At 65.3% G+C, this 57,671-nt stretch carries 48 protein-coding genes (1 of these 48 running past the window's edge); 26 read left to right on the top strand and 22 right to left on the bottom strand.

The features are described 5' to 3' along the window. The 3 genes in view from FRC98_RS21635 to FRC98_RS15350 are tightly spaced (each overlapping or abutting the next) and all read right to left on the bottom strand, a layout consistent with a single transcriptional unit that may run on beyond the window. A protein-coding gene (locus tag FRC98_RS21635) for a flagellar basal body L-ring protein FlgH (protein ID WP_230467666.1) crosses the window boundary here: on the bottom strand, positions 1-329 show its 5' portion. It extends 187 nt beyond the left edge of the window; 329 of the gene's 516 nt are visible here — the first part of the coding sequence; its start codon is at positions 327-329; the stop codon falls past the left edge of the window. Then, positions 329-1,744, bottom strand: a complete 1,416-nt coding sequence (locus FRC98_RS15355; protein ID WP_146982324.1) for a sigma-54-dependent transcriptional regulator — start codon at positions 1,742-1,744, stop codon at positions 329-331. Before FRC98_RS15355 ends, FRC98_RS21635 begins: the two co-directional genes overlap by 1 nt. Next, a complete protein-coding gene (locus tag FRC98_RS15350) occupies positions 1,741-3,210 on the bottom strand; it encodes a sensor histidine kinase (RefSeq protein ID WP_146982323.1) in 1,470 nt (489 codons plus the stop codon). Before FRC98_RS15350 ends, FRC98_RS15355 begins: the two co-directional genes overlap by 4 nt. Positions 3,211-3,703: 493 nt before the next feature. Here FRC98_RS15350 and FRC98_RS15345 point away from each other — a divergent pair, with 493 nt between their 5' ends. Beyond that, a complete protein-coding gene (locus FRC98_RS15345) occupies positions 3,704-4,474 on the top strand; it encodes an AAA family ATPase (RefSeq protein WP_146982322.1) in 771 nt (256 codons plus the stop codon). A gap of 158 nt (positions 4,475-4,632) precedes the next feature. Here the strand turns inward: FRC98_RS15345 and FRC98_RS15340 are convergent, their stop codons facing one another. The 10 genes from FRC98_RS15340 to FRC98_RS15295 all read right to left on the bottom strand — a co-directional run bounded on the left by FRC98_RS15340 (position 4,633) and on the right by FRC98_RS15295 (position 14,884). Next, the gene (locus tag FRC98_RS15340; RefSeq protein WP_230467665.1) at positions 4,633-5,511 is read right to left on the bottom strand and encodes a tRNA1(Val) (adenine(37)-N6)-methyltransferase; all 879 of its coding nucleotides are present in this window, start codon (positions 5,509-5,511) and stop codon (positions 4,633-4,635) included. A 127-nt stretch (positions 5,512-5,638) separates the two neighbouring features. After that, positions 5,639-6,355 carry a hypothetical protein gene (locus FRC98_RS15335; RefSeq protein ID WP_146982320.1) on the bottom strand — a complete coding sequence of 239 codons (717 nt, stop codon included), beginning with the start codon at positions 6,353-6,355 and terminating at the stop codon, positions 5,639-5,641. Between the two features lie 100 nt (positions 6,356-6,455). Further along, entirely contained in the window at positions 6,456-6,836 is a 381-nt protein-coding gene (locus tag FRC98_RS15330; protein WP_146982319.1) for a hypothetical protein, read from the bottom strand. Between the two features lie 10 nt (positions 6,837-6,846). Continuing rightward, a complete protein-coding gene (gene clpX / locus FRC98_RS15325; protein WP_146982318.1) occupies positions 6,847-8,115 on the bottom strand; it encodes an ATP-dependent Clp protease ATP-binding subunit ClpX in 1,269 nt (422 codons plus the stop codon). A gap of 198 nt (positions 8,116-8,313) precedes the next feature. Beyond that, positions 8,314-9,360, bottom strand: coding sequence for an L-erythro-3,5-diaminohexanoate dehydrogenase (gene kdd / locus FRC98_RS15320; RefSeq protein ID WP_146982317.1), 1,047 nt, complete (start codon positions 9,358-9,360; stop codon positions 8,314-8,316). Between the two features lie 116 nt (positions 9,361-9,476). Next, positions 9,477-10,835 carry a uracil-DNA glycosylase family protein gene (locus FRC98_RS21630; RefSeq protein WP_230467664.1) on the bottom strand — a complete coding sequence of 453 codons (1,359 nt, stop codon included), beginning with the start codon at positions 10,833-10,835 and terminating at the stop codon, positions 9,477-9,479. A 63-nt stretch (positions 10,836-10,898) separates the two neighbouring features. Then, complete coding sequence (gene coaBC, locus FRC98_RS15310) at positions 10,899-12,116, bottom strand: bifunctional phosphopantothenoylcysteine decarboxylase/phosphopantothenate--cysteine ligase CoaBC (protein ID WP_230467663.1); 1,218 nt, start codon at positions 12,114-12,116, stop codon at positions 10,899-10,901. 7 nt (positions 12,117-12,123) lie between these two features. Next, the gene (locus tag FRC98_RS15305; protein WP_146982316.1) at positions 12,124-12,753 is read right to left on the bottom strand and encodes an NUDIX hydrolase; all 630 of its coding nucleotides are present in this window, start codon (positions 12,751-12,753) and stop codon (positions 12,124-12,126) included. Beyond that, complete coding sequence (locus FRC98_RS15300; protein WP_230467662.1) at positions 12,750-13,628, bottom strand: PPC domain-containing DNA-binding protein; 879 nt, start codon at positions 13,626-13,628, stop codon at positions 12,750-12,752. The genes FRC98_RS15305 and FRC98_RS15300 overlap by 4 nt, the downstream gene beginning before the upstream one ends. A gap of 188 nt (positions 13,629-13,816) precedes the next feature. Beyond that, the gene (locus FRC98_RS15295) at positions 13,817-14,884 is read right to left on the bottom strand and encodes a DUF2804 domain-containing protein (RefSeq protein ID WP_230467661.1); all 1,068 of its coding nucleotides are present in this window, start codon (positions 14,882-14,884) and stop codon (positions 13,817-13,819) included. Positions 14,885-15,465: 581 nt separating this feature from the next. Here FRC98_RS15295 and FRC98_RS15290 point away from each other — a divergent pair. Continuing rightward, positions 15,466-16,899 (top strand): MBL fold metallo-hydrolase, encoded by a 1,434-nt coding sequence (locus FRC98_RS15290; protein ID WP_146982313.1) that lies wholly within the window; start codon positions 15,466-15,468, stop codon positions 16,897-16,899. Positions 16,900-16,931: 32 nt separating this feature from the next. On the opposite strand, the gene FRC98_RS15285 is transcribed toward FRC98_RS15290, so the two are convergent. The 3 genes from FRC98_RS15285 to FRC98_RS15275 form a co-directional block, all read right to left on the bottom strand. Beyond that, positions 16,932-17,927 (bottom strand): succinylglutamate desuccinylase/aspartoacylase family protein, encoded by a 996-nt coding sequence (locus FRC98_RS15285; protein WP_230467660.1) that lies wholly within the window; start codon positions 17,925-17,927, stop codon positions 16,932-16,934. Next, on the bottom strand, positions 17,908-18,813 hold the full coding sequence (gene rimK, locus FRC98_RS15280; protein ID WP_146982311.1) for a 30S ribosomal protein S6--L-glutamate ligase: 906 nt from the start codon (positions 18,811-18,813) through the stop codon (positions 17,908-17,910). Before rimK ends, FRC98_RS15285 begins: the two co-directional genes overlap by 20 nt. Positions 18,814-18,882: 69 nt before the next feature. Then, a complete protein-coding gene (locus tag FRC98_RS15275; RefSeq protein WP_146982310.1) occupies positions 18,883-19,344 on the bottom strand; it encodes an ATP-dependent zinc protease family protein in 462 nt (153 codons plus the stop codon). 158 nt (positions 19,345-19,502) lie between these two features. Here FRC98_RS15275 and FRC98_RS15270 point away from each other — a divergent pair, with 158 nt between their 5' ends. The 12 genes from FRC98_RS15270 to FRC98_RS15215 all read left to right on the top strand — a co-directional run bounded on the left by FRC98_RS15270 (position 19,503) and on the right by FRC98_RS15215 (position 33,109). Continuing rightward, entirely contained in the window at positions 19,503-20,903 is a 1,401-nt protein-coding gene (locus tag FRC98_RS15270) for an AMP-binding protein (protein WP_230467659.1), read from the top strand. A 143-nt stretch (positions 20,904-21,046) separates the two neighbouring features. After that, complete coding sequence (locus FRC98_RS15265; protein ID WP_146982308.1) at positions 21,047-21,511, top strand: hypothetical protein; 465 nt, start codon at positions 21,047-21,049, stop codon at positions 21,509-21,511. Between the two features lie 194 nt (positions 21,512-21,705). Beyond that, entirely contained in the window at positions 21,706-24,504 is a 2,799-nt protein-coding gene (locus FRC98_RS15260; RefSeq protein WP_146982307.1) for a monovalent cation/H+ antiporter subunit A, read from the top strand. Beyond that, positions 24,492-24,830: a Na+/H+ antiporter subunit C gene (locus FRC98_RS15255; RefSeq protein WP_146982306.1), complete on the top strand. Its 339-nt coding sequence runs from the start codon at positions 24,492-24,494 to the stop codon at positions 24,828-24,830. The genes FRC98_RS15260 and FRC98_RS15255 overlap by 13 nt, the downstream gene beginning before the upstream one ends. Next, complete coding sequence (locus FRC98_RS15250) at positions 24,827-26,392, top strand: monovalent cation/H+ antiporter subunit D (protein WP_146982305.1); 1,566 nt, start codon at positions 24,827-24,829, stop codon at positions 26,390-26,392. Before FRC98_RS15255 ends, FRC98_RS15250 begins: the two co-directional genes overlap by 4 nt. Before the next feature lies 1 nt (position 26,393). Continuing rightward, a complete protein-coding gene (locus FRC98_RS15245; protein WP_230467658.1) occupies positions 26,394-26,891 on the top strand; it encodes a Na+/H+ antiporter subunit E in 498 nt (165 codons plus the stop codon). Continuing rightward, positions 26,891-27,160 (top strand): K+/H+ antiporter subunit F, encoded by a 270-nt coding sequence (locus FRC98_RS15240; RefSeq protein WP_146982437.1) that lies wholly within the window; start codon positions 26,891-26,893, stop codon positions 27,158-27,160. The genes FRC98_RS15245 and FRC98_RS15240 overlap by 1 nt, the downstream gene beginning before the upstream one ends. 55 nt (positions 27,161-27,215) lie before the next feature. Further along, positions 27,216-27,563: a Na+/H+ antiporter subunit G gene (locus tag FRC98_RS15235; RefSeq protein ID WP_146982303.1), complete on the top strand. Its 348-nt coding sequence runs from the start codon at positions 27,216-27,218 to the stop codon at positions 27,561-27,563. 125 nt (positions 27,564-27,688) lie between these two features. After that, a complete protein-coding gene (locus FRC98_RS15230; protein ID WP_230467656.1) occupies positions 27,689-28,639 on the top strand; it encodes a class I SAM-dependent methyltransferase in 951 nt (316 codons plus the stop codon). Positions 28,640-28,662: 23 nt separating this feature from the next. Next, on the top strand, positions 28,663-29,679 hold the full coding sequence (gene trpS / locus FRC98_RS15225) for a tryptophan--tRNA ligase (RefSeq protein ID WP_146982302.1): 1,017 nt from the start codon (positions 28,663-28,665) through the stop codon (positions 29,677-29,679). Between the two features lie 103 nt (positions 29,680-29,782). Then, positions 29,783-31,477, top strand: a complete 1,695-nt coding sequence (locus FRC98_RS15220) for a S1 RNA-binding domain-containing protein (protein ID WP_230467655.1) — start codon at positions 29,783-29,785, stop codon at positions 31,475-31,477. 276 nt (positions 31,478-31,753) lie between these two features. Further along, the gene (locus FRC98_RS15215; protein WP_146982300.1) at positions 31,754-33,109 is read left to right on the top strand and encodes a hypothetical protein; all 1,356 of its coding nucleotides are present in this window, start codon (positions 31,754-31,756) and stop codon (positions 33,107-33,109) included. A gap of 186 nt (positions 33,110-33,295) precedes the next feature. Here FRC98_RS15215 and yaaA read toward each other — a convergent pair whose 3' ends face one another. The 4 genes from yaaA to FRC98_RS15195 all read right to left on the bottom strand — a co-directional run bounded on the left by yaaA (position 33,296) and on the right by FRC98_RS15195 (position 37,321). Further along, on the bottom strand, positions 33,296-34,075 hold the full coding sequence (gene yaaA, locus FRC98_RS15210) for a peroxide stress protein YaaA (RefSeq protein WP_146982299.1): 780 nt from the start codon (positions 34,073-34,075) through the stop codon (positions 33,296-33,298). 169 nt (positions 34,076-34,244) lie between these two features. After that, positions 34,245-35,105 carry a hypothetical protein gene (locus FRC98_RS15205; protein ID WP_146982298.1) on the bottom strand — a complete coding sequence of 287 codons (861 nt, stop codon included), beginning with the start codon at positions 35,103-35,105 and terminating at the stop codon, positions 34,245-34,247. A gap of 330 nt (positions 35,106-35,435) precedes the next feature. Then, a complete protein-coding gene (locus FRC98_RS15200; protein ID WP_146982297.1) occupies positions 35,436-35,828 on the bottom strand; it encodes a hypothetical protein in 393 nt (130 codons plus the stop codon). A 149-nt stretch (positions 35,829-35,977) separates the two neighbouring features. Further along, positions 35,978-37,321, bottom strand: coding sequence for an aminopeptidase P N-terminal domain-containing protein (locus tag FRC98_RS15195; RefSeq protein WP_230467654.1), 1,344 nt, complete (start codon positions 37,319-37,321; stop codon positions 35,978-35,980). A gap of 230 nt (positions 37,322-37,551) precedes the next feature. Between FRC98_RS15195 and FRC98_RS15190 the strand changes: the two genes are divergently transcribed. The 7 genes from FRC98_RS15190 (at position 37,552) to FRC98_RS15160 (ending at position 45,935) form a co-directional block, all read left to right on the top strand. Beyond that, positions 37,552-38,589, top strand: coding sequence for a M20/M25/M40 family metallo-hydrolase (locus tag FRC98_RS15190; RefSeq protein WP_230467653.1), 1,038 nt, complete (start codon positions 37,552-37,554; stop codon positions 38,587-38,589). A gap of 262 nt (positions 38,590-38,851) precedes the next feature. Beyond that, positions 38,852-39,166: a hypothetical protein gene (locus tag FRC98_RS15185; RefSeq protein WP_146982294.1), complete on the top strand. Its 315-nt coding sequence runs from the start codon at positions 38,852-38,854 to the stop codon at positions 39,164-39,166. 103 nt (positions 39,167-39,269) lie between these two features. After that, positions 39,270-39,821 (top strand): thioredoxin family protein, encoded by a 552-nt coding sequence (locus FRC98_RS15180; RefSeq protein WP_146982293.1) that lies wholly within the window; start codon positions 39,270-39,272, stop codon positions 39,819-39,821. Between the two features lie 48 nt (positions 39,822-39,869). Further along, positions 39,870-40,433, top strand: coding sequence for a Sec-independent protein translocase subunit TatA/TatB (locus FRC98_RS15175; protein ID WP_146982292.1), 564 nt, complete (start codon positions 39,870-39,872; stop codon positions 40,431-40,433). Beyond that, entirely contained in the window at positions 40,430-41,242 is an 813-nt protein-coding gene (tatC, locus tag FRC98_RS15170) for a twin-arginine translocase subunit TatC (RefSeq protein WP_146982291.1), read from the top strand. Before FRC98_RS15175 ends, tatC begins: the two co-directional genes overlap by 4 nt. A 137-nt stretch (positions 41,243-41,379) precedes the next feature. After that, entirely contained in the window at positions 41,380-42,324 is a 945-nt protein-coding gene (locus FRC98_RS15165) for a ComEA family DNA-binding protein (protein WP_146982290.1), read from the top strand. Positions 42,325-42,356: 32 nt separating this feature from the next. After that, positions 42,357-45,935: a serine/threonine-protein kinase gene (locus FRC98_RS15160; RefSeq protein ID WP_146982289.1), complete on the top strand. Its 3,579-nt coding sequence runs from the start codon at positions 42,357-42,359 to the stop codon at positions 45,933-45,935. Here FRC98_RS15160 and FRC98_RS22065 read toward each other — a convergent pair. Further along, a complete protein-coding gene (locus tag FRC98_RS22065) occupies positions 45,918-47,063 on the bottom strand; it encodes a DNA gyrase C-terminal beta-propeller domain-containing protein (RefSeq protein ID WP_146982288.1) in 1,146 nt (381 codons plus the stop codon). The two genes, FRC98_RS15160 and FRC98_RS22065, sit on opposite strands and share 18 nt — an antisense overlap. A gap of 504 nt (positions 47,064-47,567) precedes the next feature. Between FRC98_RS22065 and FRC98_RS15150 the strand changes: the two genes are divergently transcribed. From FRC98_RS15150 to FRC98_RS15130, 5 genes are all read left to right on the top strand, one after another. Beyond that, a complete protein-coding gene (locus tag FRC98_RS15150; RefSeq protein WP_146982287.1) occupies positions 47,568-49,097 on the top strand; it encodes a hypothetical protein in 1,530 nt (509 codons plus the stop codon). Positions 49,098-49,107: 10 nt separating this feature from the next. After that, positions 49,108-49,932, top strand: a complete 825-nt coding sequence (locus FRC98_RS15145) for a fumarylacetoacetate hydrolase family protein (protein ID WP_146982286.1) — start codon at positions 49,108-49,110, stop codon at positions 49,930-49,932. Between the two features lie 283 nt (positions 49,933-50,215). Further along, positions 50,216-52,654 carry a DNA topoisomerase (ATP-hydrolyzing) subunit B gene (gyrB, locus tag FRC98_RS15140; RefSeq protein WP_146982285.1) on the top strand — a complete coding sequence of 813 codons (2,439 nt, stop codon included), beginning with the start codon at positions 50,216-50,218 and terminating at the stop codon, positions 52,652-52,654. 78 nt (positions 52,655-52,732) lie between these two features. After that, positions 52,733-53,392: a hypothetical protein gene (locus FRC98_RS15135; RefSeq protein ID WP_146982284.1), complete on the top strand. Its 660-nt coding sequence runs from the start codon at positions 52,733-52,735 to the stop codon at positions 53,390-53,392. Between the two features lie 50 nt (positions 53,393-53,442). After that, positions 53,443-55,932 (top strand): PH domain-containing protein, encoded by a 2,490-nt coding sequence (locus FRC98_RS15130; RefSeq protein WP_146982283.1) that lies wholly within the window; start codon positions 53,443-53,445, stop codon positions 55,930-55,932. Here the strand turns inward: FRC98_RS15130 and FRC98_RS15125 are convergent. Then, on the bottom strand, positions 55,905-57,041 hold the full coding sequence (locus tag FRC98_RS15125) for a DUF819 family protein (protein ID WP_146982282.1): 1,137 nt from the start codon (positions 57,039-57,041) through the stop codon (positions 55,905-55,907). The genes FRC98_RS15130 and FRC98_RS15125 overlap by 28 nt on opposite strands. Positions 57,042-57,671 lie beyond the last annotated feature (630 nt).

The raw sequence follows: 57,671 nt of genomic DNA, 5'->3' as shown, positions 1-57,671 counted from the left end.
GCATACCAGCGCTCCACCTGTGCTAGAAACGCCGTCCGCGCCGCCTCATCGGACAGGGCCTCGGTCTCGCCAAGCGTGGCCAGAAAGACGTCTTCTTCGCTGCAAAAGGCGATCTCTTTGAGCACCGTCGCGCACTGCGCCTCACTGCGCGCCAGATAGCCCGTCGGCAAAAAGCGCTCCCAGCCCTCCTCGCCCGCCCCTTGCGGCGCGGGCTCGGTCTGGGCGACCACCGGGTAGGTCTCCAGCGTCTGCGGGGTGGTCTCCCACTCCGACTGACAGCCGGCGGCCAACACCAGCAGCGCCGCACAGATGCTCAACTTCCAGCCCATCAGCTCTCCCCGGCGTCTTCGGGGGCGATCTCGTGGCGCTCGATCTTGCGGTAGAGCGTGGTGCGGTCCATCCCCAAAATCTCGGCGGCCCGCGACTTGTTGCCGCCGGTGCGACCGAGCACATAGCCGACGTAGCGGATCTCCAGCTCTTCGAGCGTGGGCAGCCCGTCGAGCCCCAGGATCGACTGCCAGGTGAGCATGTCCAGGTAAGGCGCATCGCGCCCGTCACCGCCGGCACCGCGCACCCGGGGGGGAAGATCCTCTGGCGAGATCTCCTCCTGCAGCGCCAGCACCACCGCGCGCTCAATGTAATTGCGAAGTTCGCGCACGTTGCCCGGCCAGTGGTACTGCATCAGCGCGCGGCCCGCCTCCGCCGACAACCCGCGAATCGCCTTATCGGAGCGCTCCGCAAAACGCTCGATGAAGTGCTGCGCCAGAAGCAGCACGTCTTTGCCGCGATCGCGCAAAGGCGGCAGGCTGAGCTCGATGACGTTGAAGCGAAAATAGAGATCTTCGCGAAACTCCCCCTCGCGCACCTGGTTCTCCAGGTTACGGTGGGTCGCGGCGACCAGGCGCACATCGACCTCCACCTCCTGGCTTCCGCCCACCGGTCGCACGCGCCGCTCCTCCAGCACCCGCAACAACTTCGGCTGCAAGGAGAGCGGAAGATCACCGACCTCATCGAGAAAGAGCGTGCCGCCGTGGGCGCGCACAAAGAGCCCCTCTTTATCTTCGCGCGCGTCGGTAAACGCCCCCTTCACATGACCGAAGAGCTCGCTCTCCAGCAGGCTTCCCGGGAGCGCGGCGCAGTTCACGGCCACAAAGGGTTTGTCGCGCCGGTCGCTGCGCTTGTGCAGCGCACCGGCCACAAGCTCCTTGCCCGTGCCGCTCTCGCCGGTGATCAGCACCGAGGCCGGCGAGCGTGCCACGCGATCGATCATGCCAAAGAGCTCGCGCATCGGGGCGCTCTCGCCAATCATCGCCGCCCCGCCGCCGGCGCCCTCCCCGTCGACCTGCTCGCGCAGACGTTTGACCTCCTCGCGCAGCTCGCGGTGCTCCAGCGCGCGGTCCAGGGCGATGGTCAGCGCCTCAATGTCCACCGGCTTGGTCAAAAAGTCGTACGCCCCGGCGCGAATCGCCGCCACCGCCGTCTCCAGGGTGCCAAAGGCCGTGATCACAATCACCGGGAGGTTGGGTCGGTGGTCGACCAGCCTTCGGCAAAACTCAATGCCGTTGACCCCGGGCATGTTCAGATCGGTGATGACCACCCCGGCGTCCTGCGCCTCCAGCCCTGCAAAAGCCTCATCGGCGCTGGTATAGAAACGCGCCTTATAGCCGCGCTTGTTCAGCCGCTCGCCAAGCACCTCGGCCATGCTCGCGTCATCGTCGACGATCACTACATCGTGGTTGCTCATTCACGCTCCTCAATCGGCAAATACACCCCGAAGGTGCTGCCCTGACCTTCTGTACTTGTGACGTCGATCCAACCGCCGTGCTCGCGCACAATCCCGTAGGAAACCGAGAGCCCCAGCCCGCTGCCCTCGCCGACGGCCTTGGTGGTGAAGAAGGGCTCAAAGACCTGCTCTAGCGCGTCCTCGCTCATGCCGACGCCGTCATCTTTGACCTCTACCAACACGTAGTCGCGCTCGCGCGCATCCTCGTCTTCAGGGTGTGCGCGGTGCACCGCCCGCAGCGCAACCTCCACCCGGCCGCCCTGCTGCTGGCAGGCGTGCATCGCGTTGACCAGAAGATTTGTGAGCACCTGGGTGATCTGGTCGGCGTCCACATCGCTGGCAAACGCCTGCGGCTCAGCGCTCAATTCCATGACCACCTGACGTTTCTCGGCGATGGGGCGGATCAGCTCGATGGCCTGCTCGACCACCGGGCCGACCTCCATGCGGGTTTTGCTCAGGTGTCGCACCCGGGCGAAGTCCATCAGCTGACGGATGATTTTGGTGATGCGCGAGGTCTGCTCACCAATGATGCGCGCGTTGCGCTCAACCTCATCGCCCTCGACCTCGCGATCTTCGATCATCGCCGCGCGCATCGAGATCACGTTGAGCGGCGTGCCCAACTCATGGGCCAGGCCTGCGGCGAGTGTGCCGACGGTCTTGAGGCGATCCGCGTGGCGAAGTTGTTGGAGCGCCTGAATGCGCGCGGCCGTCTCTTCTTCCAGCTTCTCGCTGGCGCCGGCGAGCTGGTCGCTCATCAGGTTCATCTCCATTGCGAGCACGCTGAGCTCGCCGTGGCCTTCGAGCTTAAGGGGCGTCTTCAGGTCGCCCTTACCAATCGAGCGCGCCCGCGCCACCAGCGCGTCGACCGGCCGGGCGATGAAGAGCAGCCCGGTGACCATCGCCAGGCCGCTGGCCATCACCAGCATCAAGAGCGTCGTCCAGACGATGCGCCATTTGGAGGCGCGCACGTAAGCCTGCTCCCGTGCAAAGGACTCCGAGAGCTCCACCGCGCCCACGCGCCCCTCCTCCACCACCACCGGCACATAGGTGTAGAGGCGCCCGGCCTCGATCTGGTCGCGGTCGATCCAGCTGACCGCGCGGCCCTCCTCCAGCAGCATATTGAGATCCAGGGGAGCTTCGGGGCGCAGCCGCTCCAGCGTGCCGGTCTGCGCCCAGACCCAGCGCACCCGCAGGCGGTCGCTGGCCTGGTTGGAGCGCTCCACAAGCTCCAGCGCAAAGTCCTCCCCGAACTGCTCGCGCCCGTAGCGCACCATCACCGCCAGAGGTTGCCCCAGCGCATAATGGTCCCGCCGCATCTGGGCCTCAAAGAGCCCCGACTCGCGGTCGATCCGCGAGTAGCCCTGCCAGGCCATGATCAAGCAGATCCCGCCGATGAAAAAGAGCGTGATCTTAAAGGTAAGACGCATGGTCTCCTCGAAAGCGCGCGTCCCGAACAGCGCGCATTCTCACCCAGCGCCCGATCTGGCGCAAACGCCCTGACGCCACACCCCCCTCAGAGTGTGGCGTTATGCAACATGTGGTCGTTTTCGACGATCCCGAGACCCCGGCGGCGTGACATCAACGCGCTGCTCCGAATGGAGAACCAGAAGAGAAAATGGCGCAAAATCAACATGTTGCGACAATTTTCAATCTTTTCTTGAGAAATTTCCATCCCGTGGCACGGCGACTGCATTACCCCGGGTCGTCAGCCGCGAGGCGCCCTCCCGATGGCGGGTTCCCACGCTGGCAAAAGGTTATGAGACGCTCCTCCTCGGAGCTTCTCAGGCACCATGCGCCGGTGGCGGCGCGCTGAAAATTTCCGATCTGTTCCCGAACGTCCTCGCGCCGCCACCGCGTCTTACTTCAGTGAGGAGCCCGATTGGCGCGGCTCCCTTTTAGAGAAAAGCAGGAGATTTTATCATGTCTACCAAGCTCTCGACCCGCCTGACCGCCCTCCTCTGCGCCCTCGCCATGGCCGTGCCGGCCACCTCGGCCTTCGCCGCCACCCCCGACGCTCCCACCACCATCGCCTGCGACGGCGAGGACGGTGACGACGACAAGACCTTCGCCGAGGAAGATGGCGAGGACGGCGATGACGACGACTCCGAAGAGCTCGCCTGCGACGACGACGGCGACGACGACGATTCCACCTTCGCCGAAGGCGATGACGACGGCGACGATGACGGCGACGACGAAGAATTCGCTGAAGGCGATGACGACGGCGACGACGATGACGGCGACGACGAAGAATTCGCCTGTGGCGACCACGGTGGGGACGACGGCGACGACGACGATTCCACCTTCGCTGAAGGCGATGACGACGGCGACGATGACGGCGACGACGAAGAATTCGCCTGTGGCGACCACGGTGGGGACGACGGCGACGACGACGATTCCACCTTCGCTGAAGGCGACGACGACGGCGACGATGACGACTCCGAAGAGTTCGCCGAAGGCGACGACGACGGCGACGATGACGGCGACGACGAAGAGATCTTCTTCGCCGAAGGCGACGACGACGGCGACGACGATGGCGACTCCGAAGAGCTCGCCTGTGACGGCGACGACGGCGACGACGACAAGACCTTCGCTGAAGGCGATGACGACGGCGACGATGACGGCGACGACGAAGAGATCTTCCTCGCCGAAGGCGACGATGATGGCGACGACGACGGCGAAGAGCTCGTCTAAGTTGTCTTAAGATGGCCCTTCGGGGCCTGATCGCGACGCCGGTACATTGCGGGCTGCAGAGCCGGCGTCGTGTGAATTCGTCGAAGTCCGAGGGTCCCCATCGTCCCTCGGCTTCGGCGTTTTTTTTTATGCCCGCGCCGCCACCCTATGCGTCGCGATCAGCCCAGCGGCGAGAAGCCGAAGCTCATCTTTACGGCCCGATATTCGGGGTGAACCTCGCCATCGGAGTCGCGAATGATCAGCGGGGGCTCTTCCCAGGTCTGGCCGCGCACGGCCTCGGGAAGATCGACGTTGCGCATCATCACAAAGAGCCCGATGAGCGGGGGGTTACCCTCGCGGAAGATCACCGGACGCCAGCGCACGATCGTCATATCGGCGTTTTCCGCCGCCTCCCAGGGGCGCACCTTCTGCTGCGGCCTGTCCACGGGGAAGACGCACGCGAAGACACCGCCGGGGTTCAGGTGTGCGGCGGCAACTTCGGCGTAGTCGGCCACCGAGCCGCGCACTTCAAAGCGGCACGCCACCTTTTGAGGGTGGTCGCCCTGGGTGCCATCGCTCAGCGGCCAGTAAGGCGGGCTGCCGAGCACCAGGTCGAAGCGCTCATCTTCAGCGAGCACCTCCGGGTCGCGAAAGTCGCCCTGGCGAATCTCATAGCGATCTTCGAGGCCGTTATAAGCCGCGGAGCGGCGCGCCAGGACCACGCTCTCTTCCTGCGCCTCCACGGTCACAAAGCGCGCGCCGCGCAGGCGCCAGGCCGCGGTCATGCCCACCGACCCCACGCCGCTTCCCAGGTCCAGCACCGTGCCGGCGCTCGGGCACCAGGAGCTTCCGTACCAGGCCGTGAGCACATCGTCGGTGGAGAAGCGGTGGCCTTTCTTGAGCTGGAAGATGCGAAAATGGCCGCTGAGCGCGTCGAGCGATTCTCCCTCGCCAGGCTCAAAGTCCATCATCCGCGCCACATCGGGCAGCGGCCCGGGCACCGCCCACCCTTTAAAGGTCGGCTCTACGTTGCGAATATCGCGTTTTTTTCGGGCCATCACACATACCTTCGCCCCGCGCGGGTCAGGCGCCGGGCGTTTCATCGTCGTTCAAGAGGTGTCGGAAAGAGGGGCGTACACACCACGCGCACACGATGATGCGCGAGCGGTGATAACGCACGGGGTCTCAATACCCCAGCGAGATCAGGTCGCGGCCATCCATAATCGCCTCGCGCATCGCTTCGAGCAGCGCCCAGCCCCGTAAGAGCTGCCACACCTGGGGGGTATCGCGGTTGGCGCAGGTGTTAAAGAGGTCAAAACGCGCCTCTTTGTCCATGTAGCCCGGGCGCGTAAAGCAGCGCTCCAGCTGCAAGTCATTCCACTCCAGGCCCACCTCGCGGCCAAGGCGCACCAGAAGCTCAGCCAGATAGGGCGCGTAGGCCTCGCACTCCTCAAAGCTCAACCAGCCATGGGGCCAGCTCGCCAGGTAGCGCACCGCCTCGGGCATCTCGGGCTGGGGGTGGCGGAAGAAGACCCCGCGCAGCGGCCGGCAGGCCACCTTCCAGCCCAGGTCGCGCGCGATCGGGTACCAGTCCAGGCTCACCCAGCGCGAGCGCTGCCAGCCCGGCCACACATCCAGGCCGATGTCCTGGCAGACCAGGCGCAGAAACTGGCTGTAGAAGCCCGTCAGCGCCGAGTACACCTCCCAGCTTTCTTGTTTGAGCGGGGCCACATCCCAGAAGACGCCCTCTCCGTCGAGGATCTTTTCGACGTAGGGCTGTGCGCGCTCGGGCACCTGATCGCGGATCACCACCCGCAACGCCGGCGCATAAATGCTGGTGCGGTGGAGCTGTTCGTTGATCCGCTCCAGGCTCCCCAACATGTACTGATTGCCTTCACCCATCGCCGCGCCACCTGCTCGTCATCTCGGACCGCCTGCCTCACTCAAAACATCAACGTCGCCATCGGCAGGTCAAAGCCCCAACCCATCTTCTCACGTGTGGCTATAGCACGGGCTCTGGCGAGGTAAAGGGGCCGGAGGCCTGAGCCCGGGAGCAAAACTGCTGAAAACGCACCCGGTTCACCTCGATATCGTCGCCCTGGATGGTGAGCACCTGCTCGCCAAGCACGAGAATCATGCCGTCGCGCTGCAACTTGCGCAGGCAGCGGCGCAAAAAGGCCCCCACATCGTGGCGAGTGCGGCGCTGGCCGACGTTGAGATCGTGCAGCTCCAGAATCTCGCAGCGCTCCAGCCGGGGCTCCTCGGCGCTGCCGCCGACCCGCGCGCGGATCACCGCCCCGTCGCAGGCGTACTCGCGCAGCCCGGTGAACACGCCACCGGGCGGCACGTGAATCTTCTGATAGTTCTCGGAGGGCTCGATCACCCGTGATCCTTTAAGCGCTCTGCTTTTCGTAGACCAGCATCGGCTTCTCGCGATGCAGCACGCTCTCTTCGGTGATCACGCACTCGCGCACGTTCTCCAGGCTGGGCAGCTCGTACATGATGTCGAGCATGACCTCTTCGATGATCGCGCGCAGCCCGCGGGCGCCGGTCTTGCGCTTGATGGCCTCGCGTACGATCGCCACCATCGCGTCCTGGTTGAAGCGCAGCTTGACGTTCTCGAGTTCAAACAACTTCTGGTACTGCTTGACCAGGCTGTTCTTGGGCTTCCAGAGGATCTCGACGAGCATGTCTTCGCTGAGCTCATCAAAGGCCACGATCACCGGGAAGCGGCCCACGAACTCGGGGATCATCCCGAACTTCACGACATCTTCGGGGCGCACGTGGCGCAGCAGGTCGTTGCTGCTCTCCAGGCGCTTGGAGAAGTCGGCGCCGAAGCCCATCTGGCTCTTGCCGATGCGTCGGGCGATGATGTCGGTCAGGCCCTGGAAGGAGCCGCTGGCAATAAAGAGGATGTTGCCGGTGTCGACCTGAATGAACTCCTGCTGGGGCCGGTTGCGCGAGCCCTCCGGGGTGATCATCACGCGCGAGGATTCCACCATCTTCAAGAGCGCCTGCTGCACGCCCTCACCGCCCACATCGCGGGTGGAGGAGGGGCTGTCGCCGCGACGGCTGATCTTGTCGATCTCGTCGATGCAGACGATCCCGCGGCTGGCGCGCTCGACATCGCGGTCGGCGGCGAGCCAGAGGTTCTTGACGACGTTTTCAACGTCTTCGCCCACGTAGCCGGCCTCGGTGAGGCTGGTGGCGTCGGCGATGGTGAAGGGCACGTCGAGCTTCTTGGCCAGCGACTGTGCCATCAGGGTCTTGCCGCTGCCGGTGGGGCCGATGAGCAGGATGTTGCCCTTGGTCAGCTCCACGCCCTCATCTTCTTCGTGGGGCTCGGCGCCGGCGGCCTCAAGCTCCGCGCTGCGGATGCGCTTGTAGTGGTTGTACACCGCCACCGAAAGCGCGCGCTTGGCGCGGTCCTGCCCGACGATGTGCTCGTCGAGGAAGTTCTTGATCTGGGAGGGGCGCATCTCCTTGAGCTCTTTCTTCTTTTCGGGCTCGCGGTGACGGTCTTCCTCGATGATCTCGCGGCAGAGGGAGACGCACTCATCGCAGATATGCACCTTGGGTCCGGCGATGAGCTTCTGCACATCGCGGGCCTCTTTGCCGCAGAAGGAGCAGCGCACCTTGCTTTCAGAATCTGTGGTCTTCATGTCGCTCTCGTTATTCTGTTCGGGGCAGCCCACCTGTGGGCTCTCGATCACGACGGCAAAACGAACGCCGGAATCGATTTACTCCCCAACACGTCGGGGCCGGCCTCATCGTGAGACGCTGGCGAGTTGGGCGAGGCAGTCTGCATGTTGCGGGGCCGGGGTGCAAGCGCCGCCGGGGGGGCGGCGCGTTGGCTCCTCTCAGCCCTCGCCGGTCAGCGCCTCCAGGCGGCTTCGGACCACCTCAAACTCGCGCACCATCTTTAAGGTAAGCTCGGCGTGGCCGTGGGCGTAACCGTTGCCGATGAGCAGGTCGACGTCTTTGCCCACGCCCTCGCTGCCGAGCGCGGCGCGGGAGAAGTCGGTGGCCATGTTGAAGAAATAGACCACACCGCGGTCGCGCGCCGGCAAAATCGCCGACATCTCGGTACCGCTCACGTTGCAGGTGTTGATGACCACATCGACCAGCTCACCGCCGGTCATCGCCTCGACGGCGTGAAGCACCTCGGTGGGGACTTTTGCGTTGGCGGTGCGGAAGTCGTCGACGATGCCCGCTTCTTTAAGAAGTTTGAGGTTGGTGTCGTGAAGATCGACAGCGTAGACCTCGCCAGCATCGCCCAGGGTCGCGCGGGCGGTGGCCGCGCAGAGCATGCCGGACTTGCCGGCGCCCAGGACCAGCACGCGTTTCTGGCCTGCGACCAGGCGCGCGGTCTGGGCGGGGGCGCCGCAGACGTCCAGCGCCGAGAGCGCCACGCGCTCGGGCAGATCTTCGGGCATCGCCACAATGGGAGAGGAGGGCCAGAGGTAGGCGGTGCCCTCGATGTCCATCTGGTCGGCGTCGAGGTGCACCTTGATGACGCGGTCGATCTTCAGCGGGGTCAGCGTCAGGCTCACCAGCGAGGCCACACGCTGGCCGACCTTCAGCTCCACCGGGCCTTTGTAGTCTTTGCCGATGGCCTTAACGGTGCCCAGCAGCATGCCGCCGCTGCCGGTGACCGGGTTTTGCATCTTGCCGCGCTCGGCGACGATCGAACGCACCCGCTCGGCGACCTTCTCCTCATCGCGGCCCAGCTCACCGATGATCTGGTGGAAGCTGGCCGAGTCGATGTTGAGCGTCTGCACATCGATGACAATCTCGTTATCAAACGCCTCGCTCTCGGCATCCAGGCGCTGTGCGGCCTGCGGAAGCGCCCCTTCGGGCTCAATGACTCGATGCAACCCCAGATCATGACCACGTCGCTCGCTCACGCTCGCTCCTTTTTTGTATTCGGATGGAATCCACGGCCGGCGCCGACCTCGGACGCCGCCTCACACCCATCCTTCAAGCCATTGAATTCGTTAACCTTTCAAGCCACACCAAACCTTTAACCGAGACGCTTCATCACCTTCTGAAGATCCTCCCAGGCGGGGCGTTTTTTGCTCGTATCACGCAGCAGATCGTCGGGGTGGAAGGTGGGCAGAAGGGCGATGCCCTCAAAGCTCTGCCAGCTCCCGCGCACCTCCGGGCGGCGCGCGGCCTGGCCGAGCAGCGCCAGGGTGGCAAAGCCTCCCAGCGCCACGATGACGTCGGGCTGCACCACCTTGATCTGCTTCTTCAAGAAGGGCAGGCACTCGCTCACCTCGCCGGCCTGCGGCCGGCGGTCGCCTGCGGGGCGGCATTTGACGACGTTGGCGATGTAGACCTGCTCACGCGAGAGCCCCATCGCCTTGATCATGCCGCTCAAAAGATCGCCGGAAGCGCCGGCGAAGGGGCGGCCGGCGCGGTCGTCGTCGCCGTCGGGCGCGTCACCGATAAACATCAGGCGCGCGGTGGGGCTGCCCTGTCCGAACACGATCTGCGTGCGGGACTCACAGAGCCCGCAGCGGCGGCAGTCGCCCAGGTACTTTTGCAGAAAATCCATCTTTTCGGCGGGCGTCATCGACGCGGCCGACTTCTGCGCGGCCGACTTCTGCGCGGCCGGCCCGGGGGCGGCGGACTTATGTGGGGCGCTCGAAGGAGGCGGCGAGGAGAGCAGCTCCTCGTGGGAGTAGTCCTCGTAGCTCAGCGCCTCGTCGTACATCGGGCCGTCGTAGTCGTCGTAGGGGGGCGGCTCGTCGTTGAGGGAGACCGGCGGCGATTTTTGGGCAGAAGACGACGGGGCCGGCTTTGATGACGTGTTCGTCGAGGGGCCTGCCCCCCCTGGCGAGCTGCGGCGATCCTCGCCGCGCGAGGCGTTGGAGGGGGACTTCGGGCTGCGGTCGGGGCCGGCCGCGCCGCCACCGCCGCCACTGAAGGTGGGCCTGGTGCGGGCGCCGAGCTGCGCCCAGATCGGAGCGCCGGCGTCGGAAGCATTCTGGGAGGTGGGTGCCACCTGTGGCTGCGCGGGCGCCGAGGGCTCCTTGAACGAAGGCCGCTGAGGCGGCGAGGGAGCTTGCGACGCGGGCGCCGGTCGCTCAGAGCCCCCGGGTCGCTCAGAACCGACAGGTCGCGAAGCCGCTGCCGAGCCCGGGTGGGAGGGCGCGCGCTCCGGCGCGCGCGATGCGCCCGCCGACGACGAGCCCGAGCCCAGGTTTGCGCGCATCTTCGCCAGCTGGCGCTCCTGGCGGGCCTCTTTAAAAGCCTCAAACGCGGCGCGATCGGCCTCCGAGGCCGGGCTCGACCCGATCACACCCTGGGCCTGCTGCCATTGCAGGTAGCGGCGAAGATCCCCGACCAGGGCTTTGACATACGCTCGTTTCGTCATCACGGCTCTCGTTTAACCATAGATCATGCGGCGAAGACAACGGCCCCTCGCCACAATCCGCGCTCAGCTTTGAAGCCGCCTGGCGAGCGCCTCCCACAGCGCGCGGGCCACCTCGGGCTTGGTGCCGCTGAAAGTGCGCGGCTCCTCGTCCCCCACCAGCAGATGCACCGTGGCGCTCTCGGCCCCGAAGGTGCTCGCAGGCCCACCGATGACGTTGGCCACAATGGCGTGCGCGCCCTTGCGGGCGCGCTTGGCGCGAGCCCGCTCGATCACATCGTGGCTCTCGGCGGCAAAGCCCACCACCAGCGGTCGGCGCGCACCCTCTTCGGTCTCACTGCCCTCGCCAAAACGCTCACCAAGCTCGGCCAGGATGTCGGGATTGCGCTCAAGCTCAAGCGTGGGGGACATTTGCCCCTTGGGCATCTTTTTGTCACTCGGGTGGGACGGCCGCCAGTCGGCAACCGCTGCCACCATCATCGCCACATCCACCTCGGAGGCGCGCGCCATCACTTCACCGTGCATCTGCACCGCGCTCACCACATCGACCCGCGTCACCCCGTAAGGCGCCTCAAGCGCGGTGGGGCCGCTGACCAGGGTGACCTCGGCGCCCAGGCTGCGCGCGGCCGCCGCCAGCGCATAGCCCATCTTGCCGCTGGAGGGGTTCGACAAAAAACGCGCCGCGTCGATCGCCTCGCGGGTCGGCCCGGCGCTCAAGAGCACGCGCTTTCCCTTGAGCAGCTGCGGGGAGAGCGCCCGATCGAGCTCCGCTAAAATCACCGGCGGATCCGGCAGCCTGCCGGCGCCCACCTCCCCACACGCCAGCTCGCCGGCGTCCGGCTCGATGACCAGGTGGCGCTCCGTCTGGCGCAGGGTCTCCAGGTTCGCCTGCACCCGGGGGTGCAGGTACATCTGGGTGTTCATTGCCGGCGCCACCACCACCGGCGCGCGCGTGGCGAGCAGCACCGTCGTCAGAAGATCGTCGGCCATGCCCCGGGCCATCTTCGCGATGGTGTTGGCCGTGGCCGGCGCCACCAGCACCACATCGGCCCAGCGCGCGAGCTCAATATGGCCGATCTGCGCCTCATACCCGGCATCAAAGGTCGCGACGCCCACCGGCTGCTGCGTGAGCGCCTGAAAGGTCAGCGGGGTCACAAACTCCTGCGCGTTGCGCGTCATCACCACGCGCACCTCATCGCCGCGTTTGATCAACGCCCGCACAAGCTCACAGGCCTTATAGGCCGCGATCCCGCCGCTTACGCCCAGCACCACCTTCAACGCCACAGTCGCCTCACTTTGCCGTCCACCGCCCCTCATCGAGGCGGCGACCGGCCAGAAAATCAAGGAGCACGCTCACCATATACCCGGTCGCCCCCCAGATGGTGTGGCCCTCAAACTCATAAAAATGCAGATCGTAAGAGACCCCGTCCCAGCTGCGTTTCTCCACGCGCTGAAAGGCCGGGTCGGCCAGATGCCCGAGCGGCACCATGAACATCTCTTCGATCTCGGCCGGGTTGGCCACCAGCTCATAAGGGTGTGCGAACTCCCCCACAAAGGTCGTGACCTCATAGCCGCTGATCGTGGGCATGCGCACAAGCGATCCATAAAGCTGCACATCGCCCGGCAGAAGCCCGATCTCCTCATGAGCCTCGCGCAGCGCCGTATCCCGCAACCGATCATCGCCCGGATCGCGGCGGCCCCCCGGGAAGCTCACCTCCCCGGAGTGCTGACGCATCGAGTCGGGGCGCTCGGTAAACACCAGGTGCAACTCCTGGCCCACCTGGCAGAGCGGCGCGAGCACAGCGGCCTCGCGCAGCGGCCGGCCCTCCAGGCCGGGCACGCGATCAAAATGCACCGCCGGCTCCCAGCCCAGCTCCCCCAGGCGCTGGCGCACCCGCTCTGGCGCAAAGCGCGAGCTCATCTTCGCACTCGCGCTTCAAAGACGTTGCGGCCGTCTTCCTCGCCAACAAAGCGGATGTCGAGGACCTCCATCATCATCTTGCGGATTTTCCCGCGGGGCAGACGAATGTGGCAGTAGTCCTCGTCTTCGACCTTCATCACCCGGCAGCGCCCGAGTTTGGGGTGATCGAGGATGTCGCCGGCTTTCAGCATCGGTCCGTCCAGATCGTCGTCAAAACTCGCGGCTCGGGCGGGCTTCTTGGGCGCGGGGCGCCCCTTGCGGGCCTGCTCGCGACGCGTCTCGGTGGAGTCGGCCTCGGCGATGGCGTCGGCCCAGGAGAGGCCCGGGGTGCCGCCGGCCGAGGCGGCCGGCTCGCTGGCCGCCGGCGCGCTCGGTGCGGCGCTCGCACTCGACGCCGCAGCCGGCTCTTTGCGCTCCGAGGGGCGCTCGATCTGCTCGATCGTCTCCAACTCCAGGCGCCCGCTGGCGGTGTCCAGGCGACGCTTCATGCGCAGATCGCCAAAAACATCGACCACAAACTCCGCGCTCAGCGCTTTGGCCCGGCGCAGTTGCCCGGCCACAAGCTGCGGGCCGGCCGGCCCCAGCGCGTTGAACACCGCGTCGAGGCGCAGCACCACCTCATCGCCCAGGGTGGAGACGTTGCCGTTGAGGCTCACCAGCTCAAAATACCCCTCCCCCTCCACCACTTTGACGTACTCCCCGCGGCGAGGATCGAAGGCGGCGAGCTCGATCTCGGAGAACTGCCCGACGGCGCGTAGTTCCGCCGCAGCCACCCCATTACTCCGGCAAATCCGCGTGAGCTCCGTCACCAGCTCCTCGCCATCATCCACTCGCCCCACCAGCTTCTGCTGGCTTGCTGAAACTCGAAAAATCACGTTCATCCTCAGGTGCTAAGTTGGCGCGAAGGTTTGGTTTTTCGTCACCCTCGCGGCCGCTCAAAGAGCGCTCTTGGGCGCCCACTTCGGGCGCAATCTCCCACACTCATCCGCCCCTTACAACATCGGAGCCGGGGCGCGCACTCCCATCCCCCGGAGCGCCGCGAAATACGCGGGCTAAGGGGCGATCACCACCAGATATCCTGATCTTCGGTCACGCCCACCAGGCGTACCGGGTAGGTGGTGCCCCCCACTTTGATCTCCCCCTCAAAGATGCCGGCGGGCTGCAAAAAGTAGCTGCGGATGGGCCCCAGATTGCGCACCTCGCGGTGCACGAAGATCGATCGAAAGTGCAGCCGGACGCGCCCACAGCCTGTTGTTACCTCCCAGGGTCGCTCGGGATGCTCTTTCTCAAAGGTGAAACGCGCGCGCCCGAGCCCGATGAGCTCCCGGCCCACCCAGAGCGCGTTTTCGTTGGCGGTGGGGTGGGTGTCGTTAAACCCCTCAACCAGGTTGAGCCCCACGCGGCGCCCGTCAGGCAGGCGCCCCATGCCCATCGCCCAGCGCCAGGCCGTCTGGCGGCCCAGATACCCCTGGGTGTAATCCAGCGCGCCCAGCCCCCCGTCGAGATCATAGGAGCGCGAGCCCACCTTGAAGTGGCCTTTGACCGGCAGCGCGGTCCATTTCTGCGTGACGTTGATGCGGCCCGGATCGGGAACTGGCGAGATCACGGTGAGCGCCGGGGCGGCCTGCTCGGTGTGCAGCTCGGCCAAAAGATCGGTCTTCCCGAAGGCCGGCGCAGCCCAAGTGCCCAGCGTCGCCCCCACCTCATAGGGCATCCCGCGGGGCTCGCGACGCGTAAACAGGTGCGCGCCGGGACGCCGGTAATGGGCGGCAAGGCCGACGCCCGGGCAGTCGCCGACCTCCACCTGCAACCCCGGCACGCCCAGCCCGCCGAAACGCAGCACCGGGCGCTCCTCCAGCAGATCGACGGCGTACATGAAGGTGTGGGCGGCGTAACCGGCGTGCACGATCGCCTGGGCCACAAACACCTCGTCGGTGCAGATGGCGCTGTACTGCCAGCGTTTTCGCCGCACCTTCGCCGCCGCCCCCTCCAGCGCTTCGGCGCCGCGCAGGCGATGAAGCTGCACCGCCGGCAGCTCCCCGCGGTAGGTGCCGATGCGCGCGCTCCCCAGGCGATCCACCATCGCGTTGGGCACCTTCCCGGGCGCCTCGTCGTGTTGTGACTCCACCATTGCGTTGCTCCCTGGTTCGCCGCGCACTCGCGCCGGCATGCTCAACCCATCACCGCGTCATCGAAATCATCGAAATCATCGAAATCATCGAAGGCGTTGACGATAACCCGGGCCCCCCCCGCGTCAACGCTCGCCTATGCGCGATCACCTGGCACCGCGACGCCCCTCAGCCCAACGCATCGACGATGCCTTCCAACGCCCAAAAGTGCGACAAGCTGGCATAGACCATCACCTCGAAGGCAGGGGGGGCGTGGTATTTTGCGACATGGCATCGCCTTACCCCCCACCCGACCGTGACAAATTGGCACAGGCCATCGCCTCGAAGGCAGGGGGGGTGTGGTATTTTGCGACATGGCATCGCCTTACCCCCCACCCGACCGTGACACGTTGTCATAGTCGATACCTTTGCGCCGACCAGAATCACATTTTGGGGCATCGGGCATCATCTCGCGTGGCCCCAGACCCCATCCTCGCTCTTCGAATATCGCCTACTGCTGTACTTGCGAGCAGTAAACCTGTGCATACGTTCTCCCTCGTCCAGAAAAATTTGACGTTAAGACGCTAAACCGAGGGAACCGCCCATGATCTTCGAGAGACTCTACGACAGCGACCTGGCCCAATCCTCCTTTCTGATCGGCTGCCCGGACACCAACAAAGCGCTGGTGGTCGATCCGCGCCGCGATCTGGAGCCCTATGTTGAGCTGGCGCGCGAGCACGGCCTGACCATCACGGATGTGGCCGAGACGCATATTCACGCCGACTACTTAAGCGGCGGCCGCGAGCTCGCGCGGGCCACCGGCGCGACCTTCTGGTTTAGCGCCGAGGGCGATGAGAGCTGGCAGTACAGCGGGCTCGATGAACTTGAGACAAAGGCCCTTCACGATGGCGAGCGCATTGAGCTGGGGCGCTGCGCGGTGGAGGCGGTGCATACCCCGGGGCATACCCCCGAACACCTGAGTTTTTTGCTCTACGATGAGGAGCAGGTGATCGCGGGGCTTACTGGCGATTTTCTCTTTGTGGGCACGCTGGGCCGCCCCGATCTCATCGACGCCACGGGCCTGGGGCAGAACGTGAGCGAGAAGGCGGCAAAAGCGCTCTACGCCAGCGCAAAACGCGCCATCGATCGTTTTCCCCACGATGTGCCGCTGTGGCCGGGGCACGGGGCGGGGTCGGCCTGCGGAAAATCCATCGGGGCGCTGCCCACCACCACTCTGGCCATCGAGCTCGCCAGTGCACCCTGGGCCCCCTATGTGCAAAAAGGCGACGAGCAGGGCTTTATCCAACACATCCTGGCCGAGCAGCCCGAGTCGCCCACCTATTTTCGGCGTATGAAAGAAGAGAACCGCGACGGCTTTGAGCTGCGCGATCGCTCCGCCCGCCCCTCCCGCGCCTACCCCCACCTGATCCAACGCGCGCTCTCCGGCGATATGAAGGTGCTCGATCTTCGCCCTCGCGACGACTTTCATCGCGCCCACCTCAATAACAGCCTGCACCTTCCCCTGGGATCGCATTTTGCGACCTGGTCGGGCTGGGTGCTCCCCGAGCGCGAGCCCCTCTTGCTCATTACCGGCTCGGGTAACGAGGCCGATCGCGCCGCGGCGTCTCTTCTGCACATCGGCCACGACAATGTGGTGGGTTTTCTGCCCTTTGAGGCCCTGCCCGACGCCGAGCTCACCTCCCAGCCCCACCTCGGGGTTAAGGAGGCCCATCAGAAGTGGCGTAAAAAAGAGGCGACCTTCCTCGATGTGCGGGGTGCCTCGGAGTGGCGCGAGGGCTACATCCCCGGCGCCCTGCACCACCCCCTGCCCCGGCTCACCACCGAGATCGATGCCATCCCCCGCGACCGCGATCTGATCGTCTATTGCGGAAGCGGCGCGCGCGCCGCCGTGGCCACAAGCCTTCTGCACGCCCACGGCATCACCCGCGCTATCGCCTTCGATGGAAGCATGGGCGCCTGGAATGAGGCCGATCTTCCCACCGAGACGCCGCAGAAGGGCGCGCGGGCCGCAGAATGAGCGCCTCGCCGCCCTCTTTCAGCGCCGCGCGCTCAGAGCTTCGCCACGTGAAACATCGCCTCGCCCTGGTGCACCAGGGGGTGGGTGACGTGCGAGAGCACGATGCCGTCAAAAGGGGCCTTGAGCGGCGCGGCGCTGGTATCAAAGGCGTCGCCCACGGTGCCCAGGCGCTGGCCCTTTTTCACAAAGGCCCCGCTCTCGACCTCCACGCGCAAGATGCCTGCGCGGCGAGCACGCACCCAGCTGGTCTGCGAGCTCTCACGGTTGGAGCCGGGCGTGCCGGCGTCTTTAAAGGAGGTGACTCCCAGGGCCTGCAGCACCCGCTTGGTACCCGCCAGGCCGACTTCCACCACGGGGCGATCAAAACGCAGCGCCTCGCCACCTTCAAAGAGCACGATGGGAATCTTCTTTCTGGCTGCCGTCTGGCGCAGCGACCCTCGGGGGGGCGCGGCGTCCATCATCACCTCGGCCCCGAACGCCTCCAGGATCTGGCGGGTGGGGCCGTCGCTTAAGTCGCCGCGCACGTGCGGGAAGTTGTAGCGCCCCACCGCCGCGGTATGCAGGTCGATGCCGTGGGTGCAGCGCCCCACGATCTCATCGAGGAAGAGGCGCGCCAGGCGTCCGGCCAGGCTCCCCTTTTTATTGCCCGGAAAGCTGCGGTTGAGATCGCGGCGATCCGGCAGGTAGCGCGACTGATTGATAAACCCGAACACGTTGACGATGGGCACCGCGATGACCGCACCACACATCTTTTGGGGATCGAGATCGTCGAGGAGCGCGCGCACGATCTCCACCCCGTTGACCTCATCGCCGTGCAGCGCGGCGCTCACCCAGACGCGCGGGCCCGGCTCCACCCCGCGCACGATCTCCACCGGCAGCGCCAGCGGCGTCTGGGTGGGCAGGCCCCCCATCGGGATCTCCACCCGGCGGCGCTCCCCGGGCTCCACGCTCACCCCGTTGACCACCAGCGCGCGCCGTACCTTCGGGCTAGAAATGGCGATTTCTCCTTCAGAAATGGATCGTGTCACGGGCAGCACCTCTCGAGACGTTCTCCTCAATAAAGGAGACGATATGACCGGCGACATCAATGCCGGTGGTCTGCTCAATGCCCTCAAGTCCCGGCGAGGAGTTGACCTCGATGACCATCGGACCGCGGCTGGAGCGCAGAAGGTCGACACCGGCCACACTCAGGCCCATGGTCTGCGCGGCCAGAATCGCCGTCTCGCGCTCCTCTTCGCTGAGCTCGGCCACGGTGGCGTAGCCGCCGCGGTGCAGGTTGGAGCGAAACTCCCCGGGCTGGGCCTGCCGCTTCATCGCCGCGACCACCTCATCGCCCACCACAAACGCGCGAATATCGGCGCCGGCCGACTCGGCGATGTACTCCTGAAGCAAAATATTGGCGTCGAGCCCCCGAAAGGCCTCGATCACCGACTGCGCCGCCTTACGCGTCTCGGCCAGCACCACGCCGATGCCCTGGGTGCCCTCCAAAAGCTTGATGACCAGGGGCGCGCCGCCGACGGTGTCGATGACCCCGTCCACATCTTTGGTCGAGTGCAAAAAGCCGGTCACGGGCATGCCCACCCCGGCGCGCGCCAGCAGCTGCATCGCCCGAAGTTTGTCGCGCGAGCGCGAGATGCCCTGGGAGGTGTTTGCCGAAAACACCCCCATCATCTCGAACTGGCGCACCACCGAGAGCCCGTAAAACGTATACGTCGCCCCGATGCGCGGCACGATCGCCTCCACATCCTTGATCTCCTCGCCAGCGAGCATGACCCGGGGGCGTTTGGAGGTGATGTCCATAAAGCAGCGCAGGTAGTCGACGATCTGGACGTCGTGACCCCGCTCAACGGCGGCCTCGCGCAGACGACGGGTGGAGTAGAGCGAGCTTTTGCGCGAGAGGATGGCGATCTTCATGGGGTGGTGCTCCAGAAACCTTGGGGGATGACGCCGGGCGCACACCGCGCGACGACGAAGAGAAAAACGTCAGGAGTGGGGGGAAGACTCCCCCAGAAAAGATGCGGCCGGATCGACCAGAAAACGCCCCCGGACGGCGTGGCGCCCGAGCAGCATACGAAACCCCATCGCCTTGCGATCGGTCAGCGTCAGATCGATGGCGTAGCGCTGACCCAGCACCTCGACCACCGGGCGAATGACCACGCGAAACTCCTCATGGCCCGAGGAGCTGCGCACCACGCGCCGGTCGTGCAGCGGGTACTCGGCCACCGCCCCGTCGCGGGCGCTGCGCTGATGGGGGCGCACCTCAAAGCGCACCCAGGGCTCACCATCGCGCTCAAAAAGCTCGATATTTTCGGCGTGCAGGGCCGAGGTGCGCGCGCCGGTATCGATCTTGGCTTTGATGCGTCCCAGGCCCAGCTCGGGCAGCCCCACCCACTCGCGCCACCCGATGATCGGGCGCGCCCTTTTCGGGCTCTTCTTCACTGTCATATCCTCGCCGGGGTGAACGTGATGATTCTGGCCCCAGAATGTTGCGCGCGCGTACTTTGTCAACCATCGTCGCGCGACTAAAGTGAGCGCGACAGCGCCATGCGCGGCCCCAGGCCTCGCTGTGAATACCCATGACTCGCCATGCCCCCGGGGAAACGATGTCGAAACGCAACCTGCCCACCGAACTCTGGAAGCGCTTTCAGGAGGCCAAGGAGGCCCCCGCGCTCACCCGCCGCGACGCCGACGGCACCCTGCACCAGCCCACCTACTGGGAGTGGACCCGCGGGGTGCAGCGCCTGGCGATGGGCCTTGTGGACTGGGGGGTAACCCCTGGCGAGCGCATCGGCTTTGCGGCGCCGAACAGCGCGGCACTGCTCGATCTGATGGTGGCCGGCTGGCTCATCGGTGGGTGCGTGGTGCCACTGCTTCCAGGCCAGGAGCGCCGCGACACCTTGAGAGCGCTGGCCCGCTCGGGAGCATCGGTGATCGTGGTCAGCGATGAGGCGGAGCGCCAGCGTTTGAGGGGCCCGGGGGGCCAACTTCCTCCCGACCTGAAGTTTGTGCTCACCGAAGGTGCAGCCGACGCCGAGGCCTGCCTGGGCGTCGAAGCGCTCTCGGAGCGTGGGCGCGACCGCCTGCGCCGCGGCGGCCTCAACCTGCTGGCCGAGCGCATGTTTGCGCAGGACGCCGACGCCCCCTCGCTGATCCTCTACGACACCACCCCCTCGGAGACGATGCGCGGCGCGCACTTCTCTGGCGAGAAGGTGCTCCTGATGCTTGAGCGCATCGCCCACCAGATGAACCTCGACGCCGACGAGCCGGTGCGCCTGGGCGCGCTCCTCTCGTACGGCTGGCCCGGATCGTTTTTGCTCACGATGAGCGCGCTCTACGCCGGAAAAGAACTCGCTGTGGCCGACTCGGCGCGCCAGCTTCACGAGCAGCTGGGCGATCTTCAGCCCACACATCTTCTGTGCGGGCCGGCCTTCCTGGAGTCGCTGGCCACCCGCTGGCAGGAGCGCCTGGAAGCCGCACCCGATCTGCTTAAGCAGCTCTCGGAATCGACCGAGGCCGCCTCCTCGCCATCGCGCGCGCCGCTGGGACGCCTGCTCGGGGGGCTTGGTGAGAAGGCCGCCGATCGGCTGCTCTACGCTCCGATCCGATCGGAGCTCGGAGGTAGACTGCGCGCCATCTACGTGCCCGAAGGCCAGGCCGACCCCACCTGGCGCCAGATTCTGGAGCGCGCCGGCACCCGTCTTCTGGGCTACCTGGCGCTCCCCGAAGCCGGCGTCTCCCATCTGGAGCACCCCGGGGCCGCTCGCCAGGGCTCGGCCGGCCGCCCCATCGAGGGCATCGCCACCCGCCAGGCCCACGCTCGCCAGGGCGAGCCTGGCGAGCTCTGGCTGCGCGGCGAAACGCTCTTTGATGGCTACTGGGGTGGGCCTGGCCCCCGCGAGCGCAACGCCGAGGGCTGGCTTCCCACCGGCCTGACCGTGCGCCTGGAGAGCGGCTTCGCCTTTGTAGAGAGCGCCCCGGCCACCGCCCCTCTCACCGAGCCCTGAGCCTCAAGATGAAAACTGTCCCGACGCGCTTCAGCCCGGTTTTTGCGCCGGTTTGCGCCGAGCAGTCCCCTCCCCTAAGATGCGCGCGGCCGCAGCCCGCGCCGACTTTGCAGACCCCTTTGTCGAAGATCCTTATGACACCCATGCACCCGACTCTTTTTCTTCGCCTCCTGGCTCTGACCACCCTGCTGCTCGTCGCCAGCGGCTGCGGTGAGCTGCTCGACGCGCTCCCCGGCACCTCGGTCTCGGGCACCGTTTATGGCGAGAGTTTTAGCGCGGTCAGCTCGACCGCCGAGGTCAGCAGCGACGGCACCTACTTTCTGACCTTCTCCGACGACGCCTCCTACAGCTGCACCTCCACCCCGCCGGGCAACTACCTCACCGTGGTCGTCGGCCAGGTGACGGCCGCCGGCACGCTCAGCGCTGCGGGCAACGTCAGCTTCAACCTCGTTGAAGACGGCACCACCTTCACCGAGAGCGCCTCGGCCGGAAGCGTCACCATCGATCGCCTCGACGCCGAATTCGATCAGGTGATCGAAGGATCGATCAACGCGGTGGGCCCCTCCAGCGACGTCGCCGGCAGCTTCAGCACCACCATCTGCAACTGATCCCCACCTCTTTATAGGCGCAACGCAAAACGCGCTAACGCGACCTTTTGCCACAGGTTTCGGCCTCGATCGCCCGTCCCGAATCACCTTGTCGCGGTCGGGGCCATCTGGCATATTTCGCGCCATTCCCGGGCGAAAGCCCGCCAGGTGCCACCACCTGAGCGCGCCCGCCTACCGAAACGATCCGAGATGTCATGACGCCGTTGCTCATCGTCTTGTTGCCCTTCGTCGGCCTGATCCTCCCGATCATTCTGGCCCGCCACAGCCACACCGCCGCCACCGTCGGTGCGCTGATCCCCACAACCCTCTCGTTTGGGCTCTTACTAAGCCTGGCCGGCGACGTTTTTGCCGGCGAGGTCTTCGTGGCGAGCTGGCCCTGGATTGAGACGCTGGGGATGAACCTCTCGTTTCGGGTCGACGGCCTGGGGATGCTCTTCGCCATCCTGATCTTAGGCATCGGCACGCTGGTGGTGCTCTACGCCCACTTCTATTTGAGCGACTCCGACCCTCGGGGGCGCTTCTTCGGCGCGCTTCTGGCCTTTATGGGCGCGATGCTCGGGGTGGTGCTCGCTGAAAACGTGCTTTTGCTGGCGTTTTTCTGGGAGATCACAAGCCTGAGCAGCTTCTTGCTCATCGCCTACTGGACCCACGTGCCCCTGGCCCGCCAGGGCGCGCGCATGGCGCTGGCGATCACCGGGATGGGCGGCCTTTTGCTCTTCGCCGGTCTGCTGCTCGTCGGCCACATCGTGGGCAGCTACGAGCTCAGCGCCATCCTGGCCAACGGCGCGCTCATTCAGGGCCACGACCTTTATGTGCCGGCCCTGCTCCTTGTGCTGATGGGCGCGTTTACCAAGAGCGCGCAGTTCCCCTTCCACTTCTGGCTGCCCAACGCCATGACCGCGCCCACGCCGGTCAGCGCGTATCTGCACTCGGCCACCATGGTCAAAGCCGGCGTCTTCTTGCTGGCGCGTATGCACCCGGCGTTGAGCGGCACCCCGGAGTGGTTCTTCATCGTCACCGGCGCCGGTCTGATCACCCTGACCTTTGCGGCCTACGTCGCCCTCTTCAAACACGACCTCAAGGGCCTGCTGGCCTACTCGACGATCAGCCACCTGGGGCTCATCACGGTGCTCTTTGGCTTTGGCACCCCGATGGCCGCGCTGGTGGGCGTCTTCCACATCCTCAACCACGCCGCCTTTAAGGCCTCGCTCTTTATGAGCGTGGGCATCGTCGACCACGAGACCGGCACCCGCGACATGCGCATCCTGGGCGGACTTCGTCACGCTATGCCCATCACCGCCACGCTCGCCACGCTGGGCGCCGCGGCGATGGCGGGCATCCCGGGCTTCAACGGTTTCATCTCCAAAGAGATGCTCTTCTACGAGTCCTGGAAGCTGCCCTTCATCGAGCAGGACTGGGTGGTGCCGGTGATCGTGACAGTGGGCGGCCTGCTCTCCATGGCCTACTCGGTGCGCCTGGTCATCGACACCTTCTTCGGTGAAGAGGGAGATACGCCCGCCAAACCCCACGACCCGCCCTTTGGCATGTGGCTTCCGGTGGCCCTGCTTGTGACCGTCTGCCTGGTCGTGGGCGTCTACCCGAGCATCGCCGAGCCCATCGTCAACGCTGCGGCGCTGGCCACCATCGGCGGGGTAATGCCCGAAGGCTACGAGCACCTCTCGCTCTGGCACGGCTTCAACGCCGCGGTGGTCATGAGCCTCATCGCCATCTTCGGCGGGGTGGCCTTCTTCACGCTGCGCCACAAGCTCTTCGCGCTGGCCGAGCGCTACTGGCCTAACCTGCAGGGCAAGCTCGTCTTTGAAGGCCTGGTCGAGCGCGTGGTGGACGCCACCCGCGCCACCACCGCCTCTCTCGAAAATGGCTCCTTGCAGCGCTACTCGATGCTGCTCATCGCCTTTGTGGTCGCCGCCGGCGCGCTGCCCTTCTTCCTCTTTGATTTTGCCCCGGGCAACCTCCCGGCCACCGACCTTGAGCCGGTGACCATCGTGGTCTTCGGCATCTTTGTGGCCGCCTGCTTCGGCGTGGTCGCCTACCACAAGCGCCGCCTCACCGCGATTGTCATCCTCTCGGTGGTGGGCCTTGTGGTGAGCTTGAGCTTCGTCAAATTCTCCGCGCCCGACCTGGCTCTGACCCAGCTCTCGGTCGAGGTGGTCACCATCCTGCTCCTGCTCCTGGCCCTCTACGTGCTTCCCAAAGAGACGCCCAGCGAGGGCGGCTTCAGCCTGCGCAAAGTCCGCGACGGCATCCTCGCCACGGTCGCCGGCCTGGGCACCGGCTGGATGAGCTACATGGTGATGACGCGCCCCCAGGACTCCATCAGCATGACCCACCTGGAGAAGGCCTATTACCCGGTGGGCGGCGGTACCAACGTCGTCAACGTCACGCTCGTCGACATCCGCGGCTTCGACACCATGGGTGAGGTCGCCGTGCTGGCGATGGCCGGCTTGGGCATCTTCGCGCTGCTCTCCCGACTCAACCCCGAGCATATCCACGGCGTCACCCGCCGCGTGCTCGATCGCTACCCGGTGATGCTCACCTCGGCCACTCGCCCCCTGCTCAGCCTGATTCTGGTGATGGCCGTCTACATCTTTTTGCGCGGCCACTACCTGCCCGGCGGCGGATTTATCGCCGGTCTGGTCGCCACCGTCGCGCTGATCATCCAGTACATGGCCAGCGGCCAGCAATGGTCCTCGGAGCGCATGCCCGTCAACTTCCGCATCATGGCGATCATCGGCGTCACTATCGCCGTGCTCTCCGGGGCGACCTCGCTCGCTCTGGGTAAACCCATGATGACCATGCTCGTTCCGCTCGGTGAGCCCGGCACCGTCATGACCCTCTACTTCGACCTGGGCGTCTTCCTGGGCGTGGTAGGCGCGATGATGACCATTCTCACCAGCCTCGGCGTCTTGAGCCGTCCGGCCAACGCTGAGACCCTCGCCCACAGCAAGGAGACCAATCCATGGAAGCCCTGATAGCCTCTGCCATCGCCGTTCTGGTGGCCTGTGGGTTCTACCTGGTGCTGCGCGCTCGCACCTTCCCGGTCATCGTCGGGCTGGCCCTCTTCTCGTATGCGGCCAACCTCTACATCTTCTCCACCGGGCGGCTCACCTCCGGGATGCCCCCGGTCTTGCAAAAAGGCGTGCCGCTTGAGGCCTACGCCGATCCGCTGCCTCAGGCCCTGATCCTCACGGCGATCGTCATCGGCTTTGCCATGACCGCCTTTATCCTGGTGTTGGCCATCAGCGGCTATGTGGAGCTTGGCACCGATCATCTCGACGGTAAGGAGCAGACCAGGTGAATAACTGGATCGTCATACCTATCCTGCTGCCGATGCTCACCGCGCTTGTCTGCGCGCTGATCCCGGCCTCAAAGATCGCCCTTCAGCGCGCTCTCTCGCTTGCAGCCTCGCTCGCTCTGGTGGCCACCGGCTTCTTCATGATCAGCCAGACGATGTCTGGCGAGATCTTCAGCTACGCGATGGGCAACTGGTCGGCGCCCTTTGGGATTGTGGTCGTCGTTGACCGACTCTCGGCGATGATGGTCGCCCTGACCAGCGTGGTCGCCCTTTGCGTGCTGGCTTACGCCTCGCAGGGCGCCGATAAGCGCGGGCCCTACTTCCACTTTCTCTTCCAGTTTCAGGTGCTGGGGATCTGCGGCGCGTTCTTAACGGGCGACATCTTCAACCTCTTTGTCTTCTTCGAGATCCTGCTGCTCTCGTCCTACAACCTGCTGGTCTACTCCGGCGGCCAGAAGCGGCTTAAAGCGGGCATCCATTATGTGATCCTCAACCTGATCGGCTCGGCGCTCTTTCTCATCGGCGTGAGCACGCTCTACGGGATCACCGGCACGCTGAACATGGCCGATATGTCGCTGCAGGTCGCCTCCCTGGGTGCCGAAGATCAGGCGATCTTGCAGGCCGGCGCCCTGGTGCTGATGGTGGTCTTTGCGCTCAAGGCCGCGCTGCTTCCGCTCTACCTGTGGTTGCCCGGTGTCTACGGCGCGGCGACCGCGCCGGTGGCCGCGCTCTTTGCCGTGCTGACCAAGGTGGGGGTCTACGCCATTTTGCGCACCTCCACGCTGATCTTCGGCCCGGAGGCCGGCGTCGGCGCCGACCTGATTGAGCCCTACCTCTTTCCGCTGGCGCTGATGACCCTCTTCTTCGGCATGGTCGGCGCGATGGGCAGCCACCGCCTGCGTCATATGACCGGCTACCTCATCATCGCCTCACTGGGCACGATGATGGCCAGCATCGGCCTCTTCACCCAGGCCAGCATCTCGGCGGCGCTCTACTACATGGTGCACTCCACGCTGATCATGGCGCTCTTCTTCCTGCTCATCGAGCGGGTCGCCGCCCAGCGTGGCCCCTTCACCGACGAGATCCGCATCGGCTGGAAGCTCACCCAGCCCACCCTGCTCGGGCTGATCTTCTTCGGGGCGGCTGTGGCCGCCGCCGGCCTCCCTCCCTTCAGCGGCTTTCTGGGCAAGCTCCTGATGCTGCAGGCCGCCATCGGTGAGCCCGGCGGCTTCTGGATGTGGGCGGTGATCCTCTTTACCAGCCTTCTGGGCCTTATCGCCCTGAGCCGCGTCGGCACCCAGGTCTTCTGGAAAGGCAGCGAGGTCGCCGCCGACCGCGCCGACCAGGTCGAGCGCACCACCGCGCTGCAGGCCGTCCCCCTGATCGCCATTCTGGCGATTCTTGCGGCCTACTCCGCCTTTGCCGGTCCGATCACCGAATACACCGATGAAGTCGCCGCCCAGCTCCTCGATCCGCAGCAGTACATTGACGCGGTGATGGTCGAGCCGGCCTTCTTCCCCGACACAGCAGGCATGAGCGATGACCTCAGCAACAAGGACCACTGACGTGATCAGCATTCGACAACGCGTTCTGCCTCAGCCCCTCTTCAGCCTGGTGCTGCTGGCGGTCTGGCTTCTGGCTCAGGGCAAGCTCGAACTCTCCACGATCATCGGCGGGGTGATCCTGGCGCTGGTGCTGCCGGCCTTCACCTACCGCTTCACCGACACCTTCCCGAAGGTGCGCCGGATCCGCCCCCTGATTCAGTACATCGTCATCGTGATGTGGGACATCCTCATCGCCAACCTCACCGTGGCGCGCTTGATCCTGGGCCCGGCCCGCAAGCTCAAGCCCACCTTCCTGGAGGTGCCGGTGAAGCTGACCAACCCCTACGCCATCACGATCTTCGCGGCGACCATCTCGCTGACCCCCGGCACCGTCTCGGCCAACTTAAGCGGCGACCGCAAGACGCTGCTGGTGCACGCGCTGAGCACCGAAGACCCCGACGCCGAGATTCAGCTGATGAAGGCCCGTTACGAGGCGCCGCTTCTGGAGATCTTCCAATGATCTTAACCTACGCCATCGCCATCGCCTTCGGCATCGTCTCAGCGGCCGTGCTCCTTAACGCCTACCGCCTCTTCCAGGGGCCCGATGTGCTCGACCGCGTCGTCGCGCTCGACACGATGTACATCAACACCATCGGGCTGCTGATCCTGGCCGGCATCTGGTGGGCCACCGACATCTTCTTTGAAGCCGCCCTGCTCATCGCCATGATGGGTTTTGTGGGCACCGTCGGTATGGCCCGCTTCCTGCTTCGCGGCGACCTCATCGAGTGAATCTTTATCGGCCGGCGAGCACCTCAACGCTCGCCCCGAAGCCCCCGAGAACACCATGGAAGAGCTTCCCCTCTACCTTCAAAGCATCATCGCCGCGCTGATCCTCTTCGGCGCCATCTTTGCCTTCATCGGCTCGCTGGGCCTGGCGAAGCTGCCGGACTTCTACATGCGCCTGCACGGTCCCACCAAGGCCACCACCCTGGGCCTGGGCGCGATGCTGGTGGGCTCGATGATCTTCTTCAGCGTCACCAAGGGCAGCCTCACGCTCCACGAGGTGCTCATCACCCTCTTCCTCTTTATTACCGCCCCGGTCAGCGCCCATATCCTCTCGAAGTCGGCCATCCGCGAGCGCATCTACGACTCCACCGGCATGGTCGAAGAGAAGACCCGCGAGCTCTTTTAAGCCCCCATCTCAGCGGCCTCACCGGCCTCACCGCGCTTGCGGGTCTTCGCTTTTCTGTAGAAAACGTGCCCGCCCGAGCGCGCCGCGCTCCCCGCTCCTCTCTCCCCCCGCCAGGCCCCCCGAAGATGTCTTACGCCGAACAGGCGGCGATGTTCGAGAACCGTCTCCAGAAGAACATCAGCCGCATCGAAAACGCCGCCCAACGCCTGGGCCAGAGCTGCTACCGCATCTACGACGCCGACATCCCCGAGATCCCCCTGCTCGTCGACTGGTACGAGGGTTATCTTCACGTGGCGCTGATGGCCCGGCGCAAGTTCCGCGACATGGACAACGAGGCCTGGCTCGACGCGATGCTCGATGTCTTGATGACCCAGCTCAAGGTCCCCGCCGAGAAGGTTTTTGTAAAAACCCGGCGCCGCCAGAAAGGCTCCTGGCAGTATTCGAAATTTGCCCATGAGCGCAGCGAGATCGTCGTTCACGAAGACGGCCTCAAGTTCAAGGTCAACCTCTCCGACTACCTGGACACCGGCCTTTTCCTGGACCACCGCATCACCCGCCAGATGGTGCGCGAGGAGTCGGAGGGCAAGAGCGTGCTCAACCTCTTCGCCTACACCGGTGCCTTTACTGTGCACGCCATCGCCGGCGGCGCCCGCAAGACCGTCACCGTTGATATGAGCAACACGTACTTGCGCTGGGCCCGTGAGAACCTCGCGCTCAACCAGATGAGCCTGCGCGGAAACCGCTTCGAGCGCGCCGACATCCTGCAGTACCTGGCCAGCCCTGACCGCGCCCGCGACCGCTACGACTTGATCGTGCTCGACCCGCCCACCTTCTCCAACTCCAAGAAGATGGACGACACGCTTGAGATCCAGCGCGACCACCCCTGGCTTATCAACACCTCCCTGGGCTTGCTCAAACCCGGCGGCGCCCTTTACTTCTCGACGAACTTTCGGAACTTTAAGCTGCAACCCGGACAGCTCCACGGCGCCTCGATCGAAGACCTCACCCACAAGACCATCCCGCACGACTTCCAACACTCCAAACCCCACCAGAGCTGGCGCATCACCCGCGCGTAACGCTCTCCAAGCGCTCGCGATCTATGACCTCTGAAAACGAAGCGAAACTCACCCCCAAAGGCCCGCGCCGCAGCCTCTCGGGCATCAAGCCCACCGGTTTTCCGCACCTGGGCAACTACCTGGGCATGATCCGCCCGGCCATCGATCTGCAGGAGGACTACGAGGCCTTCTACTTCGTGGCCGACTACCACGCCCTGACCTCGGTGCGAGATCCTCAGGCGCTGCGCGACTCGGTCTACCAGATCACGGCCTACTTTCTGGCCTTTGGTCTCGATCCGGCCCGCGCCGCCTTCTTTCGCCAGTCCGATATCCCGGAGGTCACCGAGCTGACCTGGCTCTTGAGCTGCGTCACGCATATGGGTCTTTTGGAGCGCGCGCACGCGTATAAGGCGGCCAAAGACCAGGGCATCGAGAAGGAGATCAACCACGGCGTGTTCACCTACCCGGTGCTCATGGCCAGCGATATTCTGATCTACGACTCGGAGGTCGTGCCCGTAGGCGCCGACCAGATCCAGCACATCGAGATGACCCGCGACATGGCCCAGAAGTTCAACGCCGCCTTCGGCGGCGACTTTCTGCGTCTGCCCGAGGCCCGCGTGCGCGAAGACGTCGCCACCGTCCCCGGCATCGACGGCCGCAAGATGAGCAAGAGCTACGGCAACATCATCGAGCCCCTTCTGCCGCCCAAAAAACTGCGCAAGCAGATCATGAAGATCGAGACCGACTCCAAAGGCCTCGACGAGCCCAAAGACCCGTCGACCTGCACGGTGGTGACCCTCTACAAGCTCTTCGCCTCGAAAGAGGAAGTCGCCGAGATGGAAGAAAACTACCGCCGTGGCGGCTACGGCTACGGCCACGCCAAGCAGGCGCTCTTTGAAGCGATGGACGCCCACTTCTCCCCCTTCCGTGAGAAGTACGAGGCCATCATCGACGACCGCGACTACCTCGACCAGATCCTTGATGAGGGCGCCGAAAAGGTGCGCCCCATCGTCGAAGACGTCATGGCGCGTGTGCGTCGCGCCACCGGCCTTCGCCGCTAGTTTACGCAACCTCTTCGCTCTTCGCTTCGCGGGGTGCGCGCCTCATCACAACACCGCGCTCCCCGCGATGACCCCAGCCTCACCTCTCTCCAAGGCAACCGACATGGCCTCCAAAGACGACAAAAACCAGCCCGTGCCTCCTCGCCCCCGCAAGAAAAAACCCGAGGGCGAAGCCAGCGCGCAGGGCGTAAAGCCCGACGAGAAAGTCGAAGTCATCCGCGCGCCCAAGCCCCCCACCGCGCCCAACGCTCCCAAAAAAGACGCCCCGAAGTCCGAGGCGCCCGCGGCGCAGAAAGAGGCCGCTAAAAAAGAAGAGCCAAACGCCGGCATGAAGTTCGGCGACACCTCGGCCACCATGGACGATTTTGCCGCGATGTTTGAGGGCCATGAGGCCGCCGCTCCCTCCCGCCAGCGCTTCGATATGGGCGACCAGGTCGAGGGCACCGTCATCTCGGTGGGCTCCTCGCACATCTTCGTGCAGATCGGCGCCAACCAGGAAGGCGTCGCCGACCGCGCCGCCTACGAAGACGAGGAAGGCAACGTTACGCTCGAGCCCGGCCAGACCTACTCCTTCTACGTGCTCGGCTTTAAGGGCGGCATCCAGCTCGGCAAAGAGCTCGGCGCCGGCCGCCAGGGCATGGCGGCTGTGGAGACCGCCCACGACACCGGGCTTCCCATCAGCGGGCGCGTCACCGGCACCAACAAAGGCGGCTTCGAGGTCGACCTCTCCGGCGTGGAGGCCTTCTGCCCCATCAGCCAGATCGAGCTCGGCTTTACCGAAGAGCCCGACGCCCACGTCGGCCAGACCTACCAGTTCAAAGTGCAGGAAGTTCGCGACGGGGGCCGCACCGTGGTGGTCAGCCGCCGCGCCCTTCTCGAAGCCCAGCAGAAAGAAGCCCGCGAAGAGACGCTGAAAACCCTGGAAGTCGGTCAGGTGCTCGACGGCGTCATCACCCGCGTGGCCGACTTCGGCGCCTTTGTCGACATCGGCGGCATCGAGGGCCTGGTGCACGTCTCCGAGCTCAGCCACACCTTCTTCGACCACCCCACCGACCTGGTCAAAGTCGGCCAGGAGGTCAAGGTCGAGGTCTTGAGCCTTGAGGAGCCCGTGGGCGACAAGCCCATCCGCATCGGCCTGAGCATGAAGGCCACCGAGCAGGACCCGTGGCTGGAAGTGAACGAAAAGTTCGCCGTGGGAACCCGCGTGCTCGGCCGCGTCGTGCGTCTTGCGCCCTTTGGCGCCTTCGTGGAGCTTACCCCGGGGGTTGAGGGCCTGGTGCACGTCTCCCAGATGAGCTGGGAGCGCCACGTCGCCAACCCCGCCGACGTCGTCTCGGTGGGCGAAGAGGTCTCGGTGGAGGTGCAGGACATCGATCTTCTGCGCCGCCGCATCGGCCTGAGCATGAAGACCGCCGAGGGCGATCCCTGGGCCAACATCACCGAGCGCTTCGCCATCGGCCTGGAGGTCACCGGTCACGTGGCCAAGGTCGAAGACTTTGGCGCGTTTATCGAGCTCGGCGGCGGCATCACCGCGCTGCTTCCCCGCAGCGAGATGAACCTCGCCAGCGAGTCGACGCCTCACCGTCAGTTCACCGCCGGTCAGGAAGTCAAAGCCCGCGTGCTCAACATCGAGCCCGATCGTCGCCGCATGGCGCTCAGCCTCAAAGACGCCGAGACCATCGCCGAGCAGGCCGATCCCTCCAAAGCCGCCCCCACAAGCTACAAGGACGATAGTCTGTCTTCGGGCGGCAGCATGGGCACGCTGGGTGATCTGCTCAAAGCCCGTAAGAAGGACTGAGCTCACGCGAAAGACATACGCAGGCACCGTAGCCTGAAAAAACGACGCGCACCTCCCGGGTGCGCGTCGTTTTTTTTGATTCCTGATCAGCGAAAGCGATTCCTCGCCTTAACGCAACAAAACAACACAACCAGATCCGCCTTTAAAAACAACAACTTAAGCAACACGCGCCATCGAAATGACTCATCATTCATAGATCGACTTGTCGTGCAGCACCCTCCTTCGCTAAGACGTCCCCCCCCTTCTAATTCACGAACTGCAATGACCTGTGAGGACATGATGGTACGCCATTTTAAACTTCTGGCCCTTGTGCTGATGTGCTGTATGAGCGTGGCCTGCTCGGGAAATGAACAGGACGAGGATCCCATCCCCGTCATCGACGACACCGGCCCCGACGCCGAGCCCGACACCACCCCCGACGACGACTGCGACGGCCTGGCCGAGGGCGCTTCGCGCTGCGACGGCGCGATGCTTGCGACCTGCAATGGCGGTGTGTTGCAGACGGAGAGCTGCGACGAGGGTTTGAGTTGCGACGGCGGTGTGTGCTTATGCGACAACGCCAACGACGGCGTCTGCCCCGAGAGCTGCAGCCAGGACCCGGACTGCAACACCACCTGCGTGCCCGAGTGCTCCGGGCTTGATTGCGGCCCGGACGGCTGCGGCGGAAGCTGCGGCACCTGCGACACCACCGACTACTGCAACAGTGGCGTCTGCGAGACCTTCGACCCCTTATGCAACGACACCTGCGGCCCGGCAGGTGATGCCGGCGGCTACGCCAACGACGGCGAATGCGACGACGTGGGCGAAGGCGGCGGTGGCATCTGCGAGCTGGGCAGCGACTGCAGCGACTGCGGTGCCCGTGAGCTTCCGCCCATTCACTGCGAGCTCAACTACAACGAAGACTGCCCCATCGGTCAGCGCTGCGACTGCGACGAAACCAGCGGCGAGTGCGTCTGTGAGGTCGGCACGCGTGGCACCGCCGGCCCCGGTGAGACCTGCACCGACACCCACGACTGCGCCAGCGGCCTCTGCTTCGATGAGCAGTGCAGCGCGCGCTGCGACACCGGCGCCGATTGCCCCTCGGAGATGCCCAGCTGCAACTTCCTGGGCTACTGCGCCCCGGAGGTCTGCGAGCCCAGCTGCGACGGGCTGACCTGCGGTGATGACGGCTGCGGTGGAAGCTGCGGCACCTGCTCCGGCGACGACATCTGCTCCGAGGGCGCCTGTGTCGCGGGCGAAGACGAGGCCGTTTACTGCTCGGCCAGCGGCTACTGCACCTCCGACGAGGCCTGCCTGATCTCCCTCGGCAGCTCCGTCTCGACCTGCAAGCCCAAATCCAGCGCTACCGCGCAGGCGGTCTTCGAGGCCGCCGAAGACGGCCAGAGCTACGTCTATGTCGGCTGCGACGATGATACCGACTGCGGCGAGGGCGAACTTTGCAAATGGGGCGTCTACGCAGCCTACTGCGTCGACAATGACTCCCCGCGCAAGGTGTGCAACGTCAACGAGCCCCAACCCCAGTGCGGCAGCGGCAACCGCTGCTGCCCTCAGACTCGCCCCCTCAGCCGCGAGAGCATCTACGAGGCGCTTAACCTTGGCATCTGCTACCCCACCACGATGGCCTGCCCCTGATAGGCCCCCGGCGCCGACGCGGCCCTGAAGGGCCGCGCTTATCACTCGACTAAAAAACCGCTCGCCAGGACCTGGCGAGCGGTTTTTTTTGTGGGTCGACACAGCGCGCTTCCCCGTACCGGCAGCCAACTTCGTGGCCTCCGGCCAGGCCCCCCGCCACATCGCAGCGGAAGGCTCAACAGAAGCTCATTGATCCTGCGGCTCCCTCAAAAACACGTACTCACCATCGCTCGAGCGCTCATCGCTGAAGTAGTAGCCACCGCCTGTAAAGCCCTTGAGCCGCTCCGGATCGGTGATGCGCTCGCGCACGATGTAGTCGGCCATCATCCCCCGGGCGCGCTTCGCCCAGAACGCGATGATCTTGTACTTCTCGCCCTTACGATCGCGAAACACCGGGGTAATCAGCTTCCCCTTCAGGGACTTCGTCTTCACGGATTTAAAATACTCGTTGGACGCCAGGTTGATCACCATCTGACTCTCCTGCTCGGCGAGTTTTTCGTTGAGCACCTCGGTGATCTTTTTGCCCCAGAACTCATAGAGGTTCTTGCCGCGGGCGTTCTCCAGGCGAGTGCCCATCTCCAGGCGGTAGGGCTGCATCAGATCCAGAGGTCGAAGCACGCCGTAGAGCCCCGAGAGGATGCGGATATGCTCCTGGGCAAAAGCCACATCGTCGTCGGTGTAGGCGTCGAGCTGAAAGTCGGTGTAGACGTCGCCGGTAAAGGCCCAGAGCGCCTGGCGAGCGTTCTCCGGGCTGAAGGGCAGCTCGAAGTCGCGGTAGCGATCGTAGTTGAGGTCGGCGAGCTTATCGCTGATGCCCATCAACTCTTTTAAGTCGGCGCGGGAGAGCTCGCGCAGCTTCTCGATGAGCTGCTTTGAGTCTTTGAGGAAGGGGGGCTCGCTATGCTCGGAGACGGGCACCGGCGATTCGAAGTCCAGGGATTTGGAGGGGGAGAGTAAGACCAACATAGACGACCTGCTGCAGACGGCTTGAATGACTCAGGAGGGAACGAAGGGGCGCTCTTCATACTCGCCGGGCGCAAAAAAGGCGCGCCGGGCGAAGGCGCGCCTAAGGATTAAGAACCTCCGGCCATCTGGCAAGCGCGGCGCGCCGGGGAGCGCTGCGCCGGGCCGCTCCTTAAAAAGGTTGAAGCCCGGGGCCGTCTTCGTGGGCGGCGCGCCGCGCGCCCCTGGCCACCGGATGAATCTCGGCCTCGGGGGCCTCTTCCGCACCGAGGCGGCGCAGCGTATGGCGGCGACGCACCTCGGGGAGCACCCAGCCGCCGATCACAAAGCGCTGAAAGGGCATATTCATACTGAACTTCTGCGTCAGCCCGTCCATCACATCATAAAAGAGCACGCGGTAGAGCTGCGCCAGATCTCGCCGGGCGAAGCTGCGGCACGCCAGGCTCACCGCGTCGACCGTGCGCGCGACCCGCTCTTTCATGCCCAGAAAGTCGATCACAAATGCCTCCCCACCGAAGGCGTCTTCCAGAATCTGCGCGGCATCGATGCTATAGGGGAGCCCGCGACCCAGGCGCGCGCCGCGCAGCGCGTAGAGGGTGCGCAGCCGGGTGATGGGGCGCTGGTAGCGAAGCTCCAGCATGGGGCCTTCCACATAACGGGCCACCCCTTCTTCCTCGTCGAGGATCTGCTCAAGGAGCGCCTGCTCGCGCGCGGCCAGCTGACCTGTGGCGCCTGGGCGCCCCAGGGTGGCTTGCATCGCCAGCACGCTGTCTTGAAGCGCCTCACACACGAGCTCATCAATGCGACCGAGCACGTCGATGTAGAGGCGGCCAAAGGTGTCGTAGCCGTAGCGCTGCAGCCCGGCCTCCACCGCCTCCTCAAGCCAGGGCTGCTGAGAGGTGCGGGCGCCTGAGCCGCCCTCCCCGAAGCATCGCAGCTCGGGGTGCAGCGCGATCAAATCGTGCGCGCTGACGGTGGTGGTCCAGCGGTCGCCGTGGGCCGGCGCGTCGACAAAAACAAAGAGCTCTTCCATGGCTTCTCCCGGGGCTTCCCTGCCCCTTTTTCGAGGAACGCACCTGGTACGGCTCGGCGCTTAACGTTCAAAACACTCAATCCTTTCAAGAGGTTATGCGCACAAAACACCAACATCGCCGCGTTCGCGGCGCGCGCTACCTCACCTTCACCCCTACTGCTGGTTTGGATAAAAACACTCTAACTCGCCAGGGCCCGGAGTTCAACGGAAGCGAGCCGCGAGGTGCGCGCGCGCGAAAAAAAAGACGCGCCCTTTTAAGGGGCGCGCCTTTATGCACTCGCGGCCACACGCCAAAAAACCGGCGCGCTTCGTCGCTCAACCCGAGCGCGCTTATTTCGAGCCGAAGGTCTGGTTGAAGTCCGGGAAAAACTCCCAGTCGCCGACCTGGCGGTACTCTTTGGCTTTGATCAGCAGGTAGGCGTCGATCACCGAAGCGATCGAGATAAGCCCGCCGCCGCAACCGGTGACGATCGCCGCGGCCAGGATCACAAGGCCCTTGGCGGTCTGCCCCTGCATCATCTGCCCCACGCCGGGGATGAGAAAGGAGAGCACCACCGCAATGATCTGATCGGTGGTCAGACCGCCCGGGTTGTTCTGCCCGCCCTGCTGCTGGGGCAGGTTATCCATCGGGGGGCGGTAGTCCTTAAAGTTGCCCGCGGGCGGCGGCTCATGCGAGGGCGCGGCCCAGTCGTTTTGCTGTTGATCCTTATTCTGATCGTTCATGGACTTCTCCTGCACACGTGCGCGTAAATACAAAGGGAGAGACGCTCGATTCAAAACGAGAGCCGACCGAAGGTCGGTGTGATGCTCGTAGTGCGATGCTTATACGCTGCCTTACACCACCTGTCGTTTACAAGTTGCAGCGAAGTGTTTCAGAGCTTGAGCGCGTCCGGCTCGGCGGAACCCACCAGCGCCTCAACCTCTTCCACGGATTTGGGGCACATCGCGGTGAGGTTCTCATAGCCCTCGGCGGTGACCAGGATGTCGTCTTCGATGCGCACGCCAATGCCACGCAGCTCTTCGGGAGCGTTCTCATCGTCGGCGGGCACGTAGATGCCCGGCTCAATGGTAAGCACCATCCCCGGCTCAAGAGGGCGCGAGGTGTCTTCGTCGAGCTTGTAGAGGCCCACGTCGTGCACGTCCATGCCCAGCCAGTGGCCGATACCGTGGGGGTAATACTTGCGGTAGGACTTCGACTCGAGCGTCTCTTCCAGAGTTTCGTTGAGGATGCCCAGATCGATCATCGCCTGCGCGAGCATCTTTGAGGCTTCCTCCTGCAATGACTCGTAGGGGAGCCCGGGCTTGATCATCTCGGTAACCGTCTCCAGCACGTTGAGCACCGCCTCGTAGAGCCGACGCTGGGGCTCGGAGAAGCGGCCGCTGGCCGGGAAGCTGCGCGTGATGTCACCTGCGTAGTAACCGTACTCGCAGCCGGCGTCGATGAGCACGACATCGTCTTCGCCGATGCGATCTTCGTTCTCGGTATAATGCAGGATCGTGGCGTTATCGCCCCCACCCACAATCGAGGCGTAGGCCGGGCCGGTGCCCCCGCTGCGGCGGAAGTGGTACTCGATGAGCGCCTGCAGCTCATACTCCATCATGCCCGGGCGGCAGTGCTTCATCGCCAGGATGTGGGCTTCAGCCGAGATCTCACAGGCGCGGCGCAAGACCTTGAGTTCTGCGTCTTCTTTGATCAGACGCGCCTCAAAGAGCAGGTCGCGGGCGTCGGCGATGGCCGCCGGCATCGCCAGGTGCTGGTTGCGGCGATGGCGCAAAGACTGCACCCAGCCGATCACGCGCTGATCAAAGTCCGGCTCAATGCCCAGGGTATAAAAGAGGGTCTGACGGCCCTTGAGAAATTTGGGAAGCTCCTCATCGAGCTGGCTGAGCCCGAAGGCCACATCCGCCCCGAAACGCGCCACGGCGCCCTCGGGTCCGGCGCGGCGGCCCTCCCACTGCTCTTTGCTCGGGTCACGATCGGGCACAAAGAGCCCGAACGCGCCATCTTCGCGGCCCGGGGCCAGCACGAGCACGGACTCGGGCTCGCGAAAGCCGCTCAGGTAGAGGAGATCGCTGGAGGGGCGGTAGTTGTACTCGGTGTCGTTGGAGCGCTGCCGCATCGAGGGGCCCACCACGATCAGCACACCCTCGGGGCCGATCTTCTCCATCAGTCGGGCGCGGCGCGCCGCAAAGACCTCTTGTTCGATCATGACCATCATTGCCTCATTGCTAAGCTGTGATTTTGGCGTCCGTTCACAGGCGGCATCCTGCCACCCGGCGAGGCATCTGTCGAACCCTGCGCAGCCTCGGTCTCTTACGACCGGGCTTGCAGCCGCGCGCCCGGTGACCAGAGTCAGCGCGGTCTTCGCCCTTTGCCGCAGGCCCCCTTCCTTTGTTACATCACCTGCCGATGATGACGTCTTACCCACCCACGCGAGGATCTTCCATGGCCGCGACCGACACTTCCGACACTCTGGCAACGACGCTGCAATCCTGGCTTAAGGTCGACTCGACCAGCGGGCAGGAGAAGGCCTTTCTGGAGCTGTTGGAGGCCGAGCTCAAAGAGGCGGGATTTAGCCGCATCGATCGTCAGGAGGTCGCCCCGGGGCGCTACAACCTGCTGGCGCGCACCGAGCGGCCCGCGCGCCTGCTCTACTCCACCCACGTCGACACGGTGCCGCCCTTTTTGCCGGTGCGCCGCGAGGGCGATCGCATCTTCGGGCGCGGCGCCTGCGACACCAAGGGCGGACTTCTGGCGATGCTTCAGGCCGCAAAACGCCTGCTGGCCGCCGGAGAGCGCGAGCTGGGCTTTTTGCTGGTGGTCGGCGAAGAAGTCGACCATTGCGGGGCGAAAAAGAGCGTGGCCTTGAGCCATCTTAAGGAGGAGGGGCTTGAGCGCATCATCCTCTGCGAGCCCACCATCAACCGGGTGGTCGCCGCGCAGAAGGGCATGCTCAAGTTCACCCTGGAGACTGAGGGTGTGGCCGGGCATTCGGCCTTTGTGGATCGGGGCACCTCGGCCATCCATAAGCTCCTGGATGTGCTTGAGCGTATGCGCCGCCACGACTGGCCCACCGACGCGATTCTGGGGCCGACCACGCTCAACATCGGCACGATTGAGGGGGGCGTGGCGGCCAACGTCTTTGCGCCCTCGGCGCGGGCACAGGTGTTGATGCGCGCGGTCAGTCCGATTGAAGGGCTGCTCAGAAGGGTGGAGGAACTGGCTGGCGAGGAGGCCCGGGTGGAGGGTGCGGTCTACAACGACCCGGTCTTTTTTGATCCGCCCGAGGGCTACGAGGTGGCGACCGTGCCTTTCAACACCGACGCGACCTACGTAAGCGAGCTTGCGCCGGTATGGCTTGTGGGTCCGGGCGATATCCGCGTGGCGCACGCCGACCACGAACATATTGATTTGAGCGATCTTCAGGCGGGCATCGACCTCTACACCGAGCTCGGCACGCTGGCGCTCCGAGCGCAGCGCTAAAGCGGCCGCTGCGCAGCGGGCGGACGCCCGCACCGCAGGCCAGGCGAAGCCCGGGAGGTGGCGCGCACGTTGAGGGCGCCGCCCCCACCTCCCGAACTGGACATTTCAATAAAGGTGTACAAGTTCGCCTGTGACGGAAACTGACCGGGTGAGTTCGCTCACCCGACCTCTTCGCCAACGCGGCACATCCCGCTTCGAACGCAACGCCCGCCTCAAGGGCATTCAGGGACGCCGCTCAAGGCCCTCAACGCCTGGAGGACTCATGACACGCTCCCCGCACACCCAGGTCGTCTTCGACGCTATCGACGCGCTGCCCGACTTCGGCAGCGGTGCCCCCATCATCACCGCCGAGCAGAGCCCCCACGCCGGATTGCAGGCGATCCTGCCCGCGCTGGCCACGCTCAGCCCTCAGAAAGCCCCGAAACCCACCTTTGAGCGACGCGGTGAGGCAAAGTTCTTTCTCGATCACTTCGCGCTGGGCGATGAGGTCGCGGTGGTACCGCTGTGGCATATCGAGCACCACGACCTGCACGCCAGCGAGATCGTCGGCTGGACCTACGCCCGCCACCTCTGCTGACACCGCATACTAAAAAATAATATAACACCCTCCTGACGCGCCCGGGGCCCACCCCGGGCGCTTCTCTGCCACAGACCTACCCCTCTACCTGTGAGAAACTTCTATGGCCCTGCTCGAAACCCAGGCCCCCGCGCTCGGCACCCCCGCCCCCGACTTTGAGCTCCCCGACACCGAAGGCGTCACTCGCCGCCTCGATGACTTCGCCGCAAGCCCGGTGCTGGTTGTGATGTTCATCTGCAACCACTGCCCCTATGTGAAAGCGGTGCTCGATCGTCTGGTCGCACTTCCCGGCGACTTTAAGGAGGGTGAGGTTGCCTTTGTGGCCATCAGCGCCAACGACGCCGAGCACTACCCCCAGGACGGCCCCGAGGCCATGGCGCAGCTTGCCCGCGACAAAGACTTCCCCTTCCCCTACCTCTATGACGAGACCCAGGAGGTGGCCCGGGCCTACGGGGCGGTGTGCACGCCGGACTTTTTTGTGTACGACCGCGATCGAAAGCTGGCCTACTGCGGCCGCCTCGACGATAACTGGAAAGATCCGCATGCGGTAAATCGCCGCGAACTCCACGACGCCATCGCCGCGCTGCTTGACGGCAGAGGCCCCGTCGAGGAACAACACCCCTCGATGGGTTGTAGCATCAAGTGGAAACCCTGAGCGCCCGAACATCGGGTGCATTTTAAGGCCAACAGACCCGGGCTTTCGATGTTCGGTATTTCCTTTCCAGAATTAATGATCATCGCCGCGCTGGTGCTGGTGGTGGCCGGCCCCGAGAAGTTGCCCGAGTTCGCGCGCTGGGCCGGAAAGGGCATGCGCGAATTGCGCAAGGCCTCGAACACCCTGCGCGACGCGCTGATGATCGACGATCTCGACCTCGATAAGCCCGCAAAGCGCATCACCACAAGCGCGCCTCAGGCCAGCGCCGCGCCGCCTGCGGCCGGCGCCGCCCAGGCGGTGTCGGCGGAGACGTCGGCCGATGCGGCGCCCACCACCCGCGTCTCCACCGCTTCTGCCCCGCGCGAGCGCTACCCCAGCGCGGAGCCCTCCGGCCTAGACCAGCTCGACGAGCGCGACTTCGATCGCCTGCTCGAGCAACAGTACCTTCTGCATCATAACCAGCTTAAAGCCGTGGCGCTCACCCCGGCGCTCGCCAGCACCGAGACCCACGCGGTGAGCCTGAGCGCAGCGAGCGCCGAGGCTGAGCCCGACCAGGCCACGCGACACGCGGTGGCGCTTGTGGCCTCCCAGGCTCCGGAGCCGATGCGATGAGCCCGACCAACGACTTTGAGCCCCGCTCCGAGGCCTCCGCCGAGAGCCTGCAGGAGATGCGCATGAGCTTTATGGCGCATCTTGTGGAGCTGCGCCGGCGCTTTCTCTACAGCTTTATCGCGATGGTCATCGCGTTTCTGATCTGCTGGGGTTTCGCCGCCGAGATCTTCGATTTTTTGCTGCAACCCCTGATCAAGGCCGCCCCCGAGGGGGAGCTGGCCAACATGCATAACACCGACCTGGCCGAGCCCTTCTTCACGCTGCTCAAGACCGCGCTTCTGGCGGCGGTCTTTCTGGCCTCACCGGCGATCATCTACAACGTCTGGAAGTTCGTCGCCCCGGGGCTCTACCCCGACGAAAAACGAGCAGCCGTGCCCTTTGTGGCCGGCGCCACCCTCTTCTTTCTGCTGGGCGCGAGCTTCTGCTACTACGTGGTCATCCCCTTCGGATACGCATTCTTGCTGGGCTTCTCGCTGGAAGTCTCCAACCCGACCCTGATGATCAAAGACTACTTCGCGCTCACCACCAAGCTCCTGCTGGGCTTCGGCATGGTCTTTGAGCTGCCGGTGGTCACCTCCCTGCTCTCGGCGGTGGGGGTGCTGACGCATCGCCACCTGATGCAACACTGGCGCATCGCGGTGGTCGCAGCCTTCATCATCGCCGCCATCCTCACGCCCCCCGATGTGGTCACGCAGCTGATGCTGGCCGCCCCGCTGATGCTGCTTTACGGCATCTCCATCGCGGTGGCCTACGTCATCACAAAGCGTCGTGAGCGCCGCATCGCAAAAGAGCTGGCCGAGTTATCCTGACCTCGCCAGGATTCTTTGAGCTCTTTGAGCCGACCTGAAAAGGTCGGTTTTTTTATGCCCGGAAGGCAAAGCCAGACATCAGCGCGCGATAACAACATCAGGACGCGGGTCCACTTCAACCACCTCAGGAGGGAACCATGCCTGCTCTCACACCGCGCGCTCGCCAGCTCGTCGAACGTTTGAAGTTCGCCCACCACCGCTCGCCAGCCCCTCATCGCGGCCATCACCCGGGTCTCTTTTGGCTCGCGTTGACGCTGAGCCTGATGACCGCCATCAGCGGCTGCGAAGACGCCAACGCCAGCGAATCGAGCCGCACCTACCGCCCCCTCAACGTGAGCTGCCCGGCGCTGCCGCGCGCCTCAGGCGATGCGCTGCAGCCGACGGTCTTTTTCGACGATGAAGAGGCTTTAAGCGACGATGAGGTCAGCGAGGATGAGCGCGATGAGCTCGACCCACTCGACGCGATGCTCGCCACGGGGCAAGCCGACGACAGCGCGCTGCTGCTCGACGAACACGCCACCGACGCCGAAAACATTGTCTCTGGGGACGAAGAACACGACCTCCTCCTGGATGACGGGGCCACGCTCCTCCCGGACCTCTCCGCCAAGCCCGCAGCAGATCTTCTCGACGCGCTGCACACCCTTGAGGCAACCGAGCTCGACGCCTCACCAGCCGATGAGGCACACGCCCTCCACGCCACGCATCACCCACACGTTGAGGCCGGCTCGGAACAACGCCCGGAGCCGGTCGCACACCCCCAACCCACCGCCGACGCCGACGCCGATGACGAAGATCACGAGGTCCCCGACGCACGCACACCATCTTCCGAGCCTGCCGAAGCCGACGCGCCCATCCAGAAGATCAACATCAACACCGCCACCGAGGCCGAGCTCACCTCCATCCGCGGCATCGGCCCGGCGCTGGCCGGGCGCATCCTCGACTACCGCAGCCGCCGCCCCTTCACCCGGCTGAGCCACCTCAAACGCGTCAAAGGCATCGGCCCGGCCACCTACCGACGCCTGCAGCCCTACATCACCCTGGACGACGCTCCCGACGCCGGAGAATCCGACACGCAGAATTGACCTTCCTCCCCCTCTCTGGCCATAGTGCCCCCATGATTGAGACCTTTGAGATCCTCGACAAACTGGGTGAAGGCGGCATGGGGGAGGTCTTTCGGGCCCGCAACCGCGCCACCGGTGTCGAGGTGGCCCTCAAGGTGCTGCGCTCAGACTTCGCCACCGAGACCCGCTACCGCGAGAGCTTCAACCGCGAAGTGCGCGCGATCGCCACACTCAATCACCCCGCGATCGTCAAAGTCCTCGACTACGGCACGACCACCGAGGCTTGCAGCGCAGCGCTTCCCGACGCCCCCACCGGCTCATTATGGCTGGCCATGGAGCTGGCCCACGGCGCCCTGGAAGAAGCGCCTCTGCCGCCGGACTGGGCCAACCTACGCCGCCTTCTTCTGGAAGTCCTCGACGCCCTGGCGCACTCGCACGCCCGCGGCATCATCCACCGCGACTTAAAGCCGGCCAACGTGCTCTGGACCCCCGATGAGGCCGGCCATGCCCGCTGGATGCTCTCCGACTACGGCATCGCGCACATTCAAGATCCCTCCTTTGCCAGCCAGACCGCCGACATCCACTCGCTGGCCGCCGGCACCCCGACCTTTATGGCGCCGGAGCAACTTCACGGCCACTGGCGCGACTACGGCCCGTGGACCGATCTCTACGCGCTGGGCTGCATGGCCTACCTGCTCAGCAGCGGCCGCGCCCCCTTTGAGGGCGACACGCTGATGGCGATCGCCATGCAGCACCTCACCGCCGAGGTCCCCGCGCTGCGCCCGCGCATTGCGCTGCCCGACGGCTTTGAGAACTGGGTGCGCCGCCTGCTCTCCCGCGACATCTCCCGGCGCTACCGCCGCGCGGCCGACGCCGCCCGCGGCCTGCTGCTGCTCGGCGACCCCGTACAGGCCCGGGGCGAGCCGGCTGCCGCCCCCGGGCTGGAAGAGGCAACCCTGCCTCATGCGCCCACCCTGGCGTTCTACCGCGACTCGGAGACCCTCGATGCGGTTGGACTCGACCTTCCGGCGCTTAAAACCGTGCTGCTCGATACCCACCAGCTCGAAGCGATGGCGCGCGACGACCGCGCCGAGCTCGGCGCACCACCGGCGCCCAGCGGTCCGCAACGCCCGGTGCGCATCGCCCGCAGCGTCGCCCCACCGCCGGACTGGCGCGCCCCGGAACTTCCCCAGCTCAGCGACCTGACGCTCGGTCTGGGAAAAGGCCTCTTCGGCATTCGCGACGCCCGCTTCATCGGTCGCCAGGAGGAGCGCGACCAGCTCTGGAGCCAACTTCGTCAGGTTCACGACGAAAGCAAAACCCGGGTTGTGCTGCTGCGCGGCGACGCCGGCATGGGCAAAACCCGCCAGATGGACTGGATGGCCACCCGCGCCGAAGAGCTCGGCGTGGCCACCGCGCTGCGCGCCACCCACAGCCCGATCATGGGCCCGCACGACGGCCTCCCCCGCGCCCTCCAGGGCTTCTTCGGCGCCACCGGCCTCTCGGGCGAGAAGACCGCCCGACGCCTCGACCACGCCCTGCAGACCCACTGGGAGCTCACCCCGAACCCGCTTCTGAGCGAGGGACTCGCCAGCTGGATCGCCCCCGACGCCGCAAAGCCTCCCTCACTGACCTCCCCGCTGGAGCGCTACGCTCTGCTCGAAGAGGTCATTCACCTCATCGGCGCCGAGCGCCCCATCATCCTCTGCCTCGATGATGTGCAGTGGGGCCAGGAGGCCCTGGGCTTTGCGCTGCACGCGCTTAACACCCGCGACGAAAAAAACCTCCCCCTGCTCATCCTCGCCACGGTGCGACCGGAGGGCCTCGACGAGCGCCTGGCCGAGCGCCAACTCCTCGATCTTCTCGACGCCCACGAGCACTGCGAGACCCTCGATCTTCAACCTCTGGACCCGCCCCATCAGCGCCAGCTGGTGCGCGATCTTCTGGGCCTGGAAGACACGCTCGTGCGCCAGATCTGCAGCCGCACCGCAGGCAACCCCCTCTTCGCAGTCCAGCTCATCGAGGACTGGGTGCACACCGGCGAGTTGCAGTCTTCGCCCTATGGCTACGTGTTGCGCCAGGGAGCTCCCTTTGACGACGACCTGCGCGAGCTCCTGACCCGACGCATCGACGCGCTCATCGCGAGCCGCCCCGATCCGCAGGCGGCGCGCTGGGCGCTGGAGGTCGCCGCGGCGCTGGGTATCGACATCGACCAGCAGGAGTGGCAGCTCGTCTGCGACCGCCTCGACATCCCCCCCGATGAGGGGCTGCTCGATGAGCTTTTGCTGCGCGCGATGGCCGGGCTGCGACCGGGAGGCTGGCATTTTCGCCTGCCGCTGTACCGCGACGTCATCGAGAGCATCAGCGCCTCCACGCCACGCTGGCGGCGCATCCACCGCTGCGCGGCCACCGTTTTGACAGGTGCATCCCACGGCTCGGCCTCACTCTCGGAGCGCCGCGCACGCCATCTTCTGGCGGCCGAGGCTTTTGGCGAGGCGCTGCCCCTTCTGTGGCAGGCCAACCAGCATCATATGCTGCGCAGCGCGTATCTGCCCTCGCTGGCAATCCTCGAGCGCATCGACCGCTGCCACGACGCGCTGCACTTCGAGGCCGACCACCCGGAGCGCGCCCACGCCTGGATCGCGCGCGCCGAGGCCGAGCGCTACATGGGCGCATTTCGCTCCGCGCGCGACCTTCTGGGCCGCGCCCTCGATCTGGGCGAGACCCTGCCCGCGGCCTACCGCGCCGACGCCCACCGGGTGTTGGCCAACATCGAGAACTTCTCCAACCACCCCGATCTGGCCCTGGCCCACTACCGCCGGGCGCTCGACCTCTTTCACCAGGTCAGAGACGACCGCGGCACCGCGCGCTGCCTCCACGGCCTGGGCTGGATCCTGGCCGGCCTGGGCGACATCTCCGCCGCGCGCCAGGCCTTCGTCGACGGGCACCGCATCGCCGAGCGCTCCAGCGAACTTCTGGAGGCCGCCTGGTGCGTGCACGGCATCGCCGAGACCCACATCCGCACCTGGGACGCCGAAGGCCTGCCCTTTGCCCGGCGCGCCCACCAGCTCTTTGAGGCCGCCGGCAGCCGCAGCGGCCTGGCGCTGAGCCTGCGCACCCTGGGCGATTTTTCGCGCTACCAGGGCGACCTCACCGAAGCCCGCAAGTACTACCGCCAGGCGCGCCATCTGGCCCACTCCATCGGGCACGTGCTCGCCAGCCTGACCGACTCCCTGCTGGGATTCTGCGATCTTGAAGAGGGCAACTACGCCGAGGCCGAGCGCCGCTTCGCCGCCTTTGAGACCTCCCCCCAGAACCTGATGTTCCCGCTCTACCGCCCCATCGGCGCCATCGGAAGTCTGGTGGTCGCCGCGCAACACGACGACCTTACCAGCGTCGACGCGCAACTCGACGCGCTCCAGGCCACCCTGGACGCCCGCACCCCGATGGCCCGCGACTTCTCCGTGTTTCTGGAGCAGGCCGCCGGGCTCTTACTCACCGGCGGCCGTCACGACCGCGCCGCCCGCGCGCTCGAGCTCTCCGCCCTCTGCGTCGAGCGCGTCGCCCCGGCGCGCGCCGAAGCGCTGCGCACGCGCCGAAGCGATCTTCTCGACTCATCCCCCGCAGGGTAGCGCCACCAGGCGAAGCACCTCCTCGCCATCCTCAAGCTCCACGACTTTGCTGCCCTTGGCCGAGCGGCCCATCAGCGAGAACTCCGCCGCCGGCAGGCGCCACACTCGCCCGCTGCTCAAGATCAGCCCCAGATCTTCTCCCGGGTTGCACGCCACCACCCCGGCCACCCGATCGCCCGGGTTCAAGCGCAGCACCTGCATCCCCGCCCCGCCGCGCCCCTGGGTGCGAAACTCCCCGAACTCCACCCGCTTGCCCAGCCCTTCGGCGGTGACCACCGCCAGCTGCCGCACCCGCGTGCCCTCAAAGGCGCTGATGATCGCGTCATCCTCCCCGCCGAGCTTCATCAGGTTCACGCCGACCGCCTTTCGCCCCATCGAGCGCAGCTCCGAGGCTTCAAAATGGATGCCCTGCCCCTGGGCCGACGCGCAGAAAATCGTCGCAGCTCGCCCCACCGCCATCACCGCCACCGCCTCATCGCCCTCATTGAGCAAAAAGGCCTCGCGCCCCGAGCGGTCCAGCCCATCGCCCTTATCAAACTCCCCGCCATCACTGGCCTTCCCCTTGCCCTGCGCCGTCACATGCACCACGCGCCCGGTCGCAATCTGACGCCTGGGCACCAGAAAACGCGCCTGCTCCTCCCCCGACAACCTCAACACGTCGCGAATCGTCCGCCCCTCCCCTCGCCGGTCCCACAGCGGAATCATCCGCGGATCCACCCCGTAAAAACTCCCCTCGGTGCTGAAGATATAAATCGCATCCCCCTCCCCCACCCACCGTATATCCACCACATCCCCCACCCCCTCCGGGCTCTCGATGTACTCCGGCCCCTCCCCCACCTCCAGATCCGGCCCGTGCATCGCGTAGAGCAACCCCTGGCTCGTCTCCACATAAAGCGGATGCTCATACGCCTCCCCCACCACCCGCTCCACCCGCGTGGGCTCCGCACGCGTGCTGCGCTTCTTGCCTCCTACCGCCTCCACAAGCGCCGCCCACAACGCCCCCTCAACCTCCCCGAACGCCTCGTTGGCCTGCCCCCTCAACCCCTCGGGCATCGCGCTCTCCTCATCAGCGCTCGCTTCATTCGCAGCTTCCACCAACGCCTTGATCACCGCCTCTTTCTCAACCATCACAACCTCCCATTCAGACTCGATGTTTTCATCTGCGACCCCCATCGCTCAGCAGGCCGCGGCCCCCGCAGCCTACTCGCGATTGCCCCCGTCTTCCAGACGGCAGCTCCCCCCAACACACGATCCCTGACTCCGCACACTACAAAACCCGAGCGTATCCAGGGCGGCGCCTGGCAAGGAGGCTGGGATGAAGCTGTAGCAACGCTACCGCGAATCCCCAGCGACCTCCCGCTCGCAACTCCCCCCAACACACGATCCCTGACTCCGCACACTACAAAACCCGAGCGCATCCAGGGCGGCGCCTGACAAGGAGATAGGGATGAAGCTGTAGCAACGCTACCGCGAATCCCTATCGACGCCGTCAGCGTCGTCCTGGTGCGCTCGGCACGGCGGCTTGACAGTTTTGGAGAGGAGCCCTTACCTTCCCGAACTTGAATCGCAGCGGGTCACCAGTGTGACCTCTCTGACAGGGCGCACCGGCCCGCACGAACGGAGCACAGGCACATGTCTGACGACACCAAAAGCACTTCCAAAAAATCCAAAAAATCCGACGACATGATGTCCGGAATCGGCGGCATCTTTGATGTCCCCGGCGGCACCAAGAAGAAGAAAAAGAAAAAGAAAGCCGCCGAAGACACCCCGCCTACTCCCCCCACCGATGATATCGGCGCGGCGATCGAAGAAGAGCTCGCCGCGGCCTCGGAAGCCGAAGAGGTCGACGTCGACGACGACGTGGTGAGCGCGGCCGACGAAAGCAACGAGGTCGAAGCCGCCGACGAGAGCGCAGAGATCGATGCGCTCGACGAGAGCAGCGAAGTCGAAGTGGCTCCCGCGCCCAAAAAGGCGAAGAAGGCCGAGCCCAAAGCGGCCGCGCCCAAAAAGAAGAAGTCGAAAGCCGCCACCGCCGGCATCGAGGGCGTCTTCACCCCCTCGAAGTCCGACGATGACGACGACATCGACCTCTCCTCGACCTACCTCGACGATGACGATCTGGGAGACATCCCGGCGCCCAAAAACCCCATGACCAAAGTGCTCGTGGGCGTGGTCGTGGTCCTGGTGATCGGGATGCTGGCGATGCTGCACCACTTCACCGGCTTCGGCGACGACTTCATGCTGCTGCTTCAGGGCAACTACCAGGAAGAGATGCTTCGCCGCGCCCAGCAGGCCGAAGAAGAGCACCTGGCCGCCCAGCTCGCCGCGATGCCTCGCTACGGCACCCTGACCTTCTCCGGCGGTCCGGTCGGCGCCACCATCAAGCTCAACGGCCAGATCCAGTACGGACAGGTCGGCGGCGAAGACGGCCCCTGGCGCGCGCTGGAGCTTGGTCCCACCACCGCCATCCAGAACCTCTCGGTGCGTGACACCCACCACATTGAGGTCTCCGCTCCGGGTCACCAGCCCGCCACCATCACCCTGACCGAGGGCATGTGGCAGGACGGCGGCAACGGCGACTACCGCTTCAACTACAACGCCACGCTGCTGCCCATCGACGCCAAGTACGGTCAGGAGTTTGCCCAGCGTATGGAGTCGGATCTCGACAACGACTTCTACGGCGAGGCCACCATCAACACCATCCCCTCCGGCGCGCAGATCCTGCTCAACAACAACATTGCGCTGAACGAAGATGGCGAAGAGCTGCGCACCCCGGTGACCTTTGGCACCTACTACGTCAAAGACGAAGAGAGCGGCGAGCTCAAAGAGATGCAGCTTCGCGTGGACACCCCGCCAGACCGCGGCGACCGCCTCGAGCTGACCTTCCCCGACAACGAGGAGCTCCCCAACTTCCTGACCTCGATCAACCGCCGCTCCTGGGAGTGCATCTGGAAGGATGAGTCCGAGACCCGCCGTCTGCCCGACGACGCCAGCATCCAGCTGCAGTGCGACTACACCTGGAAGCTCGAGAAGGACTTCAACGCCATCAACCGCTACATCGCCGAGCGCGAAGCGGAGTTTGAGCGCATCCAGGCCCAGCAGGAAGAGGCGATGAAGAAGGCTCAAGAAGCCGCCGCCGAAGCTGCCGGTCAGCAGGGCTGAGTCAACCATCATGCCGTTACGAGACACCCCCTGTGCCCGGCTGGTGCGCATCGCGCATCCAGCCGGGCGTCGTCCTGTTTACGCCCGCTGCGATGGTGAGCATTTTGTCACCCTGGAGGGCGACGTCGCCGAGCTGCATCAGGCCATCCGCGACGGCCGCCCCCTCTCCGAAGACGGGGCGCGCATCCGCAAAGATCGCGCTCAGCTCCTGGCGCCGGCCTGCCCCACCAAAGTGGTCTGCGTGGGGCTGAACTACCGCGCCCACGCCGAGGAGATGGGCAAAACCGTTCCGCAAGAACCGCTGATCTTCCTCAAACCCTCCACCGCCGTCATCGGCCCCGACGAAGCCATCGAGCTCCCCCCCGCCTCCGAGGAGGTTCATCACGAGGGCGAGCTGGCGATGATTGTCGGCGAACGCCTTAAAGGGGTGAGCGCCGAGGAGGCGATGCGGGGCATCTTTGGATTTACCTGCGCCACCGACGTGACCGCCCGCGACATCCAGCGCCGCGAGTCCCGCTACACCCGCGCCAAGGGCTTTGACACCTTTGCCCCGCTGGGCCCGGCGGTCGCGCTCACCGGCCACTTCGACCCGGCCGCGCACACGCTGACCTGCCGCGTCGACGGCGAAGTTCGCCAGCACACTCGCCTCAACGACTTTATCTTTGAGCTTCCCGAGGTCGTGGCGTTCATCTCCAGCGTGATGACGCTCTTGCCCGGCGACGTCATCCTCACCGGCACGCCCGCCGGCGTCGGCCCCATCACCCACGGTCAGAGCGTAGAGGTGAGCATCGACGGCATCGGCACCCTGCACAACCCGGTGCGCCGCCCGGGGTAACCCGCCACGCCGCGCTCCCGACCGGGGCCTTTTCCGCCCCGATCCACACGCCTCCACACACGCCGCCGGGATAGACGCCCCTGCCCCCCTGTGTTACCTTCCCGCGACGCTTGAGCGCGCTGCCCCCGGCGAGCTTTATCTTGCCGCTTCGGGGCCCTGTGCGCGCTCACTAGAAGATCGCTGACCTCGCGCTCGTTGCCGCGCCGCTCCTTCACCTCAAGGCGGCCCGCCCTCTTCGAGCGCCCTTGTTGGTTGTGACCCACCGACCCAGGCTAGACGTACTATGGCCCAAGATAACCAGACCCCTCAAGACGCCGCCCCCCAGGGCTCCGACTACAACGCCGAATCCATCCAGGTCCTCGAAGGCCTGGAGGCGGTGCGCAAGCGCCCCGGCATGTACATCGGAGACACCGACGACGGCTCCGGCCTCCACCACATGGTCTACGAGGCCGTCGATAACTCCATCGACGAGGCCCTGGCCGGCTACTGCGATCAGGTCACCATCACCATCCACACCGACGAGTCCGTCTCCGTCGAGGATAACGGCCGCGGCATCCCGGTCGATATGCACAAAAAGCAGGGCCGCTCCGCAGCCGAGGTCATCATGACCGTGCTGCACGCCGGCGGGAAGTTCGACCAGAACTCCTACAAAGTCTCCGGCGGCCTGCACGGCGTGGGCGTCTCGGTCGTCAACGCCCTCTCCGAGCGCCTCGTCCTCGAGATCCGCCGCGACGGCCAGATCTGGACCCAGGAGTACGACCGCGGCGTGCCGAAAGAGCCCCTGCGCTCGATCGGCAAGGCCAAGACCACCGGCACCAAGATCACGTTCTTGCCCGATCCGGAGATCTTCCAGATCACCCGCTTCTCCTTCGACGTGCTCTCCCAGCGCCTGCGCGAGCTCTCCTACCTCAACAGCGGCGTGCGCATCGTCATCATCGACGAGCGCGACAACAAGCGCCACGACTTCAACTACGAGGGCGGGCTCAACTCCTTTGTGGCCGACCTCAACAAGAATAAGTCGCCCCTGCACGACGAGCCCATCTACATCACCAAAGAGCTCCCCGAGCAGGGCATCACCGTAGAAGTCTCCATGCAGTGGAACGACTCCTACAACGAAAACATCTTCTGCTACACCAACACCATCCGTAACCGCGACGGCGGCAGCCACCTCTCGGGCTTCCGCGGCGCGCTCACCCGCACGGTGAACCTCTACGGCGTCTCCAACGGCATGCTCAAAGAGTCCATCACCGGCGACGACATCCGCGAGGGCATCGCCGCGGTGCTCTCGGTGAAGATGCCCGACCCGAAATTCTCCAGCCAGACCAAAGACAAGCTCGTCTCCAACGAGATCAAGGGCGCCGTCGAGTCGGTGGTCAACGAGCGCCTGGCGATCTTTTTGGAAGAGAACCCCTCGGTGGCCAAAGCGATCATCGAGAAAGCCATCGCGGCGTCTCGTGCCCGCGAAGCCGCCCGCAAGGCCCGCGAGATCTCGCGCAAGAGCGCGCTCCAGATCTCCGCGCTCCCCGGAAAACTCGCCGACTGTCAGTCCCGCAAGCCGGAGGAGAGTGAGCTTTACATCGTCGAGGGTGATTCCGCCGGTGGCTCCGCCAAGCAGGGCCGTAACCGTAAGTTCCAGGCGATCCTCCCGCTGCGCGGAAAGATCCTCAACGTCGAGAAAGCACGCTTTGACCGCATGCTCTCCAACAACGAGATCTCCACGATCATCAGCGCGTTGGGCACCGGCATCGGCCAGGAGTATTTCGACATCGAGAAGCTGCGCTACCACAACATCGTCATCATGACGGACGCCGACGTCGACGGTAGCCACATCCGCACCCTGCTCCTGACCTTCTTCTACCGTCAGATGCCCGAGATCATCGCCCGGGGCTACCTCTACATCGCCCAGCCGCCCCTCTTCTCCATCAAGCGCGGCCGCACCATGGAGTACCTCAAGGACGAGCGCGAGCTTAACGATCGCCTCATTGAGAACGCCAAAAACGCCCTGACCCTGCGCGGCGAAAACGGCAAAGAACTCGCCGGCGACGAGCTGGCCACCTTCATCGACGATCTGCTCAAGTACCGCAGCGTGCTTGAGCGCGTGGCCCGCAACCACGATGACCGCATCGTCGAAGAGGCCGTCAAAGCCGACTTCACCCTCGAAGATCTCCAGGACAAAGAGCGCCTCAGCTCCCGCAGCCAGGAACTTCTGGAGCGCCTGCGCCAGAGCTACACCACGGTGCCCTGGCGCACCCCCGAGATCCTCGACGACGCCGAGCTCGACGACCTTTTCCTGGCCCAGTGGAAGAGCCGCGTCTCCGGCACCTCGATCGTCTCGCGCCTGGACCGCGCCTTCCTCTCCGGCGTCGACTACAAGGAGCTTCTGCGCATCCGCCGCGCCTTCGAGTCGCTCGGAGAGCACGTGATCGTTGACGATGGCAAAGAGACCGAGCCGCTCACCTCCATCGCCCAGGTGCTCAACCGCGTGCTCGCTGCCGGCCGCAAAGGCCAGACCATCCAGCGCTACAAGGGTCTTGGCGAGATGAACCCGGATCAGCTCTGGGACACGACGATGGATCCGGAGGCCCGCACCATGCTTCAGGTCCGCATCGAGGATGCCGTGGAGGCCGACGCCCTCTTCACCGTCTTGATGGGCGACCAGGTCGAGCCGCGCCGCGAGTTCATTGAGACCCACGCCCTCGACGTGCGTAACCTCGACATTTAACGCGACTTCGGGCGCCTGCGGGGCGGCCTGGCACCTCTCCCTCCTCGCCAGCGCCGCCCCCCAGCCTGCAGGTTGCCCATGACCCGCATCCGACTCTTAAGCGGCCCGGCCGTCCAGCAGACCCTGCACGACGAGCCCGGCGCAAAACTCTTCCGCTACCAGCTCAACATCCCCATCATGGGGCTCGCGCTTGGCCTGGGGCTTTTAAGCCTTTTGGCCGCGGTGATTCTTTATTTTGTCGCCGGCCTGGGGGGCTTTTACACCGCCGCGTTCATCGTCCTGATTGCGCTGGGCCTCTCTCTGTGCAGCATGGTCTCCTACGGCTCCAATTATGCGCGGAAGCATTTTGTGGCCACCTCCGATCGCTGCCTGCTCGTCGGCAACAACGACAACGCCTGGCGCGTCGAATGGCCGCTCATCACCCGGCAGACCCTCGACTTCGAGGGCATGACGCTCTCGCCGACCCGGGCGCGCCTCGATCTGCGCACCGCCGGCCAGCATATCGAGATCCCCATCTTCACCCCCTTTGCCTTCCTCACCGATCTCGAAGAGCTGATGTCCGAGCTGCTTCAGCACCTCGACGCCGAGGGTGAGGGAGCCGAAGACGACAACGGCGACGATGCGCAAGACGTTGGTGCCGATGAGCGTGACGCTGGCGAGTCCAACGCGCCCGACGACACCGACGCGCCCGACGACACCGACGCGCCCGACGCAAACCCCGCGTCCGAAAAGCCCTGAGACGATTTCTAACCCCTGCAACCCCACCCTCTTTTCCAGCCGAGGCCCCCATGGCCAGCCCCCGGGTTATTCGCCCCAACGCGCGCCCCTTCGTGCTTCGCCCCACCCTCTGGGCGGCAGCCTTTTGCGTGGGCGCCGCGCTCATCGCCATGGTCGCGCACGCCGCCATCCTGGAGCCCTCCGCCCTGATGCTGGGTTGGCCGGTGCTGGGCGCGATGATCTCGGTCTTTGTCTATTTCGAGCGCCAGGCCGCCCTGGAGAAGACCTATTTTGAGATCTTCGACGACCGCATCATCTGCCACTACGGCTCGCTCTTAAGCGAAAGCGCCCTCGATCTGCCCTTCCGAAACGTCACCCAGATCGAGCTGACGCTGCCCTGGCTGGAGCACCGCATCTACCAGACCGGACACCTCAAGGTGCACGCCGCGGGCTCCGCCGCCGGCGCTCCGCTCATCTCGGTCGACGCCCCCGAGGCCCTCTACGAACTCCTCGAAGAGCGCCTGCGCCAGAACGGCTTTGTGATCACCCGCCAGAACCTCGTCCAGCGCGAAGAGCCCCATTTTCTGGGCACGCTCATGGACGCCGGCTCGCGTAACAACCCGGTCATCGGCATCCCCTTTGTGCTCCTGATCGCCTTCGTCCCGATGCTTCTGGAGGATCCCTCGGTGCTGGAGTCGGCCCTTGTCATGGGCGCCGGCGTCGGGCTGGTGCTCACCTTTGCCGCCGGCGCGCTGGCCTTCCAGATCATCCGCATCATCGACCTCAACAAACGCGTCTACTCCCTCTACGACGACGTCGTCGACTACGAGGACGGCTTTCTCACCCGCAGCCGACGCCTCATTCCCATCGAAAACCTGGCCGACACCAACATCCACCAGCCCTTTTTGAAAAACCTGCTGGGCATGGCCGACGTCATCATCAGCTGCCAGGGAAGCAGCGCCGACATTCATTTTCCCTCGATGCCCAACGCGAAGCGCTTTCGCGAAAACCTCGGGCACCTGATCAAAATCACCGACGCCCCGAGCGCCGGCCCGAGCACCGCGCACGACGCCGCCGAAATAACCCGGACCGATGGCGAGCGCGAGGCATCCTCCTTCCCCTCATCCCCAGCATTGAGCGACGTCGGCCCGGCGAGTGAGTTAAGGGCTGCGGTGGGCACCTCACAACCGAGCGCCGCCCCGCCGGCCGGCTGGATCCCCTCCGGGCTCTCGCCCATGAACCTTAAGCCGGGCATCCTCTCGGTCTTTCTCTCCAACCTCGTCGTCGCCCCCTTTGTGGTCGTGGGCGCAGGCGCGCTCTTTCTCTTCTCCATCGCCGGCGACAGCGAGCTCCCCGCCCTCGGCGGCATCGTGGCCGTGATCGCGCTCCTGGCCATCGTCTTCGGCTCGCTCGGCAAGGCCATCCAGGAATACCTGATCGTCGAGGCCGAGATCACCGACCAGAAGGTCGCCCTGACCCGCGGTATTTTTAATAAGGAGACCACCGAGTTCACGCTCGAGAAGATCACGCGGCTGTCCATCTCGCAGTCGCCCATCGACCGCTGGCTCAACACGGCCACCTTCCGCTTCAGCTCCATCGGCGCAGCCAGCGCGCTCAAGCTCGCGCATATCCCCGACGCCGACCGCTTCATCCCCCGCATCGAAAAAGGCCTGGGCTTTGGCGACGCCTCCCCGCAAGAGACGCTGAGCGCCGCGCCCACCACCACCACGCTGCTCTACAGCCAGCTCTCCCTGCTGGTGCTCTGCGCCATCGCCGCGGTGGGCTCGATCATCGCCGTGATCTTCTTTAAGCCCGCGCTTCTCATCAGCGCGGCGATCCTGCTCGTGGCCTTTGGCTCCTTTGCCCACGAGTCCCTCTACGCGCCGACCTGCCGCCTGGAGATATTTGACCACCACCTGGCCACCCGCGGGGGGATTTTTGTGCATACCCGCGAGCTGATGGCCCTGCACCACGCCAAAGACGTGCGCACCACCCGCTTCCCCGGCCTGGACACCGGCGGCGTGACCATCTCCGGGGGCGGCGCCTCCAGCGCGCTGAGCATCGGGCATCTCCCCAACCTCACCGCCCTGCACGAGCGCCTCGACGACCTGCTCTTCACCCACCCGCCGCGCCAGACCCGCCAGGGGCCACGACGCCGCACCGAAGTCACCCACGAGTTCAAGCCGGTGATCCGCGCGGCCGCCATTCAAAACACGGCTGCCACCGCCGCCGCCGTGGTCACCATCCCCCTTCTGCCCCTTTTCTTTGCCTACTTCCGCCTGAGCGCCGCCCACATCACCTACACGCTCGAGCTGGACCGGGTGCGCGTCGACCAGGGCATCTGGTTTAAAACCCGCGCCACCGTGCTGCTCAACCGCATCGACCAGGTGCAGACCTCCCGCGGCCCGCTCGATACCGCGCTCAAGGTCGGAAACGTGCAGATCTCCACCGTCGGCAGCGCCTCCCCCGAGATCTCCATCGGACCGGTATCCGACCCCCGCACCATCTACGAGGCCATCGATACAAAGAGCGGCTACGCCCCCAACCAGCCCAGCGCGTAGGCCATCCCCACCCCCAGATAATTGCCCAGCGCAAACCCCAACAGCCCCATCGCCACCCCCGGCAAAATCAACGATCGCCGCCCCAGCCGCTCCGCCACAAGGGGCACAAAGGGCGGCCCGTAGATCGCGGCGGTCGAGGTGATCAAAAAGGTGTCGGCGTCCACCCGCATCACCTTCGCCAGCAGCGCGTGCAAGGCCACCGACCCCAGCATCACCACCCCCATCGCCATCACCACCTCCGCCCCCACCCCCATCAGCGCCGCCGGTCGTGTCAGCGCCCCGATCCCCACGCAGAACACAAGGATCAGGTACTCCCCGGCCTCATAGGTCCCGCGCAAATCGCGCACCCGCGGCCACAACGACCCGGCAATTCCCCCGGTGGTGATCCCCAGCATCACCAGCGCCACCGAGATGCCCCCCGTCACAAGCCACGAAAAGCCCGCGCTCAACACCACCACCCCCACCGACACCCCCACCCCCAGCACCACCTCCCGCCAGGCCCCGCGCCCCTTTACTGGCGCCTCGTTCTCGTCGCCGCTCGCCAGCGCCACAGCGTCCTCCGGCGCGTCCCCCAGCCACGCCCGAAACACCGCCTGCCCCACGCTCAACAAAAACAACAGGTACGCCCCGCCCACCACCACATCGGCGGCGTTCATCGCCACAAACACCTCCTGGCTCACCTCCAACGCCCTCCCCACGCTCAGCATATTGGGCGTGCCCCCGGTGTAGACCCCCACCATCATCCCGGCGATTTTCTCGGACTCCTCCGACCACCCCGCCATCCAACCGCTGGCCAGCGCCACCACCACCATCACCGAGACCACCGCGCACCCAAAGGACACCAGCACCGGCCTCCCCTGCTTGAGCCACCCCCGCACATCGCTCGAGAAGAGCAGCAGCGGAATCGCCAGCGGAATCGCCGCCTCGCTGATCGCTCTTGCCACCGCCTCATCGACGCTCACCCCCGGCGTGTTCGCCAGGATGATGCCGGCCGCGTAGCAGAGCAGCACCGGGTGAAAGACCTCAAAGGCCCGGTGGCGTTTTTCCAGATACCGGGCAAGCGCCGGCATCCCCAGGGCTACAACGACCAACACCAACGTCCAGAGCATGCGTGCTACCTTTTTTGATCGTTTTTGATTCGCGGTTCTCGGGCATCATCGCCCGGCGAAGGGGCAAGGGGCAAATGGGGGGATCGGGCTGGGGTTCGGGCTCGGGTTCGGGCTCGTACTGGTGCTCGTACTGGTACTCGTACTCGTCCTGGTCCTCGTACTGGTACTCGTACTCGTCCTGGTCCTCGTACTGGTGCTCGTACTCGTACGGGTACTCGTACTGGTGCTCGTACTCGTACGGGTACTCGTCCTCGTACGGGTCCTCGTTCTCGTACGGGTCCTCGTACTCTTACGGGTTCTCGGGCTCGTGCTCGAACCGAAAACCCCGAACGCCCTCACGAATCGACCCACGCCGCGAACCCCGGCGCCCCGCAACCACCTAACCACAAACCTCCCAACCCCCGCGGACCTCCCACGTCCCGCAACCACACAACCACAAAACGCGCCCCCCCCAACGCTCAGCCAAATCGACCCACGCCGCGGACCCCGGCGTCCCGCAACCACACAACCACAAAACGCGCCCTCCCCAACGCTCAGCCAAATCGACCCACGCCGCGAACCCCGGCGCCCGCTCGCACATGATCGCCCCGAAGGCTCCCGAGCCCCAAAATCGAGATTCGAGGAGCGCTT

It is taken from the genome of Lujinxingia vulgaris (assembly GCF_007997015.1).
In the GTDB taxonomy this organism is placed as follows: domain Bacteria; phylum Myxococcota_A; class Bradymonadia; order Bradymonadales; family Bradymonadaceae; genus Lujinxingia; species Lujinxingia vulgaris.
This window is presented reverse-complemented; position numbering and strand designations above follow the sequence as displayed.

Coding starts and splice junctions, on each gene's coding strand:
- FRC98_RS22065 (WP_146982288.1), bottom strand. CDS start 47,063: ATGGTTGAGAAAGAGGCGGTGATCAAGGCGTTGGTGGAAGCTGCGAAT.
- FRC98_RS15345 (WP_146982322.1), top strand. CDS start 3,704: ATGTCTACCAAGCTCTCGACCCGCCTGACCGCCCTCCTCTGCGCCCTC.
- FRC98_RS15295 (WP_230467661.1), bottom strand. CDS start 14,884: ATGGTGGAGTCACAACACGACGAGGCGCCCGGGAAGGTGCCCAACGCG.
- trpS (WP_146982302.1), top strand. CDS start 28,663: ATGACCTCTGAAAACGAAGCGAAACTCACCCCCAAAGGCCCGCGCCGC.
- FRC98_RS15125 (WP_146982282.1), bottom strand. CDS start 57,041: ATGCTCTGGACGTTGGTGTTGGTCGTTGTAGCCCTGGGGATGCCGGCG.
- FRC98_RS15260 (WP_146982307.1), top strand. CDS start 21,706: ATGACGCCGTTGCTCATCGTCTTGTTGCCCTTCGTCGGCCTGATCCTC.
- FRC98_RS15255 (WP_146982306.1), top strand. CDS start 24,492: ATGGAAGCCCTGATAGCCTCTGCCATCGCCGTTCTGGTGGCCTGTGGG.
- FRC98_RS15265 (WP_146982308.1), top strand. CDS start 21,047: ATGCACCCGACTCTTTTTCTTCGCCTCCTGGCTCTGACCACCCTGCTG.
- FRC98_RS21630 (WP_230467664.1), bottom strand. CDS start 10,835: ATGACGAAACGAGCGTATGTCAAAGCCCTGGTCGGGGATCTTCGCCGC.
- FRC98_RS15270 (WP_230467659.1), top strand. CDS start 19,503: ATGTCGAAACGCAACCTGCCCACCGAACTCTGGAAGCGCTTTCAGGAG.
- FRC98_RS15185 (WP_146982294.1), top strand. CDS start 38,852: ATGACACGCTCCCCGCACACCCAGGTCGTCTTCGACGCTATCGACGCG.
- FRC98_RS15160 (WP_146982289.1), top strand. CDS start 42,357: ATGATTGAGACCTTTGAGATCCTCGACAAACTGGGTGAAGGCGGCATG.
- FRC98_RS15230 (WP_230467656.1), top strand. CDS start 27,689: ATGTCTTACGCCGAACAGGCGGCGATGTTCGAGAACCGTCTCCAGAAG.
- FRC98_RS15135 (WP_146982284.1), top strand. CDS start 52,733: ATGACCCGCATCCGACTCTTAAGCGGCCCGGCCGTCCAGCAGACCCTG.
- FRC98_RS15145 (WP_146982286.1), top strand. CDS start 49,108: ATGCCGTTACGAGACACCCCCTGTGCCCGGCTGGTGCGCATCGCGCAT.
- FRC98_RS15355 (WP_146982324.1), bottom strand. CDS start 1,744: ATGAGCAACCACGATGTAGTGATCGTCGACGATGACGCGAGCATGGCC.
- tatC (WP_146982291.1), top strand. CDS start 40,430: ATGAGCCCGACCAACGACTTTGAGCCCCGCTCCGAGGCCTCCGCCGAG.
- FRC98_RS15150 (WP_146982287.1), top strand. CDS start 47,568: ATGTCTGACGACACCAAAAGCACTTCCAAAAAATCCAAAAAATCCGAC.
- FRC98_RS15130 (WP_146982283.1), top strand. CDS start 53,443: ATGGCCAGCCCCCGGGTTATTCGCCCCAACGCGCGCCCCTTCGTGCTT.
- FRC98_RS15200 (WP_146982297.1), bottom strand. CDS start 35,828: ATGAACGATCAGAATAAGGATCAACAGCAAAACGACTGGGCCGCGCCC.
- FRC98_RS15340 (WP_230467665.1), bottom strand. CDS start 5,511: ATGGCCCGAAAAAAACGCGATATTCGCAACGTAGAGCCGACCTTTAAA.
- FRC98_RS15275 (WP_146982310.1), bottom strand. CDS start 19,344: ATGACAGTGAAGAAGAGCCCGAAAAGGGCGCGCCCGATCATCGGGTGG.
- clpX (WP_146982318.1), bottom strand. CDS start 8,115: ATGAAGACCACAGATTCTGAAAGCAAGGTGCGCTGCTCCTTCTGCGGC.
- FRC98_RS15335 (WP_146982320.1), bottom strand. CDS start 6,355: ATGGGTGAAGGCAATCAGTACATGTTGGGGAGCCTGGAGCGGATCAAC.
- FRC98_RS15350 (WP_146982323.1), bottom strand. CDS start 3,210: ATGCGTCTTACCTTTAAGATCACGCTCTTTTTCATCGGCGGGATCTGC.
- yaaA (WP_146982299.1), bottom strand. CDS start 34,075: ATGTTGGTCTTACTCTCCCCCTCCAAATCCCTGGACTTCGAATCGCCG.
- FRC98_RS15180 (WP_146982293.1), top strand. CDS start 39,270: ATGGCCCTGCTCGAAACCCAGGCCCCCGCGCTCGGCACCCCCGCCCCC.
- rimK (WP_146982311.1), bottom strand. CDS start 18,813: ATGAAGATCGCCATCCTCTCGCGCAAAAGCTCGCTCTACTCCACCCGT.
- FRC98_RS15305 (WP_146982316.1), bottom strand. CDS start 12,753: ATGAGCTCGCGCTTTGCGCCAGAGCGGGTGCGCCAGCGCCTGGGGGAG.
- FRC98_RS15165 (WP_146982290.1), top strand. CDS start 41,380: ATGCCTGCTCTCACACCGCGCGCTCGCCAGCTCGTCGAACGTTTGAAG.
- FRC98_RS15235 (WP_146982303.1), top strand. CDS start 27,216: ATGGAAGAGCTTCCCCTCTACCTTCAAAGCATCATCGCCGCGCTGATC.
- FRC98_RS15195 (WP_230467654.1), bottom strand. CDS start 37,321: ATGGTCATGATCGAACAAGAGGTCTTTGCGGCGCGCCGCGCCCGACTG.
- FRC98_RS15205 (WP_146982298.1), bottom strand. CDS start 35,105: ATGGAAGAGCTCTTTGTTTTTGTCGACGCGCCGGCCCACGGCGACCGC.
- FRC98_RS15190 (WP_230467653.1), top strand. CDS start 37,552: ATGGCCGCGACCGACACTTCCGACACTCTGGCAACGACGCTGCAATCC.
- FRC98_RS15290 (WP_146982313.1), top strand. CDS start 15,466: ATGATCTTCGAGAGACTCTACGACAGCGACCTGGCCCAATCCTCCTTT.
- FRC98_RS15215 (WP_146982300.1), top strand. CDS start 31,754: ATGATGGTACGCCATTTTAAACTTCTGGCCCTTGTGCTGATGTGCTGT.
- FRC98_RS15175 (WP_146982292.1), top strand. CDS start 39,870: ATGTTCGGTATTTCCTTTCCAGAATTAATGATCATCGCCGCGCTGGTG.
- gyrB (WP_146982285.1), top strand. CDS start 50,216: ATGGCCCAAGATAACCAGACCCCTCAAGACGCCGCCCCCCAGGGCTCC.
- FRC98_RS15220 (WP_230467655.1), top strand. CDS start 29,783: ATGGCCTCCAAAGACGACAAAAACCAGCCCGTGCCTCCTCGCCCCCGC.